Raw genomic sequence first — 54548 nt, 5'->3', positions numbered from 1 at the left:
ATTTTGATGTATATTAAAATAGTAGAATACATAAGATACTTAATTTAATTAAAGATAGTTAAGTACTTTTCAATGTGCTTTTTTAGATGTTTAATACAAATCTTTAATTGTAAAAGAAATGCTGTACTATTTACTGTACTAGTGACGGGATTAAACTGTATTAATTATAAATAAAAAATAAGTACAGTTGTTTAAAATTATATTTTGTATTAAATCTAATAGTACGATGTAAGTTATTTTATACTATTGCTAGTTTAATAAAAAGATTTAATTATATACTTGAAAAGGAGAGGAATTTTTATGCGTAAAATGAAAACTATGGATGGAAATACTGCTGCTGCTTATATTTCCTATGCATTTACTGATGTAGCAGCTATTTATCCAATAACTCCATCATCACCAATGGCAGAACATGTAGATGAATGGGTAGCTAAGGGAAAGAAAAATATTTTTGGACAACAAGTAAAAGTTATGGAGATGCAATCAGAGGCTGGAGCATCAGGAGCCGTACATGGTTCACTACAAGCAGGAGCATTGACTAGTACATATACTGCATCTCAAGGCTTATTACTTATGATACCTAACATGTATAAGATTGCTGGTGAATTATTACCAGGAGTATTCCATGTATCAGCTAGAGCAGTAGCTGCAAATTCACTTAACATATTTGGTGATCACCAAGATGTTATGGCAACAAGACAAACTGGATTTGCTTTATTTGCAGAAAGTTCAGTACAACAGGTTATGGATCTTTCAGCAGTAGCCCATTTATCAGCAATAAAAGGAAGAGTTCCATTTGTAAACTTCTTTGATGGATTCAGAACTTCTCATGAAATTCAAAAAATCGAATTATTAGAGTATGAAGAATTAGCAAAATTAGTTGATCAGAAAGCTTTGAATGATTTTAGAAGAAGAGCTTTAAATCCAGATCATCCAGTAACTCGTGGTACAGCTCAAAATCCTGATATATACTTCCAGGAAAGAGAAGTTTCAAATACGTATTACGAAGCACTTCCAGAGATAGTTGAAGGATATATGCAAGAAATGACTAAACTTACAGGAAGAGAATATCATCTATTCAATTACTATGGAGCAAAAGATGCAGAGAGAATTATAATAGCTATGGGTTCTGTCTGTGAAACTGTAGAAGAAGTAATTGATTACTTAACCACAAAAGGTGAAAAAGTTGGATTACTTACAGTTCATTTATATAGACCATTCTCAATAAAACACTTTATGAAATACATACCAAAGACTGTTAAGAAAATTGCAGTCCTTGATAGAACAAAAGAACCAGGATCAATTGGAGAACCTCTTTATTTAGATGTTAAGAATGCTTTCTATGGACAAGAAGTACAACCAGTTATAGTTGGTGGAAGATATGGACTTGGTTCAAAAGATGTATTACCATCACATATTCTACCAGTATTTGAAAACTTAAAATCAGATAAACCTAAGGATAGATTTACATTAAGTATAGTTGATGATGTTACAAATACTTCATTACCTGTAGGAGAAGATATAAATACAACACCACAAGGAACTACAGCTTGTAAGTTCTGGGGACTTGGATCAGATGGTACTGTTGGAGCAAACAAGAGTGCTATAAAGATTATTGGAGACCATACAGATATGTATGCTCAAGGATACTTTGCATATGATTCAAAGAAATCCGGTGGTATAACAGTTTCTCATTTAAGATTTGGTAAATCACCAATAAAATCACCATATCTTATAGATAAGGCTGATTTTGTTGCAGTTCATAACCAATCTTATGTTCATAAGTATGATGTACTTGCAGGACTTAAAAAAGGCGGTAACTTCTTATTAAATACAGTTTGGACTCAAGAAGAATTGGAGAAAGAGTTACCAGCTTCTATGAAGAAATATATAGCAAACAATGATATTAAATTCTATACATTAAATGCTGTTAAAATAGCTCAAGAAATTGGACTTGGTGGAAGAATAAATATGATATGTCAATCAGCATTCTTTAAGATTGCAAATATCATTCCAATAGATGATGCTGTTAAGTACTTGAAAGAAGCAGTTGTAACTTCTTATGGTAAGAAGGGACAAAAAGTTGTAGATATGAATAACGCTGCTATAGACAAGGGTGTAAATGCAGTAGTTAAAATAGATGTTCCAGCTTCATGGAAAGATGCAGAAGATGAAGCAGCAGCTACAAAGGAACTTCCTAAATTTATAGAAAAAATAGTTAATCCTATGAATAGACAAGAAGGAGATAAACTTCCAGTAAGTGCATTTGTAGGAATGGAAGATGGTACATTCCCAGCAGGAACTGCAGCTTATGAAAAGAGAGGAATAGCAATAAATGTTCCAGAATGGCAAGTAGACAAATGTATACAATGTAACCAATGTTCATTTGTATGTCCACATGCAGCTATAAGACCAGTTCTTACAACTGAAGAAGAATTAGCTAAAGCACCTCAAGGATTTGAAGCTAAAGATGCAAATGGAGCAAAGGGACTTAAATTTACAATGGCTATTTCACCACTTGATTGTTCAGGATGTGGAAACTGTGAAGATGTATGTCCAGCAAAAGAAAAGGCTCTTGTTATGAAGCCAGTAGATACTCAGCTGTCAAAGACAGAAGCTTGGGATTATGCTGTTAATGCTGTAGCTCATAAGGATAACCCAATGAAGGATAAATACAGTGTAAAAGCAAGTCAGTTTGAACAACCATTACTTGAGTTCTCAGGAGCTTGTGCAGGATGCGGAGAAACTCCTTATGTTAAACTTGTAACTCAATTGTTTGGTGATAGAATGATGATAGCAAATGCTACAGGATGTTCATCAATTTGGGGAGCATCAGCACCAGCAACTCCATACACAACTAACTATAGAGGACATGGTCCATCTTGGGCTAACTCATTATTTGAAGACAATGCTGAATATGGATTAGGTATGTTCCTTGGAGTTAAACAGACAAGAGAAAGACTTCAGGATAAAATTGAAGAAGCTTTAAAGGGTAGTTTAAGTGCAGAACTTAAAGCTGCTTTTGAAGACTGGATTAAAAACTTTGCTGAAGGTGAAGGAACAAGAGAAAGAGCTGATAAAATAACAGCTTTACTTGAAAAAGAAAAGAGTAGCAATACTTTATTAAATGATATTTATGAAAACAGAGACTTCCTAGTAAAGAGATCTCACTGGATAATCGGTGGAGACGGATGGGGCTATGATATAGGATACGGCGGAGTAGATCATGTTTTAGCTTCAAATGAGGATGTAAATATTCTTGTACTTGATACAGAAGTATATTCAAATACAGGTGGACAATCTTCAAAATCAACTCCAACAGCTGCTGTAGCTAAATTTGCTGCAAGTGGTAAGAAGACTAAGAAGAAAGATCTTGGAATGATGGCTATGAGTTATGGATATGTTTATGTAGCTCAGATTTCAATGGGTGCTGATAAGAATCAGGCATTAAAGGCAATTCATGAAGCAGAAGCTTATCATGGACCATCACTTATAATAGCTTATGCTCCATGTATCAATCATGGCTTAAGAGTTGGAATGGGTAAGAGCCAGAGAGAAGCTAAGAGAGCTGTTGATTGTGGATATTGGGCACTTTACAGATACAATCCAGAATTAAAAGAAGAAGGAAAGAAATCATTTAGCTTGGATTCAAAAGAACCAACTACAGATTTCAAGGAATTCTTAATGGGAGAAGTAAGATACTCTTCACTTGCTAAACAATTCCCAGATCAGGCAGATGCATTATTTGAAAAGACTAAGAAAGATGCTCTTCAAAGAATTGCAGGATATAAAAAGCTTGATAGTGAACAGTAATCAAGTAAATTTAATAAAAAGTATCAGATGGCGTAAGCTGTCTGGTACTTTTTTGTGCCTAAAAAATTGGGTTAGTTAGATAACTAAATTTTAACTTAATGTAAGTAAATTCTGAAGTGTTTTTTAGAGGACAGTTGATAATTTACAGAGGACAGTGATTGTTGCTTTTCTTCCATTACACTACGGAAAGCCCTTAATTATTTCTCATAACTAGATAATTTTGTTGCAAGTCTTTAGGTTGTATCAATTGTCAATCCTCTATGATTTTTAAATTTTTCTTTGTGGTTTTAACAATAGAGTTTAGGATTTTATTTAGTTCTTTACATTTAATAATTAATTTCTCTGATGCATTAGCATCAATATATTTAGTAGCGATTAAAAGTCCTAACCAATACTCTGTTTCAGATGCTTCTTTAAGGGCTATATTCATCTTATTAAAAAAATCTCGTCTACTTTGAGCGTCTAGTCCTTCTTTTACGTTTGCTCCTATACTTATTCCTGATCTAAGAACCTATTTTGAAATAATGTATTCCATCTTTTCTTCAACCAAATATTTATATAAGTTAACAATTTCTTTTGCAAAAACAAAGGCTTTTTTATAAGTTAAGTTTTCTTTCAATTTTTAACCTCCTAAATTTATCAATTCATCTAAAATATTAGACTTATTCATATAAATTTATTCAGTTTTTTAAAATTTCAAACCTAGATTTATAAATTAAAGATTTTTCATAGTGCAGCGGAGAAAAATCTTCCTTCATTGTCCTCTGTCCTCTGTCCTCTGTCCTCTGTCAATTGTCCTCTGTTACCTGTTCTCTGTCCTCTTAAGAATAATACTTCGTATTATTCTTAAACTATCAAATTGAGATAGATTTATTATTATGGTAGAAAGATAAATTAGTTTGTCCATTTAAAAATATTAAAAAAATACTTTTATTATAGAGCAATTAAGGTTAAAATTAGAACATAACAGTTAAAAGGAGGTGAAGATTCCTGGCAAATATATTTGTAACATATCGCCAAATAATAAATGCCAGGTTTACTTTATGGATAAAGAAAATTTAAATGAATGCAACTGTGGCTGTACTAGCCAAGAAGAAAATTGTGGCTGTACAGAAACACACGAACATGAACATGATTGCGGCTGTGGATGCGGCTGTGAAGATTCAGATCCTTTAATAGTAGATTTAGAGGATGAAAATGGAGAGATAGTTTCCTGTGAAATAGTTGATGGTTTTGAATATAAAGAAGGAAAATATGCTGTAGTTGAGAATCCTGAGAATGGCTCTACTTATTTATTTAAAGTAGAAAATGAAGGAGAGCTTGTTATTCCAGAGGATAACGAATTTGATGAAGTTTCAAAATACTATGAGAAATTAATGGAAGAAGAATAATTAATTGGCGACGTATAGTCTTTCTAACTATACGTTGCCAATTAAAAAGTTTAAAGTTCACTTCCACCTTAAAACTTCAATCCCCTGGTTATCTTTTCTTGTGTAATTTATAAGATAAGGATTGCCTACCAATTTAAAGAGAGGCAAATCAGATAGTGAATCTGAGAACATATAAGAATTTTTGAAGTCAACTTCTATGTTGTCTTTTTTTAAAGATTCCATAAGCCTTGTTACCTTTTCTTCTCCTTTGCAATTTTGTCCGAGAATTTTTCTAGTATGCTTTCCATTTACAATTTCAAATCGTGTACCTATTATTTTATCAACTTCCTCTATTTTATATAATTCTTTTAAATAAAATTCTGCAGAAGCAGATATCAGATATATTTTATAGCCACTATTTTTAAATTTTTTTAAGGTATATAGAGCATCTTTGTAAAATATTTTACTTAGTCTTTTTTCGTAAAATTCTTTTGTGAGAAGTTCCATATCCTTTTCACGTATTCCATTTATAAATGAAATAAAATTTTCTTTAGCCTTTTTAGCACTAAAAACCTTCAGTACAAATAAAAGGGCAGACATAATGCTAAAAGGTGCGTATAATATGAGTCTAGGACGTTTTTTTACCATGAATATGTAAAATTCCATTAAGGTTTCACTATTTGTTAAAGTAAAATCTACGTCAAATATAGCGAGTTTTTCCAAATGAATCACTTCCTTATTTAATTATAATATCATACTTTGCTTCTATTAAAAACTTTATGTAATGTAAATGACTTTGTTTAGAATTATAATAGAAAAATTGCGAAACAATATTTTTAATTAATAGTTAAGAATGAAGAATTAATAGTTAATGTGGAAAACTTTCCATGAATAATGTAGAATATAATAGAGACTAAATGGCAACATTTAGTTAAATAATAAGAAAATATATGAAAGGGAGATTTGATTTACATGAGTGAGTGTATTGAAAAATTTTTTCTATATAATAATGAATTAAAAAACAAAGAACAATTTAAAGAGGCTGAATTTAAACATGGAAAGTCTATATATGAGGTAATACGTATTATAGATGGAAAACCTCTTTTTTTAAAGTTACATTTAAGACGTATGAAAAATTCAGCAAAAATAACTAATTTGAGATTATGGCTTAATGAAAAAGATATTAAAAATAGTATATTAAAACTTATAAAGGCAAATGAAATTTCAGTAGGTAATATAAAGATTATTTTTAATTTCTATGAAAAGAATACATTTTTGTCTTATTTTTTGCCTTATAATTATCCATCTCTAGAAGAGTATAAAGTGGGAGTAGACACCATCTTTTATCATGGAGAAAGAGAAAATCCAAATGCAAAAGTAATAAATTATGAGTTTAGAACTAAGGTAGATAGTACGATAAAAGAAAAGAATGTGTTTGAAGCTATACTTGTGGATAGTAATGGAAACATTACAGAGGGAAGTAAGTCCAATATATTTATGATAAAGGGAAATACTGTTGTAACTGCACCATTAAAAAATGTGCTTCCTGGAACTACGAGAAAGGTTGTAATGGATATCTGCAGTAAAATAGGGCTTGAAGTGTCAGAGAAAGAGGTAAGCTATAAGGATGTAGAAAAGTTTGATGCACTATTTATATCTGGTACATCACCAAAAGTACTGCCTATAAAAAAAGTGGAAAACGTTAAATTTGATTCTTCAAACAATAAAGTACTGCTTAAAATTATAAAAGCATACGATAAAGAAGTAAGGGATGACATAAAAAATTTTGATACAGATTAGAACATAGAAGGCTTAAGATAGATTATATATGATATTGAAGTTTTTATCCGATGGCTTTCTACTGTAACACTCCCACGCACACAGCGAAAGCGACTATCACCAAATCAAAGATTTGGGATATCTGCTTTTCTACCAAGGTGGGAGATAACAGTAGCTACGTCTCTGGATAATTCATCTAAACTTAGTGGGAAAAACAAATTCCCACTAAGCAAGATTCATTAATTAGGGGGAGATAATTATGAAAGAATTGTTTCATGGTACTTCACTAGAGGAATGCTTAGAATCTGCCAGCTGTAAACTAAATATGCCAAAAGACAAATTACAATATAAGATTGTTAAGAAAAGCAAATTACTTTTTAGAAAAAAAGTAATAATAGAAGTGTCTTTTGGGGAAGAAGACCAGAGTAATGTAAATTCTGTTACAGAGAAGGAAATTGTAAAAACAAATGAAAAAGATGGAACCATAAAATTAGAAAATGGCAAAATAATTGTAAAGGATCCTATTGAAGATGGGAAACCTGCGGTAATACATAGGGGACATAATATATCTATTTTTGTAGATGGAGCTGAAGTTAAGGATAAATGTGAAGTATTTAGTAAAAATAAAATAGAAATAGTTTTTGAAGAAGATGAACCAAAAAGACAAATGAATATATATCTATCTGATGATAGAATGAAAGCATATGCTGAAGTTAAATATATACCTAAAAACGTTTACAAACTGAAAGACAAAGATGAGAGTCATAAAGTGAATTTTGAAGGAGAAATAATTCAATCAATAAAGCCTCCTATGTATACAGTAAATGAAATTAAGAACGAATTATCTAATAATAAAGTGAGTTATGGTATAATGGAAGAAAATTTGAAAGAAGTTGTAAACGGTGATAAAAAACTTGTAGTAGCTTGTGGAAAAGAAGCTATAAATGGTGAGGATGATTTTCTAGAGAATAAGTTTGAAACCTCCGTAGTTTTAAAAGAAGATACGATTGGAAATATAGACTTTAAAAGTATAGGTACCATAAATGTTGTAAAAAAGGGAGATATAATTGCAATAAAACATAATGGCACTTTAGGCAAAGATGGATTTGATGTTACTGGAAAGGTTTTAAAATGTAAACCAATAAAACAAATTAAAATAAAGGTTGGAGATGGATGTGTACTTAAAGATGAAAACACCGTTGAAGCATCAATAGATGGTAAACCCTCCATAAAAAGCAACACTTATTATGTTCATCAGGTACACGAAATTAATGGAGATGTGGATATAAGCACTGGGAATATAAATTTTATAGGTGATATAATTATACATGGAAATGTAAAAGAAGGCATGAAAGTAGAATGTGGCAACGACCTTATTGTGGAAAAAGAAGTAGAAAGGGCTAGTTTAAATGCAAAAGGTGATATAAGTATAGGACAAACTGTTGTTAGCTCTCAAATATGTGGTGGCGGTGACAGTGTAAAGAAGATTAAGGCTATGGAACACCTGAGCAAATTTAATAAGAATATGGAACAGTTAGTGGGGGCCGTAAAAGAAATAAAAGACTATAATCTGCTTGGCAAAAGTAAAAAGGATGGAGAAATAATAAAAATATTATTGGAAAGTAAATTCAAGAAACTTATTAAGCTGGGCATAAATGTAATTGCGGACTTGAATGTTGAAAGTGATGATTATCAAGAGGATAAAATTGTAAGATTTATCAAAACCAAGCTTATAGGAATGGGACCTATAAGTATTAAAAGTTATTCCGAGTTAAATGAACTAATGAAAATTATTGAAGATAAAATAGAGGAACTAAAAGACACAAGGGCACTTCCTGTGAAAGTGGTTTTATCTTACTGTCAGGACTCCAATATACAGAGTTCTGGTGATATAATAATAAAAGGAAGAGGAGAATATATATCACAAATTGATGCCAATGGTTCCATTGAATTTTTGCAAGAAAAGAGTGTGGCAAGAGGGGGAATACTAAAAGCTGAAAATGAAATAAAATGTAAGATTGTAGGGAGTGTAGCAGGAGTTTCTACAAAGCTTCAAGTAGAAAGTAAGGGTGGAAATATATGGGCAGATGTGGCTTATCATAATACGGTATTTAAAGTTGAAAACAAGGAAATTGTTCTAGATTCTCCAAGTAAAGATGTACATGTGTATTTGAAGGAAGGGGATATAGTAGTTGACAAATTTGTTCTATAAAAATCCTGTTGCAAAATGCATGATTTATGCTATTTTAAGTAGATATATGCTATAATTATGTAATAATTGATTTAAATGAGGATTTATAAGGATGGCTAACAATATTATTTAAGGAGGATTTTAAATGGATGGCAAGGAAATAAAAGTATTGATATTTAGTATAAATGGTGAGTACTATGCTACAGATATTATGGAAGTAGAGAGAATTTTGGGTTATGAAGAGACTACGAAGCTGCCGGATTCTCCTAACTTTGTAGAGGGAGTCATAAATTATGAAGGAAATATACTTCCTATAATATCCTTGAGTAAGAGATTTGGTTTTGCTTCAGCGGAAGAAAGTAAAGAGGCTAAGATAATAGTTACGAAACAAAGTGGAAATAAAATAGGAATAATAGTTGATGTTGTATCTGAAGTTACTGATGTAAATACTGCAGATATAGAAGTTGCACCTGATATAGTGTCCCAAATATCAAAAAGATATATAAAAGGCCTCATTAAAATAAAAGATAATATAATAATATTCTTAAATCTTGATAAAATACTTACGGAGGAAGAAAAGGAGCTCATATAATTAAAAATTGAAAGGTGTATATTTATGGATATAAAAGAGATAAGAGTGGGAATAGCAGATATGAATACTGCAAGTTCTCCTGATAGAATTATAACCATTGGTCTGGGTTCCTGTGTAGGTATAGCTCTATATGATAAGGAAAAGTGTATAGGTGGGTTGGCACATATAATGCTGCCGGACAGCACTCAATTTACAAATACAAAAAATCCAATGAAATTTGCAGATTTAGCTATTCCTATTTTGATAGAAAAGTTAGAAGCCTTAGGTGTAAATAGAAGAAATTTAAAGGCTAAAATAGCAGGTGGGGCTTCTATGTTTAACTTTTCAGATAAAAGTGTAGTTATGAATATAGGAAGTAGGAATGGAGAAGCTGTAAAGAATATATTAAAAGAAAATTCTATTTCAATATTAGCAGAAGATCTAGGAGGTAACAAAGGTAGAACTATGATATTTGATACCAATGATGGAGGTGTCAAGATAAAGACAGTAGGAATTGGAATAAGGGAAATTTAAAAATTTAATGGAGTGATAATGCTTGGAAAAAATTAAGGTTTTAGTAGTAGATGATTCTGCATTAATGAGAAAAATTATTTCGGACATGATAGGTGAAGATGAATCTATAAGGGTTGTAGGAACTGCTAGAAATGGGGAAGATCTTTTAGAGAAACTATCGTTAAATTTTACTGAAAATAGTATGCCTGATGTAATAACTTTAGATGTAGAAATGCCAAAGATGGATGGAATAACAGCACTAGGCGAATTGAAAAAAAGGAATATTAATATACCTGTAATAGTTTTAAGCAGTGTCTCCAAGGAAGGAAAACAGCGTACTATGGAATGTCTTGATATGGGTGCTTTTGATTTTTTACCTAAGCCTTCAGGTACAATATCTTTGGATATAAATAAGGTTAAAACTGAGCTTGTAGAGAAGATAAAAGGAGCCTACCTGGCAAATACAGTTAAACCAAATAAAGCACAAGAAAATATGCAACTGTCTATATCAAAAAATGAAAAAGCTTCCACATTAAATGTCACAAGTTCAAATGTAGATAGAAAAATGAAAAAAGATATAAATGCAGTGGTGATAGGAGCATCTACGGGCGGACCTAAAGCACTTTATTCAGTTATAACACAATTTCCCCAGAACATGGGAGTGCCGGTATTTGTAGTACAGCATATGCCTGCAGGATTTACTAAGGCTTTTGCAGACAGATTGGATTCTAATTCAAAAATAAAAGTATTAGAAGCAGAGGATGGTATGAATGTTGAAAAGAATACTGTTTATGTAGCACCTGGTGGATTTCATATGGAAGTATGGAGAGATAAGAGAATACATTTGAACAAAGAACCTGCCATTTGGGGAGTAAGGCCTGCAGTGGATAAGCTATTTATATCTGCATCAAAAGTATATGGAGAAAATATTATAAGTGTAGTTTTGACGGGTATGGGAAGAGATGGAGCACAGGGAACTGTAGAGATAAAGGAAAATGGAGGAATTACACTTTCTGAAGATGAATCAACTTGTACTATTTATGGTATGCCTAAAGCAGCTTATGCCACAGGAAAAGTGGACTTAGTTTTACCAATAGACAAAATAGCAAATGAAATAGTAAAAATAATAAAGTTTGGTGGGAGGTAGACTTATGGATATGGCTTATTTTAAGCAGTGGGTTTTAAGAGAATTCAATATAAATTTAGCTGCATATAAACCAAACCAGTTACATAGGAGAATAAATAGCTTGATGTCCAGAGTAGGAGTTAAAAGTATAGATGAATACATAGAACTCTTAAAAAGGGACGGAGAGCAAAGACAGAAGTTTTTAGACTTTATAACTATAAATGTATCTGAATTTTTTAGAAATCCGGAGATATTTGAAGAGTTAAAAGTTAGATTAAAGGAAGAACTACTTCCTAGAAATAGTCCTTTGAAAATATGGAGTGCAGCTTGTTCAATTGGGGCTGAACCTTATTCAGTAGCTATGTATTTGGATGAATTGTCTCATGGAGTTAGACACACCATAATTGCAACAGATATAGATAACACTATAATTGAAAGGGCTAAAAGGGGAGAATATGTTTTATCAGAAGTAAAAAATGTAAAAAAGGAATATTTAGATAAGTATTTTACTATAAAGGACGATAAATATATTATAAGTCCTATAATAAAAAATTTAATCACATTTAAAAAGCATGATTTAATACTTCAAAATTATGAAAGTAACTTTGATTTAATAATATGCAGAAATGTGGTAATATATTTTAATCAAGATGTAAAAGATAAAATATATGAAAAGTTTAGCAAGTCACTTAAAAAAGGAGGACTACTATTTGTCGGGGCCACTGAAAGCATATACAATTATAGAGATTATGGCTTTGAGAAGGCTTCTACCTTTATATATAGAAAGCTATAAGGAGGGAATAAAATGGATACGTCGCAGTATATGTCTATGTTTCTAGAGGAATCAATGGACAACTTGCAAACACTTAATGAATCATTACTTCAGCTTGAGCAAGAACCAGACAACATAGATAAGGTAAATGAAATTTTTAGAGTAGCACATACAATAAAAGGAATGGCAGCTACTATGGGATTTAATGAAGTGGCTGAACTTACTCACAAAATGGAAGATGTACTATCTGAATTTAGGGATGGACAACTAAAAGTAAACCAAGATGTAGTTACAGTCTTATTTAAATGCCTGGATACTCTTGAGCAGATGATAAAAAATATAGAGGATGGAGTAGATGAAGAAACTCCTATTCAGGATATCATTGAAGAATTGGAAAAGATATCTGGTCAAAAAGATGAAAGTGAAGCTAATAAACCTGAAAAAGAAGATAATGTCCAGGAACAAAATGCTGCAGTGGAATCTAAAGGCAAAGATTCTATGGTAGAATTGAATGAATATGATATAAATGTAGTTAAACAAGCTGAGGACAAGGAATTTAACGCTTATGAAATAAAAATTAAACTTAGCGAAAATACTCTTTTGAAATCTGCAAGGGCATTTTTAATATTTAAGGATTTGGAAGCAGTAGGAGAAATAATAAAGTCTATTCCTGGTACAGAGGATATAGAAAATGAAAATTTTGAATTTGAAATATGCCTTGTTTTATTAACTAAAAGTACTTCAGAAGATGTCCATAAACTTTTGATGAACATATCTGAGGTGGAAGAAGTTACTGTGGAAGACGTGGACATTCAGGCAGAAAAAGCAAAAAAAATGGAATCAGATTCAGCTAAAAAAGAAGAAGAGATAAAAGTTAAAGCTGAAAAGAAAGCTGCCCAGGAAGTAGTAAAGCCAAAACCAGCAGCAGTAGCTCAAAAGAAAAGTAAAAATCCTCCTAAAAAGGAACCTCATAAAAAAATGCACCAGTCTGTAAGAGTTGATCTGGAAAGATTAGATAAATTTATGAATATGGTGTCTGAATTGGTTATAAATAGGACAAGAATGGAGCAAATTAGCAGCAGTTATAAGTTAAATGAATTAAATGAAGTTTTAGAACAGGTGGCAAGGACAACTTCAGATTTACAAGATTTAGTAATGAAGATAAGAATGCTGCCTCTTGATACTGTATTTAACAGATTTCCTAGGATGATAAGGGATTTATCCGTAGAACTGGATAAAGAGATGGAGCTTATAATTGAAGGAGCAGATACAGAACTTGACAGAACAGTAATAGATGAAATTGGAGAGCCTCTAATTCACTTGCTTAGAAATGCAGCAGATCATGGTGTAGAATCTAAAGAAGAAAGAATTGCAAAGGGAAAAGATCCTGTAGGAAAAATAAAACTTATTGCTTATCAGGAAGGAACTAAAGCTGTAATAAAAGTTGAAGATGATGGAAGTGGAATACCTGTAGAGAAGATAAGAGAAAAAGCAGAAAATGCAGGTATAAATACTGAAGGAATGACAGAAGCTGACATAAAGAATCTCATATTTATGCAGGGAATAAGCAGTAATACCGAGGTAACAGATATATCAGGAAGAGGAGTTGGAATGGATGTAGTAAAGACCAAAATATCCTCTCTTGGTGGAACAGTAGAACTTGTAAGTGAAAAAGACAAAGGATCATCTTTTATAATAAGGCTTCCACTTACACTTCAGATAATTCAAGTACTTCTTGTAGGTGTAGGCGATGAGACCATGGCTATATCTTTAAGCTATGTAGACAGAGTTATAGATTATAAAGATGATTTAGTGAAGATGACTAATAATAAAGAAGTTATAATATATAATGGAAATGTAATACCTCTTATAAGACTTTATGAAAAACTTGGTGTTGAAAAATCAGCTAGCAACAAAAATTATATAGTAATAGTTAAGGTAGGAGAAAAAACTGTAGGACTTATGGTAGATTCCTTACTTGGACAGAGGGAAATTGTTATAAAACCTCTTGGAAAGACACTGAAAAATTTGAAAGAATATATGGGAGCAACCATATTGGGAAATGGACTTGTAACTTTGATATTGGATGTTGCTGCCCTGGTATAAGGAGGAAAATAATGGACTATAAAAACCTTACTCCTATTCAACTTGATGCATTAAGAGAAGTTGGGAATATAGGTACAGGGAATGCAGCCACAGCATTATCTCAGCTTATAAATAGAAAAGTCGATATGACAGTACCTGCTATAAATATAGTGCCTTTTGACGACATCTTTACAAACATTGGTGAAGGTGAGGTAGTTATAGGCGTAATAGTTAGAATCTTAGGCGATATACCTGGAAATATACTGTTTATATTTGAAAAGAATACTGCTATGGATCTGATTTCTATGTTAACCGGTCAGAGGGAAGAGGAACTAAGTGATATGGGAAACTCTGTTATATGCGAAATAGGCAATATAATATCTAGTTCCTATATGAATTCTATAGCAAAATTTACTGGACTGCATGTAATACCATCAGTTCCAGCAGCTACTTGCGATATGCTTGGGGCAATACTTTCAACTACATTTATAGAATCAGGACAATATGATGAGTATGTTCTTGACATAGAAACACTTTTTATGCAAAATAATTCAGAGTTAAGTGGGCACTTTTATTATATTCCGGTGCCTGGTTCAATGGAAAAAATTTTAAGTGCTTTAGGAATAGGATAAATATTTAGTAGTAAATAATTTGGAGGGAAGAAAATGGCTAAAATATTAATTGTAGATGACGCTGCTTTTATGAGAATGATGATAAAGGATATATTAGAAAAGAACGGGTTTGAGGTAGTGGGGGAAGCAAACAACGGACTAAAAGCTGTGGAGTTATATAAAAAGGAAAAACCAGATGTAGTTACAATGGATATAACGATGCCGGATATGGATGGTATTGAGGCTGTTAAGGCAATAAAAGGATTTGATGCAGGTGCAAAAATTATAATGTGCTCTGCAATGGGTCAGCAGACTATGGTTATGGATGCTATAAAAGCTGGAGCTAGAGATTTTATAGTAAAGCCTTTTCAACCGGATAGAGTTTTAGAAGCAATAAATAAAGTAGTAGCTTCTTAATAATAAGAATATAATTATTTGTAAATTATTAAACAGATAATCAGAAATTAAAATTTTATGGCTGGTATAAAGGTAACAAGGTTTATTACGAAAACTATCAAGTAGAGTTAAATTTATTGTAAACTTTAAATAGCTAGGATAGTATACTCCATATATTTAATTTCTGATTTAATCTGGTAAGCAGAAAATTAAGATTTGAAATTTTATACAAGGATACTTGTTACATAGTTTGTGTACCTATGTATATGGAGGTGTAAATATGCAAGTTGTTATATTTAGATTAAATAACGAACAATTTGCTGTAGAAACAGCTAAAGTTCAAAGTATAAATAATTCTATGGAAATAACAAAAGTCCCACAGGCGCCAGCTTACATAAAGGGACTTATAAATTTAAGGGGAAATGTAATATCTCTCCTAGATATAAATCTCTTGATGGATATTCCAAAAGCTGAGATAAGTGAAAACAGTATACTTATACTGGAAATGGAAGACGAATTAGTGGGAATAACAGTAGATCAAGTAGATGAAGTTTTAGATGTAGAAGAAAATGCTATTGAAAAGATAAATGATGAAGGAAAAAAAGTCTATATAGAGGGAATAATAAATTTTAAAGATAGTATAGTTACTTTAATTGATATAGACAAACTTCTTTCAAATTAGAATTTTCTTAAGAAATGAGGGAAGAGAATGGCAGATGTATTATCACAGAATGAAATAGATGACCTTTTAGCTGCCTTATCTGCTGGAGAACTTACTCCAGATGAAGTACCCAAAGAAGAGGAAAAGCAGAAAGTAAAGCCTTACGATTTTAGAAGTCCCCAGAAGTTTTCTAAAGATCATATAAGGACTCTTGAACTTATTCATGACAATTATGCTAGAATAATTTCAAATTATTTAACTGCGCAGGTTAGAACTAATGTAAAAGTAAAAGTGGAATCTGTTCAGCAAATAACTTATGAGGAGTTTATTCATTCTGTACCTAATCCTACTGTTTTAACTATATTTAAAATGCCGCCTTTAAGCGGATCTGTTTTGTTTGAAGTAAATCCTCAATTTGTATTTCAAATTATAGATTTGCTCTTAGGGGGAAATGGTAAAGGAAAATACAAAGTTAAGGAATTTACTGATATAGATAAAAATATTATAAAGGTTGTAAATGCAGGGCTTATATCAAATTTGAAATTGGCCTGGGAAGATGTAATGCCTATAGAAACAGAAGTGGAGGGGCTTGAGACAAATCCTGCACTAAACCAGACACTTGCACCTAATGATCCTGTTGCACTTATAACTTTTTCAGTGGAAATGGGAAACAGCAGTACTTTTATAAACATATGCATTCCTTATTTGAGTATAGAAAAGGTACTTGATAAATTAGTAGTTCAATACTGGTTTCAGGACAGTGATGAAGATATATTGAATGAGTCCAGAGAGAAGCTTAGAAATAGGTTAGATATAGTTGATGTAGAACTCACTGCCATACTTGGAACTGTAGATGTTACGGTACAAGAATTTTTGAACCTTAATGTGGGAGACGTATTGACCCTAAAGGAAAAAACTACAAGCCCTGTGAAACTAATGGTGGAAGATAAGGTGTATTATTATGGAAAGCCTGGTGTAATAGACAAGAACATGGGCGTTGAGATATTAGATATTTTAGATAAGGATGTGGAAAATTATGAGTAATGGATTTCTTTCACAGGAAGAGATAGATGCACTTTTAAATGGAGGAGAAAGTACCCCGGATCCACCATCAGAAACAAATTCTCAAGATGACCCACAGTTGCCAGATATAGAGAAAGATTTACTTGGAGAAATAGGAAATATATCTATGGGATCTGCCTCTACAGCACTTTCTACAATAATAAACCAGCAGGTAAATATAACTACTCCAGTGGTAGTTGTAACTACCCTTAAAGAGTTGAAAAATGAATTTGAAGTTCCAAATGTTGCTTTGGAAGTTAAATATACAGAAGGTATAATAGGAGAAAACTTACTGGTAATGAAGATTACAGATGCGGCTGTAATTGCAAGTCTTATGATGGGCGGAGACGGTAAAATAGATCCAGATATTAAAGAATTAGGCGAGATAGAAATAAGTGCAGTATCTGAGGCTATGAACCAGATGATAGGGTCGGCTGCTACATCTATGGCTACTATGCTAATGAGGGAGGTAAATATATCCCCTCCTGTGTCTAAAGTATGGAATGATATTACAAAACCTCTTACTGAAGGAATAAGTGAAGATGAGACGGTTGTAAAAGTATCATTTTCCCTTAAAATAGGGGAACTAGTAGATAGTAGTATAATGCAGGTATTACCTATAGCTACAGCTAAAAAAGTAGTTTCTATAATGATGGGTCAGGAAGAAACTGCACCAGCGGAGTCAGCTCCTAGTGCACCTGAAAATGATAGTACTAGTACTGAACCTGAACTTGAGCCTCAACCTGAGTCTCAACCACCTATACAGCAGTCTCAGCCAGCACCAGCACAGTCTCAAATGGAGCAAAGGACACCGGTGTACGAGAAACCTATAGAAACAAATGTAAACAAGCAACCTGTAGAAGTCAGCCGGGCATCTTTTCAGCCACTTAGTGGATCGCAGGATACAGAAGTTGTCCCTAAAAATATAGATCTTATATTGGATGTACCTCTTGAAATATCAGTGGTACTTGGAAGAACAAAAAAGAACATTAAAGATATATTGAATTTAGGGACGGGTTCTCTTATAGAATTAGATAAATTGGCAGAGGAACCTGTGGAGATACTGGTAAATGGTAAGAAAGTAGCTTATGGAGAAGTGGTAGTAATAGATGAAAACTTTGGAGTTAGAATAACGGGAATTGTGAGCAATGAGGAAAAAATTAGATCTTTAGGAAGATAATATTACTATAAGTATGAATAAATTTAGAAATAAGATGTGTATGGTGAAAGCTATACACATCTTATTTTAATTTATAATATAATGAAATTTATTTGTGTATTAAAGTGGAAACATATAGGGACTTTTTATTTAAAATAAGCAATTTATATTCAATTCAAAGTATAAATATTAAATATATGTACTCGATAATGTTACTAGTAAAGAAAAATGATATTTGAAGTAGTTATGGTTAGGGGTGTATTTTTATGAAAATAAATGGGATCAATTCCAGTAAGCTGGTGAGCTTTTATAATAGGAGCAAAGTAGAGAAAAGTTTAAAGAGTGAATCAAACAGCAAGGATTCCATTCACATATCATCTATAGGAAAAAGTCTCAGCCCTTATTCCTTAGATGATAAATTTGTAAATTCTAAAGAGAGAGTAGAAAGCATAAAAAAGGCTGTAGCAAATGGAACTTATAAAGTAGATTCTAAGCTCGTGGCGCAAAAAATTATAGATAATATAAAGGGTAAGGTATAATTTGCATATACCCGGGAGGTGATGTAATTGGAACTGCAGCTGTCTGAGATTATGTTAGAAGAATATGAAATGCTTAAATCACTTTATGAAGCTTTAATTGAACAAAATAAATATCTTGTGGAAAGACAGGTGTTTTTACTAGATAAAATAGTTAAGGTCATAGAAGAAAGAAGTAGAAACGTAGCAAGGCTCGAAGTTGAAAGAAGAAAAATAACTGGTGACAGACCTATGAGAGAGATTATAAAAGAATCAGAAGATAAAAAATTAGAAAAAGTATATTTAGATATAGTTAACTTGCTTGAAAAGATGAAATTTCAAAAAGATACAAATGAAGCCCTTGTAAAACAGTGGCTTGGTTTTGCAAATCAGATGCTTAGGGCATTGAACCCAAACAGACAAGCAAAAACCTATAATGCTTTTGGAAGAAGCAGATAAATAAAAATAAGGAGTTGAATTAAATGCCGGGGTTATTTTCAATATTTAATACAGCAAAAAGTGGGCTTTTTGCACAGCAAACTGCCATAAATGTAACATCCCACAATATAGCAAATGCTAACACGGATGGATATTCAAGGCAGAGGGCAGATATGGTAACCACAACGCCCTATACTCTTCCAAGTATGGACAGTGCAGCTGGTGCAGGACAGCTTGGTACAGGGGTAAATATAGAGTCTATTGAGAGAATAAGGGATAGTTTTTTGGACTATCAAATAAGGGTAGAAAATGGGGCTAGTGGGCAATATAAAGCTCGTGATAAATACTTGAGTCAGGTAGAAAGCGTACTGGGAACAGATACTGGGTCAACAGGCAGTGGAATATCATCACTTATACAGAAGTTTTTTAGTTCCTGGCAGTCACTGTCTTCCTCATCTCAAAATGTAAGTACAGTGAAAGAGCAGGCCTATCAACTTACTAATGAATTAAACCACACTTATTCACAAATTTCAGATATTAAAACCAATACTAATACAGAAATAAAGAATGTGGTAGTAAATGTGAATACTATATTAGGAAAGATATCTAATTTAAATCAGCAGATAAAAGATACAAAAACGTCAGGACAAAACCCAAATGATCTTTTAGACAGTAGGGATTTACTTTTAGACCAACTCAGCAGTGAATTTGGAATAAGCATTACCGATAAAGACTATGATGGAATTGATGTGACTACTTCAAATAGTGCTTCCGTCGAAAAGGATAATGGATCTGCACCTTTGTTAGATGGTAAACCACTTAATATAGTTCAAACAGATAATCCGGATGATACAAACGTAGCGTCATTTTCCTATATAACAAATATAACACCTCAAACTGATTCTAATGGAAATGTTACAAAAGATAGCAATGGAAATACTGTGTATAAAGTAGATTATTATAAAAAAGGAGATATCCTCACAGATGCTAACAAAGTAACAATATATGTAGGTATGACGTCAGATCAAGAAAAAGAAATGGATGAAAATAGGGTACTTTGGGCTGATCAAAATGGAGTTGCCTATAAGGTTACAGGAGGGCAGGATCCTTCAGGCAAAGCAGCAGTTGCTGATGGAGAAAAATTAGATGGTACTTCTACAGATCCCATAAGCTTTAGTGAGCTTGCTCTTTTTAGACCTCCAACAGGCGAACTCAAAGGTTATACATCAGTACAAAAGAATATAGATGATTATCAAGATGAACTCAACAAACTTGCAAAGGGAATGGCACTTTCAGTAAATGCAATAATAAGCCAGAGCAGTACCTGGGTAGCAGATAATGTTACGGATGGTTCTGCAGAAGGTGGAATAAATAATTTCTTTGTAAATGCAGATCAAAAAGATTCATCTAAATATTCAGCAGCAGATGAAAATAATATAACAGCAGCCAATATAACGGTGAATGTGGAAATAATGAATGATCCATCTAAAATAAAAGTAGATACCAAATATGATTCAAAAGGAAATTCATTGAGCACTAGCACTGATGGAAATAGGGCAGTAGCTGTAGCACAGCTTGCCAACAGTATTATGAATATTGGAAGCATAACAAGTGATAGTAGTAGAAGTGATTTATTAAAAGGTATATTTACATCAGATAGTACAATAAACAATGTATATTCTATAGGAAAAGTAAATGGAGGATCTACTTTAGATAACTATTTTAATGACTTAGTAAATAAAGTTGGTAGCAATGAACAGGAAGCTAAACAAACAGTACAAACGCAATCTGGTCAGCTTCAAAGCTATATTCAGTCTAGGGAAGCGAATTCTGGAGTATCAATTGATGAAGAAATGACAAATCTCATTCAATTTCAGCACTGTTATCAGGCAAATGCAAAGATGATATCCACAGTGGATGAACTTTTGGATGTGGTTATAAACCAACTTAAACGATAGATAACAAAGTTCAAATATCAAATAACAATTATATTTTTTCTTTGATATTTGAACCTTGAAATAAAGGATGTGATTGAGTTTTGAGAATAACAAATAAAACACTATCGGACAATTTTTTAGCAGATATGCAGAGAAATCTTGAAAATTTAAGTAAAATACAGCAGCAGGTATCTTCTACAAAGAATTTTTCAAAGCCTTCTGATGATCCAATAAATGTTGAAAGAGCTATGCAGCTTCAAAGCTCTGTAGATTATACCACTCAGTATGGTTCTAATATAAAAACTGCAAATACATGGATGCAAACCACAGACACTACTTTAGGGCAAATAGGAACTGTACTTAGTAATATAAGAAATAATTTAGAGCAAGCAGGTGGAGTTTATACACAAGATGAAAAAGATAAAATTAATGATGCAGTGAGCCAGGAAGTGCAGCAGCTTGCCACATTGCTTAATACGAACTTTCAAGGTGAATATATATTTGGAGGAACCACAGGACTTTCAAAGCCAATAACTACAACTACTGATGCTAATGGAATTGTGACGTTAGAGTATGCTGACAAGGATGGAAATGCTGTAAGTAATCTTCCGTCAGTGGTATCCAGTGGATTTCATGTTAGTAATTGGGCTGGCAAAAGTATAACTTTTTCTGATGGAACCAATACATTAACTGTAAATCCTTCAGGTTCAAGTATAGATGAAGTAATTAAAAATTTAAATTCTGGAATACAAGGTGATCCCAATTTTAAAGATAAAATTAATGTAGTAAAAACCAATGATGGAAATGTAAAATTTATATCTGTAAATAGTAATGATAATATAAAAATAACTGCTTCAGATATATCTGATCTATCATCTGCAGTTGGAAAGCAATTTTCTAATATGACTATGGAAAATATAGGGGCGGATAAAAATATAGAAATTTCCCAAGGAGTAGTGTTATCATATAATGCTACAGCATCAGATATAATGCAATATGGAAGTAACTATAATACAACTTCAGGAGACAGCATAAATGCACTTATGAATAGGATACAACATCATTTAGCAGGACAAGTTTTAACTGATGCGGTAGCTAGCGATCCAGGTGCAATAAATATACCAGATTCAAATGGGGCAGCCCATTATTATGTGTGGAAAAAGGATGAAGACGCTGCAAAGAAAGAACTAATGGGTCAGGATCTTACAGATATAGATGCAGCCTCAAAAAAGGTTCTTCAGGTTCGTTCGAAGATTGGTGCAAAAGAAAAGAGAATGAGTGACTTGAGTACCCAAAACGAAGCTTCAATAACTGACTTAAAAGAAGTACTTTCAAAAACAGAAGATATAGACATTACTGAAAAAACCATAGAATATTATACATCTATTACAGTTTATCAGGCATGTCTTCAAACTGGTGGAAAAGTAATACAGCCTACACTTTTGGATTATATTAGATAGAGTCAATAATTAATTGAACATAGAGGGAGATAATAATGAAATTAAACACAAAATATCATGGAGTACTAAACTATGAAAATGAAGATATACTAATGTTTCAAAAAGGAATTCCTGGCTTTGAAAACTTGAAAAAATTTATACTGGTTCCTGCAGAGGAAAATAATTTATTTTATATACTTCATTCTATTGAAGATGTTAATATAGGAATTGTGGTAGTTTCACCCTTTAATGTATTGAAAAATTATGAATTTGATTTGAACGAAATTAAGGTATGTGAGCTTAATATAAAAAGCCAAAAAGATATTATTGTAGTAAATACAGTTAATTTAAGTACTAAGCTAGAAAATATAACAGTTAATTTAAAAGCTCCCATAATAATAAATAAGAATGAAAATATTGGGGAACAATTAATACTGGATAATGTAGATTATCCAATAAAATACCCACTTTTTAAGGGGGAGTTTTAATTGCTAGTTATAAGTAGAAAAAAAGGTGAGTCACTTCGTATAGGAGAAGATATAGAAATAACTATTGTAAAAATAGAAGAAGGAAGTGTTAAACTTTCTATATCTGCACCTAGAAATATAACAATACTTAGAAAAGAACTTTACAAGGAAGTAGAAGAGGAAAATAAGAATGCAGCGGCTTCAGATATGAGCGTGTTAAAAAAGATAAAAAAATAGTTTTATTAAAGAATTATAAAGAGGTGTTTGGCATGGAAGTTAAAGATGTAGGTCAAGGAAGACAGCTATCTTTAGGTTTTAATACATCTAGTGATGTTTTGCAAACTCAACAAAATGCAGATGTAGCTAACAAAACTGTGGATAATAAATTCTCAAATAGTGAAAATGTAAATGAAAAAGATGTAAAAAGAGCTGTGGATAAAATAAACAAGCTAATGGAAGATACACCTACTCATTTGAGATATGAGGTGTATGGAAAATTTAAAGATATAATGGTAAGCATAGTAGATAATAATACTGATAAAGTAATAAAAGAAATACCACCTAAGAGTATAGTTGATATGGTAGATAAACTTTGTGAATTGGCTGGAGTTTTTCTGGATAAAAAAGTTTAAGGTATTGATATTATTCTAGGGGGGATTTTAATGGAATTTAGGTTAAATAAAATAGATTCAGAAGTTCGTCGCAGAGTAAAAGAAACTACAAGTGCAGGAAAAGTTCATAATAAATCAGGGATTTTTATAAATAAAGACTATAAAGGTAAGGAAAAAAATAATCAGGGAGATTTTAAATCAGAACTTACCAAATACAAACAGAGCAAAAGTAAAAAACGTATTTTTGTAGAAGCAAGTAAAGTGGAAAAAGTTGAAGTAAAAGCCTTTAAAGAAGAGAAGGAAAACCTTTCAATTGATAACGAAAGAGGAAACATTTTAGATGTTAAGAAATAATTAATAATTAATAATTAATAGTTGAGATAGTATAATTATTGACTATACACTATTAATTCAATAAGGGAGGTTTATTGTATGTATGCAGGAAATGCTTATAAAACGTATAAAAGTAACAGCGTAAATTATGCATCAAAGGAACAGCTCCTTTTGATGCTGGTAGATGGAGCAGTGAAATTTGCTAAAGTAACAAGACAGGCAATGCTGGATAATGATATAAAAAAGGCTCATGAAAATATAATCAAGACCCAGAATATATTTAATGAACTTATGATATCTTTAGATGTCTCAAAGGCAGGAAAATGGGGACAATCTCTTATGAGTGTATATGATTTTATAGTTAGAAGGTTAGTAGACGCAAATATGAAAAAGGATGTAAAAATAATGGATGAGGTAATTCCGCTAATAGAAGATGTTAGAGATACTTGGGAAGGAGCCTATAAAATTTCTAAAACACAAAAATAAAATGATAATTGTAAATTGTGAATTGAATAAGGGGAGGTAATAAATATGAGTGATGTAAGTTCAGTAACATCCGGTACCACTGGTGCCGGTGGCGGCAATATGATTAGATTAACAGGTTTAGCTTCAGGACTTGATGTAGATGCGCTAGTAAAAAAAATGATGGCAGCAGAACAGGCGAAACTTGATAAAGCAAAACAGGATCAGCAAACTACTCAGTGGAAGCAAGAGGCATATCAGGATATTATTAAGGATATAAAAGATTTACAAAGTTCATTTTTTGACGCATCTAGTTCAGATAAGGACATTTTAGCAGCAACAAATTTTGCACCATTTAATGTAAGTTCTGCGGATGGATTATCTGCAGTTGATACATCAGTAGCAACTTTTACTCCAGGAGTAGGAGCAAAGACAGGCAAATATTCAATATCAGTTAAACAATTAGCAAAAGGTGCAGGAATAAGCAATACATTATATGTACCAAGCAATCAAACAGCAACTAAAGCTCAACTTTCTACAAAACTGACGGATATAGATCCATCATTAAGTGGATCAGTTAAATTAGGATTAAATGCTAATAATGCGACTAGTGATTTTAATGTTACTTTAGATAATACATCAGGTACGGCTACACTAGGAGATCTTATTAACGCTATAAATGACCAAGGGAGTGGAAGTGTAAAGGCAACCTATAGTGAGCTTACAGGCCAATTTAATTTAAATAGTACAAGAACTGGCAGTGATACAAGTTTAGCAATAAAAAGTGGAAGTACAGCATCACTTTCTACTATACTTGGATTTTCCGCAGCAAATAGTGCTGGGGTAACTACTGCTGATTGGACAGTTTCAAGTACATCTACTGATACTGCTACTGGAAAAATTCAAAAGGGTCAAAATGCAGATGTAATAATTACTCCACCAGGTGGAAGTGGTGTTGAAGTTACGGATAAGACAAGTAATAATTTCACCATAGATGGAATGACTTATACATTATCAAGCGAGGGGACTGATAGCACCCATCCTGTTACTGCATCGGTAACTGTTGGACAAGATACCCAAAAGGTATATGATAAAATTAAGTCCTTTATTGACAAATATAATGCTATAGTAGATGAAATTCAAACAAAACTTACTGAAAAGCCAAATTCAGATTACAAGCCTTTAACAGATGCGCAAAAAGCTGAAATGAGTTCCACGCAAATTACAGCTTGGGAAACTAAAGCTAAAGTAGGCATTCTTAGAAATGATGACAATCTTCAAAATTTGCTTGATAATTTAACAACAGCATTTACAACAGCTGTAAATAATACTGGACTTTCAATGGGAAGGTACGGTGGTAATAGTATAGGAATAGATACATCTCAAGATTATACAACACCAGATCATATTGATATAGCAGACCCAACAGCTTTAAAAACAGCTATATCAAATAATTGCGATCAAATATTAAAGATGTTTACTAATGTATCAACTGCAGCTGCTCCTATTGCAGATGATGGTAGCACAAAATATGATACTAGTACACAGGAATATCAGGAAGATGGAATTTTTACTAGAATTAATACTATACTTCAAAAAAATGTAGGATTTACAAATACAACATTAAATACTGCTATATTAACTTCTTATGCAAATAAACAATATGACTTTACAATAACAGGAACTGGCGGTAAAAATACACTTCCAGACCAACTGTATGAAGAACAGCTTAATATAAAAAAGATTACAGCTCAAATGAGCACAGACCAAGAAAAATATTATAAACAATTTTCCAATCTTGAAACTGTTATGAACCAATTAAATGCTCAACAGTCACAATTGTCTTCTATGCTTGGAAACTGATAGGAAAAGTGAAGTGGGGAATAAATGATGAAGCTAGATTTAGAAAGAGGTATGGAGAATTTAAGGAACGTCACCTGTAAGCTTATTGATAAACTTCAGAAGAATGATTATGATTCATTAGAAAATCTAATGGATGAGAGGCAAAAGCTACTAGATAATCTAGAAAAGCTGCATTGTACAAAAGATCAGTATCGTGATGCAGTTGACCAATTTCAAGTAATTACTTTTCAGCAGAAACTATCAAAAATAATGGCTGAAAAGAAACATAAGCTGAAAGAAAAAATTGATGATATATCTAAAAGGAAGAATTTAACGAAAGGTTACAATAAGCATATAGGTGCAAGCATATTTAGCAAGAAAATATAATTAAATAATAAAAAAGTCGAAAAAAGTAGTAAAGTAAATAAAAATAGCAACGATAAAATAAATAACAAAGGGCAAGGATGCCCGTTAAAATTCAAGGAGGAATTTATTATGATAATTAATCACAACTTACAAGCAAACAACGCTATAAGAAACATGAACATTAACTCAAGCAATGCAAGCAAATCAATGCAAAAACTTTCTTCAGGTCTTAGAATTAACAGTGCAGCAGATGATGCAGCTGGACTCGCAATATCCGAAAAAATGAGAGGCCAGATAAATGGTCTTGATCAAGCAACTTCTAACTCACAAGATGCTATATCAATGGTTCAGACAGCTGAAGGCGCTTTAAATGAGACAACTTCAATTCTTCAAAGAATGAGACAACTTGCCAACCAATCAGCAAACGGAACTAACGTTACTGTTGATAGACAATCCATACAGACAGAAATGAATCAGTTGACATCAGAAGTTAACAGAATTGGTAATACTACAGAATTTAATACACAATCACTTTTAAAAGGTGATGGTTCTGTTAAGGTTGCTGGTTCAGGTTTAACTACTGGAGTTGGTAATTTCACTGGCGGTGTAGATCCTTCAAAGACTGCAGCAACTCAAACTAATGCTATAACAGCAACAGCAACAGCAGCAGACACTTATACTGTTACACTTAACGGACAGGCACTTACAGTTACTTTTGCAGCATCAAATGCTGGTGGACAATCAGCTCAAGCTGTATATAATGTAACAGGAACAGCAGCTACAGTTAATCTTGAATCAACTGCAACGGTAAATGGCGCAGCATCTGGAATAAGAACAGCACTTCAAGATATGATTGATAACAATTCAGCTTTAAAAGGAAACTATACAGTAACAGGAAATGGTGCTAATGTTACTATTACAGCAGTTTCAGGTGGAACATTTGATGGGGCAGCTGGCATTATAGGAGATTCAGCAAAATCTGGTGCCACTCTTGCTGGAACAGCTGTAGGAAACACAGGAACAACTAGTACAGGAACAGCTGCAAGTGCTACTATTACTATAGGTGGTACTTATTCATCCTATATTGGAACTGGCATGACAATTGACAATCAACAAATTGAATTTTATGACGGTACTAAGGGAGCTTATACAGGTTCTGCAATTGGTGTTGATATTGCTTCAGGTGCAACAGCGGATGATATTTCTAAGGCAATAATTGCACAGGCTGGACCAAAGCTTACAGGTGTTACACTTGCTACAGGTGGTGGTGCTGGAACAGTTACTATTTCAGCTGCAAATCCAGGCGTTGCAGGAGATCAAATAAAAGTACAGGATGGAAGTATTCAGCAAAATTTCAAAACTACAATGCAGGTAGGAGCAAATATGGGACAGACATTTGAAATATCTATAGCAGATATGAGGTCAAATGCCCTTGGAATTGCAGGTACAGCTGGTGGATCCGTTGCAGGAGTTGCAGGTGCTAAATTTACATCAACAAATGTTGTTACAGATGGAACAAGTGCTACATTAAGGGAAGCAGCTCTTGATGTATCAAGCACTGATACTGCTACAGCTGCACTTAAAGTATTAGATAATGCTACAGCTGCAGTCTCAGCACAGAGATCACAGCTTGGTGCTTATCAAAATAGACTTGAGCATACTATAGCAAACCTTGGAACATCTTCAGAAAACTTGACATCAGCAGAGTCAAGAATTAGAGATGTTGATATGGCAAAAGAAATGTCAGCATATTCAAAGAACAATATTTTATCTCAAGCTGCTCAGGCTATGCTTGCTCAAGCTAACCAACAGCCACAACAGGTTCTTCAGTTATTGAGATAAACAGTTAACCTAATTTAGTTACAAGTAAATTAATTAATATTAATAAGGGTGGAGTTTGTATTCCACCCTTGTTTAATACAAAATATTAATTTTTTAGAAAACTAAAGTATTTAATTCTGTAAAAAATTAATATTAAAACTTCAAGAGGGGTTGAAATTATGAAGATTACAGCATGTTTAATAACAAAAAATGAAGAAAAAAATATTAAAAGATGTATTTATAGTTTTAAAGAAGTTGTAGACCAAATAATTGTCGTAGATACTGGCTCAACAGATAATACAATTAGAATAGCAAAAAAATATGGTGCTGAAATATACAATTATGTCTGGAAGGATGATTTTTCTGAACCCAGGAATTTAGCTCTTTCTAGAGCAAAAGGCGACTGGATAATATTTTTGGATGCAGATGAGTACTTTTATGGAGACACCAGTAAAAATATATTTAAGATTATTAAAAGTATTAATAAAAGTAAAAACATAGTTGGAATATATTGTCCCCGAATAAATATTGACACTGTAAAAAATATTAAAGTTACGGATTATATGGTGAGAATATTTAGAAATAAGGAATCTATGAGATACTTGGGAAGGATTCATGAAAATGTATACGATAATGGAAAAAAAATAGATTGTTTTACTGCAGATAAAAAAGATATAACCATTTATCATACAGGTTATTCTTCTGAAATTCTTAAAAGTAAATATGAAAGAAATTTATTTTTATTACAAAAAGATGTAGATGAAGGAAAAGAAACAGCCCAAACTTATTTTTATTTTGGTGACTGCTATTTTTCACTTGAAAATTATGAACTGGCAATAAAATATATGAAAATGTATATTGATAGTGGTGAAGAAAATGGGGGATATAATACAAAACCATATTATATAACCATAGCTTCAATGATGATGTTGAATTCACCTTATGAGTCTGTAAGAAAAGTAATTGATGAAGCCATAGCAAAAAAGCCTAGTTATCCTGAGTTCTATAGACTTTGGGCATCTTTAGAACATGTTTATGGAAATTATGATAAATCATTGGAACTTTATAAAAAAGCATTTGAACTTAATGAAAATTACAATGATATAGAACACAATAATTTTGAGGCCAATGTATATAATGCTTATTATAATATGGGAAGGCTTTATGAGCTTAAAAATGATAACATCAACGCACTTGAGTATCAGGTTAAGTCATTGCAACAAAATAAATATTTTGATGGGGCATTTCAGTGTTTGTTAGGATTAATAAAAAATGAAAATTATTCTGATATAATTTTATTTATTAACAGTATTTATGATATTAATAATGAAAAAGACATTGAATTTTTAGTTAACCAAACAGCAAAGGTTAAATTAGGCAAAGTACTTTATTATTACGAAAACATAAGGTTAAATAAATTAAAAAAAGAAGATAATAAAATAATGTTTACCTTATACTCAAACGAAAATTATGAAGAAGCATATAAATATTTTTCTAAGTGCTATTTTAATGAGTGGAATTATACTTGGAGTCAGTTTTCAGTGCTGTCTGCACTGCTGAGTAAAAATGTTAAATTAGTAGAAGAAATAAAAAATTATGTAAAGCCATCTTTTAAAAGAATCATTGAAGGGTACTTAGGAAATAAAAATGTAAAATTTATTAAAGAAGATAAGGCTGATTATTTAAGATTGCTGAAAGAAATAGTATTAGTTAAAGGAAATTCTATTGAATTAAAAAAATTTATTGAATTAAAAAATAATTTTGAGAAAAATATATCTTCTAGTATAGGAAATATATTGTTTGAATGCAAACAATATATTGAAGCTGTAAATAATTATAATGATTCGCTGAAGGATGCAGGTATGTATTATGGAATGGCATGTAAGTGTATGGGAGTATGTTATTTTAAAATGAAGAATTATAAAAAAAGCTTTGAATATATGCAAAAGGCTGTAGAAAAAGAATATAAACCTAAAGAAGTAAAACAATATTTGATTTGGTTGGAGAAAAAGGTAACTGATCAAAAATTAAAAATAGAAGCAAAAGAACTGGTTAATAATTTTTAGGGGGAAGTAAAAGACATGGTAAACTATCTAAAAATAGCAAATATAAGTATAGATAATAGAAGTGCAGTATTCAATAATTTATATGATGATTTAATAAATAAATATTTGCAGGATAGCAAACTTAATGCAGTACTAGAATGTATATCAATAAATGATTTGGAAAATTTAAATGATTATGATGCAATTATTATTAAAAATGAAGATATAGATAGATTTAAAACTACCTTTAATATAAAAAGTATAGAAACAGAGGAGACTAAAATAATAGTCTTAAATGATACAAAAAATAATTTTAATAACATGCTTTTAGGTATAAGAAAATTATATGATCTTCCCATTGTTGAAGCTGCAGATAAAATAATTTCTGTAAATATTCAAAACTTAAAATATGATATTCATAAAGATAAGTTAGAGTGGATGTATGAACAGCTTCAAATAGCACTTCAAATATTGATTAATAATGGATATAAAATAAATGTATTTTCACTTAGCAGCAATGAAGATATACTAATAAATAACAAATCATGTGAACAATTTGTATATCAATTTCAAAATGATAACATTAAATATGTTGGGAATATAGAAAGCGGTGAAAAATTTCTTGAACTAATTAATGAGTCTTTGCTTTTTATAAATTTATCTATGGAGGCCAATATATTATGTACTTCATTTAAGAAAACATTTATTACATTTAAGTTAGACGAAGAGTTTGAAAACTTTCTTAATTATTTTGAATTAGAAAATATGGCATTTAATGCAGATAAGTTTAGTGCTGGGGAAATTTTGAAAAAGGTAGAAAAATTAAAGAGTTTTCTTGAATCAGAAGTTATTGATAATAAAATAGAAAGTATATTTGATAAAAATAAAGCATTTTTTTATGATGAATTGGTTAATATTAAACCTAAAAAATTGTTTGAAGACAGCAGGTTAGATACAGATGAAACTAAAGTTTATAATGATGGTGGAAGAACTTCATAGAATTGCAAAACCAGAGGCAAGGGCTTTGTTTAAGTGTCCATATGGTTCTAGTGATGATGCCTTTGAAAATCCTACCCATGTAAGGCAGTACTTTTTACATTCTTATGGGTATTTTTCGCAACCCTATTATTGGAGAGAAGATTATGGATACAAGGGGGACTGGAAAGTAGAAAAAATATATCTATCGTAAGTAAAAAAAGATATGAAGGTAAAACAGTAGATGAAATAATGTATGAAGTTAACACTTTTAGAAATGTAGTTATAGAAATGACAGTAGAACTAAGTGCAGTGAAACCAACTAGAGAACCTAAAAGGGAATTACAGACACCTGATAATATTGAATTTGTATTTGTATAGAATAAGAGGTAAGTATCATGGCAAAAGATTATGATTTTTATGTAAACGCTCAACCAAGTATTTATAAAAGTGTTGATAGAAAATTAAAGGTTTATCTTTCAGAACCAGATAGCGGTATAAATAAAAATACGGGAATTTTATTACTAATCCCTGGATTTGGTGCAAATTCTAATTCAAACATATATAGAAAAATGAGACGTGATTTTTCAGATAAATATAATTTAGTAGTGTTGTCTTGTGATTATTTTGGATATGAATTTATGCAGAACATGCCATTTTTTATTGAAAAAAATATATTGGAAATTAGCGTTAATAATGAATTTGTTAATTATAATAGTTCGCTAATTGATAATTTAATGGATGAATTAATGAAATCTCCTATGGAAAATCTAACGTTAAGTGGAAGACTAAAAATTCATGAAAAGCCTGAATATTGCTGTGATATGGGATTAATGCAGGCTATTGATAATATTACAGCAGTTCTTTCGGTTATATCTATTATTTATGATAATGATCTTAAATTTAATACTAAGAAAATATTAATTTATAGTAATTCTCATGGCTCCTATTTATCCTATTTATGTAATGCTTTTGCACCAGAGTTGTTTTCTCTTATAATTGATACAGCAGCATATACATATCCCAAATATATAGAAAAAAGACAGCCTTGGTTTATAAAATATAATGATTCTATATTTAGAGCTAATGATAAATACATTGAGAAAAGTATAAAAATACAATTTGATATTAACTATATTATATCTAAGTTGTTCTATGATTTAGATATTTTAAAACTTGATGTTTTATATAATCAATTCAATAATAAATGTAAAATTATATCTTTTCATGGAACTAATGATGATCTAACGCCTATCAGTGAAAAAAGAAAGTTTTGCAGTTCAATAGATAATTGTAAGTTGAATGAAATTATTGAAATTGGTGCAAGTAAATCGGATAGCTCCATATTTCAAAATGACCATCATGACATAGGAGTAAACTTTATTAGTTTATTTGATAAGATTATGAATGAATACAATAGTACATTTAAAATTTCAGAATATTTAGATCTTAAGAATGAGTATATTTATAGCACAATGAAAAATGAATATAAAATAAATTATAAAGATATTTTTCCAAGATTAATTATTAATTCAATATAATCAAAATATGTGGAAAGCTATTTGCAAAGAAGATGGATCTGGTATAAATGAGTTCGTAGATGAAATTGAATTAAAATATGCAAATGTTGAATTTATGATTAGAGGTGAATAAGATGGCTATTTATAAGGCTTTAATTCCACATTATATGTCACAATTTAAATGTATTGGTCCACAATGTGAAAGAAATTGTTGTGCTCAAGGATGGAAAACGGACGTTGATAAAGAGCATTTTTTAAAATATAAAAAAATAGTAAACAGGGAATGGAAAGATAAGTTTCAAAGATATGTTAAAAGAAATAGACAAAATGTAGAGAAGCAATTTGAGAATCTATTTTATGGTAAAATTAATTTGGATGAAAAAGGGAAATGCTCATTTTTGTCTGAGAACATGCTGTGTACTATTCAATCAGAAATCGGTACTGAGTATTTGTGTAGAACTTGTAGTATGTATCCAAGAGAGTTTATAAATGTAGATGGTGTACTTCAATGTGCACTTACAACAGCTTGCCCTGAAGCTGCAAGAAAAATGTTATTGAATAAAGACGCTATGCAGTTTGACTTTATTGATACTTATGAGTATAGGTGGGATTTTAATTGCATTGTTCATACTAATAAAAATCTCAAGTTCAATGGTGCACTAAAATACTTTTATGAAATAAGAAATTTTATTATAGATCTACTACAGTTAAAAAATTATTCCTTAGATAAGAGACTAACAATTTTGTCCATATTTGTACATGAACTTGAAAAACTAATAAAAAATTTAAATATTGATACTATACCGGAACTTTTACAAAATACTGTATCTAAAATTAATAATGGAGAAATAGATAATGTAATTAATTCAATAGTTGTACCATCTCAGGTACAGTTAGCTGATTTAAATGAAATTATTCAATATAATTTTACTTTTGTACGTCAAAAACAATATATGATGTATGTTAGCGAGTTTTTAACAGGAATTTCATATTCAAAGGATGTTCTTTTTGAAGTAATTGAAAAAAATTATATAAATTCGTATGATGAATATTTAAAACCGTTTTTAAATGAATATGAATATATATTAGAAAATTACATGGTAAATAATGCTTTTAAAAATATAATACCATTTGGGGAAACAATTTCAAGTAACGTGTTTGAAGAAGTTTATAACTTTGTACTTAAGTATTCTATTATTAAAATGCTTTTAACAGGTATTGGAACATACAGGAAGGGAATTACGCCTGAACTTGTTATAGACTTAATATCTGTATTCACAATTAGTGTTGATCATTCTAAGGTTTATATGGTAGAAGCATTAAAAAAATTAAGAAATAAAGGTTTACTTAATTTAGAAGGCTTAATATATTTGTTAAAATGAGTATGGTAACTGTGGATTGGAAGCAACAGTATAATTGATCATAGAATGATTTGTTAGCGTATTTTTAAAAATAGAGGTGTAGTATGGATTTTGAATCAAAATATTTAAAAAGTGAAGAAGAAAATTTTGTGAAGAATACTAAATTATTAAACAAATATCAAAATATAAAGATAAAGGATATGGACTTAAATCCCCTTACTCATAAAGTAAAAAAAATATCTGATAATTATGTAATACCATTTATTTACAATAAAAATATGTGGAAAGCTATTTGTAAAGAAGATGGATCGGATATAAATGGGTTCGTCGATGAAATTAAATTAAAATATGTAAATGATGTTATAATTGTTTTTGGATTTGGTATTGGTTATCATATTGATGCATTACATAAGAAATATCCCAATAATAATATCCTTGTACTTGAAAGTGATTTTCAAATCATAAAAATTGCTGCACTTTATGGTAATTTAGAAAATATATTGAGCAGTAGTAAAGTTTCTATTGGTCTATTTAAAAAGGAAGAGGATTTAGATAAAATATTAAGACATTATTTTGGAAATCATAATAGAGTAAATTTTATAGCTTCAGCATTTTCAAATTACAGTGGACTTTATGCAGATGAATTTGAACAATTAGTTAATTCTCTTAATAAATTAAAAATAGATATTGAAAAAAATAGACAGGAACGAATTAAGTTATCTGAAGATATTTTAAATGGTACTGATTTAATAAATATAATTAAAGAATTAACAGATGATTCAGAAGATTTAAAGCAATTGGATATTAAAATTAATATGAAAAACATATTAAAAGAAATTAATATTAAAAGTAATCTAATTAAGGAAGGTATAAGTTGTTTAAATAATTTATATAGTTTTTTAATTGGAGATAGAAACATAAATATTAATAAAGCAGTAGAGAAATTTAATCAAATTGAAGTGAAAACACAGCTGAGCCCAGAACTATTAGCAATTATGGATATTGTAATGTATAAGTATGTCGATACTTTAAATGAAGATGAAGAAGTTAAAATAATGGTTACTGATTCAGAAAATATTACTCAGATTAAAAAGATAATGTATAATTTAAAAATATATAAGTACAGGGATAAGTGTATGAGCAATATTACTGCTGAGTTGAAAAAATTAATAAAGCAGCATCAGAGGTAAGAAGTATATTAGCTTTATGTATGATAGTTAAAATAGAAGTTATTTATAAATATATTTTTATTTTTTATATAAAGCTTTTTAAATTTAAAACGAATAATTAAATAGATAGAAATAGAAGGAAACATAAGAAAAAAATATATCAAATGGATATAAAGTTTTTTACAAACATATCGAAAAATTAATATAAAATTTTATAGAGAGAAAGTCAGGACGACTAGTATACCTATTATACTCTGCAGGAGGCAGAAGTGAGTAGGTGTATTAGTTGTACTTTTTTGATTATAAGAATCCAGGGAGGGACATTAAATGTTAGTATTAGGCAGGAAGCCAGGAGAATATGTGGTAATTGGAGATAATATAAAAATTAAAGTTGTAAAAAGTGATAAAGGCGACTTAAGACTTGCCATAGATGCTCCTAGAGATGTAGAAATTACAAGGGGTGAAGTTTGGGAGCAGCAGCAAAAACTTAGACAAGCTAAATAAAATAACAAAGTTGAAAGAACAAATAACAAAAAATGAAGATTTTCAGCATTAGCTGAAAATCAACCTAAATTGATATTTGATATTTAAACTTTGAACTTTACATTGTTAGTAAACCTTAGAGCTTAAATATAAATAAAAAATTAAGTTAAAGCTGTAAAAAGCCACAATTTAATAAAGAACTCAGGAGGAGTCAATTGTTTCCGTAATTCAGCAGGATGCTGATGAGGGGGGATGGTTGGCTCCTTTTTTATTAATAAATAACAAAGTTCAAAGAACAAATAACGAAGAATTGACATTTCAACTGATTAAATGTTAATTGAAATGAAGGTTTTCAGCGTTAGCTGAAAATCAACCTAAATTGATATTTGATATTTAAACTTTGAACTTTAATCTTGTTAGTAAACCTTCGGGTTTAACTATAAATAAAAAAGTACGCAAGGAAGTGTACTAAATAAACAAAATTCAGGGAGGGAAATATTATGATAATTAATCACAATTTAGCAGCTAATAATGCTATAAGAAACATGAACATTAACTCAACAAATGCAAGCAAATCAATGCAAAAACTTTCTTCAGGTCTTAGAATCAATAGTGCAGCAGATGATGCAGCTGGACTCGCAATATCAGAAAAAATGAGAGGCCAGATTAATGGACTTGATCAAGCTTCATCTAATGCTCAAGATGGTATCTCAATGGTTCAAACAGCTGAAGGTGCATTGAATGAAACTACATCAATTCTTCAAAGAATGAGAGAACTTGCTGTACAAGCTGGTAATGACACAAATGTTACTGTTGATAGAGGAGAAATACAAAAGGAAATGAATCAACTTTCATCTGAAATCAACAGAATAGGTAACACCACAGAATTCAACACTCAATCGCTTTTAAAGGGTGATGGAACTCAAAATTTAGCAAAAACAGGCACATTTACTGATACTGTTTTATCAGATGGAACTGTAACACTTACAGAAGCAACACAGCTTATTACTGCTGGCGGTCCTTTAACTTCTGGACAAACACTTGGAGTTACAATAAATGGAGTTCAAGTTAACTTGGTAGTAGATTCAAATGCTGTAACTACAGATAATGGAAAGATAAATGGAGACATAGAGACTGTAGGAAATGTTATAACTGCACATATAAAGGCTGATAGTGCCACAGGTGGAGATGCTACTTCAGCAGGAGCAAGTATTGCTAGTGCGTTGAATACTATAATATCTCAAAATTCTTACTTAAAAGGTGGTTATACAGTAACTGCGGCAACAGGTGGAATTACTATAAAAGCAAACCAGGGCGGACAATTTGATGGTGATGCCGGTAATATTGGTGGAGCATCAGGTAATGCACTTAGTGCTGCTGTAACAATAGCTCAACTAGGAACAACAACTTATACATCTGCAAGTAAATCAATTACACTAGCGCTTCCTACTGGCGGAACAACAACGGATCTTATAGGAAAAGGAATTACTGTAGGAGGACATGAATTTGAATTCTATGATGCAAGTAAAGGTGCTTATTCAGGTTCAAATGTTGGTGTAGATATAAGCGGCGCATCTGATGCAGCAGCTGTAGTAGGAAAATTAACTACTCAGTATGGTACTGCTTTTAATGATGTAGTTATGACAAATACAGGAGCTGCACTTACTGTAACATCAAAATTACAGGGTGCTGCTGGTAATGGTGTAAAGGTTACTGATGGTGGTAGTCAGCAGAACTTTAAAGCTACATTCCAGGTTGGTGCAAATCAAGGTCAGCAATTTACAATTGATATTGCAGATATGAGATCAATTGCATTAGCTATTACAGGTAAAGCAGGTGCTGATGCTTCAGTAGCAGGAGCTAAATTTACTACTGCAAATACTGTAACAAATGGAACAGATTCCATATTAAGAGAAGCTGCTCTTGATGTATCAACTGCACCAAATGCAACAAACGCTGTTAAAGTTATAAACAATGCTATAGAAGCTGTTTCATCAGAAAGATCAAAACTTGGTGCATTCCAAAATAGACTAGAACATACAATAAACAATTTGGGAACTTCAAGTGAAAATCTAACATCAGCTGAATCAAGAATTAGAGATGTTGATATGGCTAAAGAAATGTCTAACTACTCAAAAAACAATATTCTTAGCCAGGCTGCTCAAGCAATGCTTGCTCAAGCAAATCAACAGCCGCAGCAAGTACTTCAGTTATTAAGATAATAACTAAAATTGAAGTGAGATTTTTAAATCTTTATTTTCAAATAAATAAAGGAGTAGAGGCAACTCTGCTCCTTATTTAATATCTGCTATTTTTATAGAACACCAAGTATTTGTTGATTTTGTATAAAAATAATAGACAGAAGGAGAGTTATGTATGAAAATTAGCGGCTGTATTATGACAAAAAATGAAGAAAAAAATATAAAAAGATGTATAGACAGCTTTAAAGATATAGTTCATGAAATAATTGTAGTGGATACGGGTTCTACAGATAAAACAGTAGAAATTGCAAAAAAATGCGGTGCAAAAGTTTATTATTATGAGTGGAATGACGATTTTGCTTCTGCAAGAAATGTGGCACTCAATCATGCAAATGGAGATTGGATTATTTATCTTGATGCAGATGAATATTTTTACGGTGGGACAGAAAAAAATATTTTTAATTTGTTGAATCAGGTAAAAGATGATATAGATGGCCTGCTTATAAAGTTAGTAAATATTGATAGTTCTGATGGAAGAGAAAGGAGTTCTGCACATGTCATAAGAATTTTTAGAAATAGTAAAAGATTGAGGTACCATTACAAAATTCATGAAGTAGTACTAAATCAAGGAAAAGGATTATCATCAGCAACAGTAGATGACAATAGTCTTGTTATTTATCATACAGGTTATTCAGAGGATATTTCTAAAAGTAAATTTGACAGAAATTTAAAATTATTATTACAGGAAGAAAAGGAAGATAAAAATCCTAGAGAAATGTTGTATTATTATTTAGGAGATACATACTATGGACTTAAACAATATGAAAAAGCAATGGATTATATGAAAAAGTTTATAGAAACAGGTTTTGAAAATATGGGGACTAATTCAAAGGCCTATATAATTATAATTGAATGTATGATAAGGCTAGATAATCCTTATGAGAAAGTTATAGAGCAAATAGATGAAGCTGTTTTAAAATTTCCTTTACATCCTATGTTTTATAGTCAAAAGGCTAAGATAAATTTGATTAATAATAAACTTGAAAATGCTTTGAAATTTTTTCTTGAAGCAGTGGAAATGCAGAAAAAATATCATGGTATAGAACAGAATTTTGTGGAAGGATTACTTCCTGAAATATACCATAATATGGGGATAATATATAATTTCAAAAATGATTATATCAGCGCACTAGAATATTATGTAAAATCATTAAAATGTAAATTTGATAATGAGATAGCTTTTGCCAAGCTAATAAATATAATAAAAAACGAAACAGCTGAAGATATAATATTACTTTTAAAGTCTGTATATGATGAAAATAATGAAAAAGAAGTAGGATTCTTAGTCAAAGAATTATCAAAATTAAAGTTAGGCAAAGTACTTATGTATTATGTTAATATATGGCATAATAGATTCAAAAAAGAGGATAGTTCTTTAACTTTTATGTTGTTATGTAATGGAAATTTTGAAGAGTCATATAAGTATTTTTCAAGTTGTTATTTTAATGATTGGGGATATACATATCAATTATTTTCAGTTATTTCGGCTATTTTATCTAAAAATAAAGATATCATAAGTGAAATTTTAGGTTTTGTAAAACCTTCATTTAGAAGATTTATATTAATTTATCTTGGACATAAAGATATAGTTCTTATTGATGAAGATAAAATGGATTTTTTAAATATCCTTAAGGAATTTATATTGCTAGGAAATACAGATGATATGAAAAAAGCCTATAATATGAAAAAGTATTTTGAAAATGACATTTCGAAGGATGTAGGGCAGCTTTTTATGGCATTAGGTTATTATGAAATGGCAATTGAAAATTTTAAAATTTCAATAGATGATGATTATATGACGTTTAAGGGATATTTGTATGATAGGATAGGAGTTTGCTATTATAGATTAAATAATTACCAACAATCTATAAGCTTTATAGAAAAGGCATTAAAATGCGGTGGTTATAAAAATGATGCTTTATTTGATTACTTAAAGTGGATTGAAGAAAGAAGTAGTAACGATATATTAAAGGCAAAAAGTTTAAATTTGATAAAAGAATATGTTCAATAGTTAATATAAGTAACATAATGAGAGGAGAAAATATGGGAAGATACTACAATTTATTGTTTATTAGTGAATTTGAAGATGATATTTTTTTTGATATCTTCAAAAACTTAATAAAAGAAGTTGGAATAAATGCAATAGTACATAACTTAAGTAATATGAATGAAAATTTAAACTTTTATGATTTAGTTTTTTTTAATATGAGAAAACTAAACATGGATGAAAAGTATAAACATATTTATAATAATATTTTGAAATGCAATTTACCTATAATATCTTTTAATGGATATACGGAGCTAGGAAAAGATAAATTGAAAGAGACGGTAAAAATTATTGAAGAAGGTAAAGAAAAAACAGATTTAAAAATAGAAAAAGTCCATTGGCTTGTTGCAGCTTTCAGTGGATACATTTCTGGTAAACTATTTAAAAATGATAAATTAAATGTAATTGGTAACATATTGATGCATTTGTGTAGATTTAAAGATGTTAATAGATATTCTGAAGGAATGGAAAAAGTGCCGTTTGAAAAGTATATATTTATAAACTATACTAAGCATGGAAACAAAATAAATGAAGATGATTTAAGATGGAATAAGGAACAACTTGAAATATTAGTACAAATTCTTTTAAATAAGGGTAACAAAATAATTATAACTTCCACAGGTGAAGAAAATAAATGTAAAGAATTTATAAATAGATTTCAAGATAAAAATGTAAAATATATTCCTAGTAAAGACACATTTAAATTACTAAATATGATCAATAACAGCAGTATGATAATTGATATGGGGACTATTGTATCAACTATAGCGGCAGGGTTAGGAAAACCTTTTATATCAATTGGATGTGATTTAGATTTTCTTGATCTTAAATCTATTATCAAGGAAGATACTATGTTTTTGTCAGCTTTTGATATGAATGCTGGTAAAATTATAAATAATATAGAAAATATAAATAAAAATTATAATGAGTTGTGTATAAAATTAAAAAAGACTGCAGATGAGTATTACAATTTAGCTCTTATGTTTTTAAAAAAAGTTTTTAATACTGTTGAATCTAAGAATAAAGTTACATATACAGATAAGAGAAAAAATAAAAATAATTTGGTTAGTGTAGTGTTACTTGCATACAATCATTTAGATTATACGAAAAAGTGTATAGAAAGCATTTTAGAGTTTACAAAAGATATTAATTATGAATTGATACTTGTTAATAATGGATCTACGGATGAAACAAAAGATTATTTTGATAGTCTTGATAATGTGAAAATAGTGAATATAGAAAAAAATGTTGGGATATGTAACGGATTTGATGAGGGAATATTTTATTCTAATGGAAAATATATTGCATGTGTTTGTAATGATTTTATTTTTACTTACAATTGGCTAGATGACTTGATAAAGTGTATTGAATCTGATGATAAAATAGGATATGTTTCGTCAGGTGCAAGTAGTATGTCTAATCTTCATCGAATTGACTTAAAGTTTAGTAATATTCAAGAAATGAATGAGAAAGCTAGTTTACTTCCATGTGTGCTAATGTGTAGAGCTGAATTATTAAAAAAAGTTGGTTGGTATGATCCTGTATTTTATAATAAGAAATTTTTAAATACTAATATAGAATCTAAAGAATACAAGGTAGTATTTGAAAAAAATGCATATTCTATGAAGATTGCTTTGGGTGCTATTGAGAATAAATTACTTGATGAAAGAAATGTGTGTTTAGGCGGTATAAAATTATTAAGAGATAGCTTTGAGCTAAATTATAATTTAGCTTGTTTTTATGAAAATATTGGAGAATATGATAATGCCATTAAAATTTATAATAAAACTTTAGAATTAACTGATGATATTGAATTGAAGAAACAGATTTATAATCATATAAGTGAGATAAAAATGATGAATTATGAAGTTGTTGTAAAGAGTCCTCGGAGCAAGATTAAATTACAATCTCAAAATAATGTTTATACTTTAAGAAAGAATTATCTTGATGCAACACGTGAAGATAGTAATCCAATAGTTAGTATTTTTATACTAGCTTATAATAACTTGGAAAAGTATACAAAAAAATGTGTTGAATGTGTCCTTAAATATACGAAGGATGTTGACTATGAACTTATTTTAGTTGACAATGGTTCAAACGATGGAACATTTGAATATTTCAAAGATGTAAAACATCCAAGAAAAAGGGTCGTAAGGATTACCAAAAATGTTGCTGCAGGATATGGAGCAAAATGTGGTTACGAAGAAAGCAATGGAAAATATATCATAAATATGCCTAATGATGTTTATGTTACAAAAAATTGGCTTTCAAACATGCTTAAATGTGCAATGTCTGATGACAAGATAGGTATGGTTAATCCTGTTTGTGATTATGTAACTAATCAACAAAGCATAAATTTGGGATATAAAGATTTTGATGATATGCAGGTAAAGGCTGAAAAATACAACGTTTCAGATTCAAGAAAATGGGAAGAACGTGTTAGGCTAATTACGTTAGGAACTTTATTTAAAAAAGAATGCTTAGATGTTATTGGGTTTATAGATTATGGATTTTTTCATGATTTTGCAGATGATGATATAACATTTAGGGTGAGAAGAGCAGGATACAAAGCTGTTTTATGCAAAGATGCTTTTGTATGTCATGCAGGAAAAATTACAGATAAGGGGGTAGCTGTTTCAAGTAAATCATTACAGGAAGGTAGAAAAATATTTAAAGATAAATATTATGGTATTGATGCATGGAATGATGCAAGTAATTATGAATGTACGATGATATCTTCTGCAGAAATACAATTTAATAAATGTGAATATAATATACTTGGAATAGATGTACTTTGTGGTACACCTATATTAGAATTGAAAAATAAACTTAGAAATAATGGCATTTTTGATACAAGGTTATCTTCTTTTTCTACGGCAGCAAAATACTGGCTTGATTTAAAAACTATTTGTGATGGAAAAGTTGAAGTAGATAGAATAGAGTATCTCTTTCAACATTTTAAAGGAGATAAATTTGATTATATTATATTAGGAAAGCCTATAAATTCCTATGATAATCCATATGAAATTTTAGAACAAATGGTACATTTGCTGACAAGTCATGGACAACTACTACTAAAGTTAGAAAATACTAATAGTTTTATTAAATTACTTAAAAATAATAGTGTAGATTTAAATATTAGTCAGATAAGTTTAAAGAATATAACAATTGATAAATTTTATAATATGCTAAAGAATCATGGATATTATGCTAAAAGTACTAAAACAGAGATGTATAACTTAAATAGTAATTTACTAGATAGTATTAAGGCTAATATATTATTTAGTTCAAAAGATGATTATAAAAAGTCATTAATTAAGTATTATGTAATTAATATAGCTAAACAAGAGTAGTCTTATGGTAAATTATTAATTAAAAGTTATATTTAAAATATAAAGATAAAAAAGTTAATGTAAAGTTGTTACAATAGAAATACTTCAAAAAATGTAGATTAGGGGTGATGATAAGAATGTATGCAGTTATACTTGCAGGTGGATTTGGTACAAGAATTACTGAAGAAACAATGCTAAAGCCTAAACCTATGGTTGACATAGGTGGTAAACCTATAATATGGCATATAATGAATATATATTCGTATTATGGTATAAATGATTTTATAGTATGTTGTGGATATAAGGGATATATGTTAAAAGAGTATTTTGCTAACTATCATACTCATATGAGTGATATGACAGTAGATTTGTGTTCAGGTGATATAAGATATTACAATAGTAAGGCTGAACCGTGGAAAGTTACACTTATTGATACAGGTCTTAATACTATGACCGGTGGTAGATTAAAAAGAATTAAAGATTACATAGGTGATGAAACTTTTATGCTTACATATGGTGATGGGGTTTCTGACGTTAACATAAATGAACTTTTGAATTTTCATAAACTACATAAAAAAATAGCTACTGTTACAGCTGTTCAACCTGCAGGAAGATTTGGAGCACTTAATATTAGTGAAGATGGACAAGTTAATACATTCGTAGAAAAGCCTGTAGGTGATGGTGGATGGATTAATGGTGGATTTTTTGTATTTGAACCTCAAATATTTAATTATTTAGGAGATGATACTACTGTACTGGAGAAAGAACCATTAGAGACTTTAGCTAATTCAGATCAACTTTCTGCATATAAGCATAAAGGATTTTGGAAGCCGATGGATACTTTAAGAGATAAAATAGAGCTTGAAAATTTGTGGAAAAGTGGTAATGCACCATGGAAAATATGGGATTAATAAGAAGGTGACTGCGATATGATAGATGGAGTGATAGTAAAGCCATTAAGGAAAATACCAGATGATAGAGGCACTATAATGAAGATGCAGGAATCTTGTGATAGTGAATTTAAAGGATTTGGAGAAATATATTTCTCAACTATATATCCTGAAGTTGTTAAGGGATGGCATCTTCATCAAAGTGCTATTCTAAATTATGCTGTAATTAAAGGTATGATAAAATTGGTTTTATTTGATGATAGAGAAGGTTCAACAACAAGAGGTGAAATTCAAGAAATATATTTGGGTGATCAAAATTACTGTCTTGTTCAAATACCTCCTAATGTGTGGAACGGATTTAAGTGTGTAGGAAATGATGAGGCAATAGTTGCTGACCTTATTAGTACTATACATAAGGATGATAAAATGATTCGTTTAGATCCTCATAAAAATGATTTAATAAAATATGATTGGAAATTAAAAGATAGGTAGTGATATGTTGAAAAGAGTATTGATCGTAGGTGCATCAGGATTTTTAGGAAAAGAATTATATAAAGCTTTTAAACTTAATACTTATTATGAAACATATGGTACATATTTTAAAAATGAAATGAATAGCTTTGAATATTTAAGTATGATGCAGTTAGATAGCATTAAAAGTACTTTTGATAAAGTAAGACCAAATATAGTAATAATAACATCATCTTTAACTAATGTTGAGTATTGTGAAGCAAATAAAGATGAAGCTTACGAAATAAATGTAATTGGAATAAAAAATATTGTAGGGTTTTGCAAAAAATATAATTGTAGGGTTGTTTATATATCTACAGAGTATGTATTTGATGGTAAGAACGGACCATATGATGAAGAAGATGCAGAATTTCCTATAAATTATTATGGAAAAACAAAGCTCGAGGCTGAAAAAATTATTAAAAGTGAAATTAAGGACTATTTAATCGCAAGAACAACAGTTATATACGGATGGGATCTAAATTCTAAAAATTTTATAATGCAATTAATAAATAATCTTAGTAAAAATAAATCTATGAAAATACCTAATGATCAAATAAGTAGTCCAACATATTGTAATGATTTATCAATGATAATTGAGAAATCTTGCGATAAAGATATTAAAGGTGTAATTAATGTAGTTGGAAACGATGTTATTGATAGATATAGATTTGCGGTAAGAGCAGCAGAAATTTTAGAATTAAATAAAAGTTTATTAATCCCAGTAAAAACAATATCTTTAGGCCAAATTGCTAGTAGACCACTTAATGCAGGGCTAAAAGTTGATAAGTTAATATCACTTTTAAAAATTAAGCCTTTGGGAATAGATGAAGGGCTTAAAAATGTAAAATTAAATCATGATAAATATAAGGTAGAGGAAGCATATGGAGAATAATTTATTTAATAATGTGTACGATGGAAAAAGAGTACTTGTAACAGGACATACTGGTTTTAAAGGTTCATGGCTTTCCATATGGCTTAAAAAAATTGGCGCAAAGGTTATAGGGTATTCACTAGAGTCTCCAACAGAACCTTCTATGTTTAAAGTTTGTAAGTTAGGTACTGAAATTACAAGTATAATTGGGGATATAAGAGATTATTCTAAATTAATAAATGTTTTCAAAGAATACAGACCTGATATAGTTTTTCATTTGGCTGCACAACCAATTGTGAGAATTTCATATAAGGAACCTAGAGAAACATATGAAACGAATATTATGGGAACAGTTAATGTATTAGAAGCAGCTAGGAAGGTAGAAAGTGTACAAGCTGTGGTAGTTATTACTACAGATAAATGCTATGAAAATAAAGAATGGATATATGGATATAGGGAAACAGATCCTATGGGGGGATATGATCCGTATAGTTCAAGTAAAGGCTGTGACGAACTTGTTGTATCAGCATATAGAAATAGTTTTTATAATAAAAGTGGTATTGCCTTGTCTTCGGTTAGAGCAGGAAATGTAATTGGTGGAGGAGATTGGGCTAAAGATAGATTGATACCCGATTTTATAAGGGCAGTTTCTGAAGATAGGTCAATTGTAATAAGGAATCCATTGGCAACAAGACCCTGGCAGTATATATTGGAACCCTTATCAGGTTACTTATGGCTTGGTGCGTTAATGCTTCAAAATAAGGAAAAATATAGTGGTGGATGGAACTTTGGGCCAAAAGGTACTGATGTATTAAATGTTCAGCAAATTTTAAAACTTGCTGTAAAAAATTTAGAAAAAGGTGAAATTGAAATAGATAGATCAATTCAACCCCATGAAGCAAATCTACTAAAACTGGATATAAGTAAAGCTAATACCTATTTGAAGTGGTATCCGGTATATAACGTAGAGAAGGCTGTAGATAATACAATGCAGTGGTATAAAAAATATTATGAAGATAGTAATGAAAATATGTATGATTATACCATGAAACAAATAGGAGATTATGAAAATGAAGCTAAAATACATAATTTGATATGGAGTGAATGAAAATGAACAACTCAAGTTTTGATGAAAAGTCTGCTAGAGAGGACATTATAAATAGAGCTGGAAAATTTTATCATAATAAGCAGTCAACAAATAAGTTTATACCAGGTAAAACTTACATACCAGCATCAGGCAAGGTATTGGATGAAAATGATTTAGCTAACTTAATCGATGCATCTTTGGATATGTGGCTGACATCAGGTAGATATGCAGATATGTTTGAAAAGAAATTTTCTGATTTTTTAAGTGTAAAATATTGCTCACTTGTAAACTCAGGATCTTCTGCGAATTTGATAGCACTTACAGCCTTAACATCTTATAAATTAGGAGAAAAAAGATTGAAACCAGGCGATGAAGTAATAACTGTTGCGGCTGGTTTCCCAACAACAGTATCGCCTATAATTCAAAATAATCTTGTACCTGTATTTGTAGATGTAGATTTGAAAACATATAATATAAAAGCGGATAATATAGAAAATGCCATATCTGATAAAACAAGAGCTATAATTTTAGCACATACTTTAGGCAATCCATTTAACTTAAATGTAATAATGAAATTAGCTAAAAGGTATAATTTGTGGGTTATAGAAGATAATTGCGATGCTCTTGGTGCTGAATACAATGGTAAATATACGGGAACTTTTGGACATATATCGACATATAGTTTTTATCCGGCACATCATATAACCATGGGTGAAGGTGGAGCTGTAGTTACAAATGATTTGAATTTACATAATATAATTCGTTCTATAAGGGACTGGGGAAGAGATTGCATATGTTCACCAGGAAGAGATAACTTTTGTGGCAAAAGATTTTCACAGCAGCATGGAGATTTGCCATTTGGATATGATCATAAATATGTATATTCGCATTTCGGATATAATCTAAAAGTCACTGATATGCAGGCAGCCATAGGTGTATCTCAACTTAAAAAATTACCCAAATTTATAAAAAAAAGAAGAGAAAATTATAAAAAATTGTATTATGGGTTAAAACAATTTGAGGAACATTTAATTTTACCGGAGCCAACAGAAAATAGTGAACCAAGTTGGTTTGGATTTCCTATAACTATAAGGAAAAATTCTAAATTTAATAGAAATGATATTATTAATTTTTTAGAAGAAAATAAGATAGGAACAAGGTTATTGTTTGCAGGTAATATATTAAAGCAGCCTTTATTTACGGAAAATAACATAAAGTATAGAGCAATTGGAGATTTAAAAAATACAGATATTGTTATGAATAATACTTTTTGGATAGGTGTTTGGCCAGGGATTGATGATGAACGAATCAAATATATAATAGACAGATTTGGAAATTATTTAAACAAATAATGATATTGATGAATTTATGTAATGTAAAAAAAGTAGCATATCTTTATTTTTATATAAAAATTCCTAAAGTAATCATGAAAGCTATACGAAAAAAGATTATATGTGTAAATGTTGGTAGTAAAGGATAACTGCCACAAAGCCTTATATGGAGGTAGTTGTATGTTTATTAATCATAATATTGATGCCATAATGGTATGTAGATATATGAATATACATTTAGCTTTTGCAAGTAGAGCTATGAGAAGGATCTCTTCAGGGCGTAGAATTAATAGTGCAGCAGATGATCCGGCAGGGCTTAGTATTTCAGAAAAAATGGAAGCACAAATAAGGGGACTCCAGCAATCATCAAGAAATGCACAGGATGGTATTTCTGCAATTCAAGTTGCAGATGGAGCCTTAAATGAAACTACATCAATGCTTCAAAGACTTAGGCAGTTAGCAGTTCAAGTATCTAATGGTACTTTAACCGACCAGGATCGAAAAAATATACAGATAGAGGTAGATGAGCTGACCTCAGGAATTAATAAGATTGCTACGGATACAGAATTTAACACAATAAAATTGTTAGATCCTGATGGAAGCGATAAGGCTAACTCTAATCTTAAACTTCAAGTGGGTGCAAACCAAGGTCAAATTATGGGAGTACCAATTCCAGATATGAAATCAAATGCAATCAATATAAGTGGAGCAGCTGGTGCTGAAATAAAATCAAAGGATGGAAGTGTTACAGGTAGATTTTCAACTACAAAATGTAATGATGCTTCAGGGCATGCTTTAGATCTTTCTACACCTGAAAATGCCAGAGCTGCAATAAAAATTTATAATGATGCTATAAATCAAGTGTCGTCTTCAAGGTCTAGTTTGGGGGCTATGGAAAATGCATTAGAATATAGAATAAACTATCTTGATAATACTGCTGAAAATTTAGAAGCTGCAGAATCTAGAATAACTGATGCTGATATAGCTAAGGAAATGATGGAATATACGAAGCAGAATATTCTTTATCAGTGTTGTCAGGCAATGTTTATGCAAGTCGATCGTAAACCAGAAGGTATAATTGAACTTTTAAAATCTTTATAAAGATACCCCAGTGATGTAAATTTTGGAAATTTTAAGAGCAATCAGCAATGGATGCTCTTTTTTAGTATACATAGCTGGCTAAAAAGAACTAATGTTTGCATGAAATTAACTTTTTGTGACCATAATAAAAATATACCTTTAATAATGGAAAAAGATGATTGTTATAGATTATAATAAAGTAGAAGCTTATTACTAAATTATAGAGGTAAAAATATGTTAACTTTATGCATGATAGTTAAGAATGAAGAAGAAAATTTAAAAAATTGTTTATCAAAAATAGCTAATTTTGTGGATGAGATAGTTATTATAGATACAGGATCAAAAGATAGTACAAAGTCTATTGCTTTAGAGTTTACAGATAAAATTTATGATTTTAAGTGGAGCAACGATTTTTCCAAAGCTAGAAATTTTTCTATATCAAAAGCATTAAATGATTGGATACTTGTTTTAGATGCAGATGAGTTTGTAACAGAGTTCTTTAGATATAATATAGATAGATTTATAAACAATTCTTCAAATAAAAATAAAGTGGGTAGGATTCAGAGAATTAATATAATGGAGGATTCGAGTAGAGATAAGAAATATATAGAGAGGGTAAATAGACTTTTTAATAAAAACTATTTTCACTATGAAGGAATAATCCATGAACAGATTACAGCTTTAGATGGCAAAACTTATGAAACACATATGGTAGATATAACTGCAGAGCATGTAGGCTATACAAAGGAAGTATTAAAAAGAACAGATAAACTTAAAAGAAATATAGACTTATTGGAAATAGCAGTAAAAAATAATACAGAAGATCCTTATCTTTATTTTCAACTAGGTAAGTCCTATTATATGATGAAGGACTATAAAGCTTCTGCTTTCTATTTTGAAAGAGCCTTATCCTTTCAGTTGGATTTTAGGCTGGAATATGTTGAGGATTTGGTAGAGACCTATGGATATTCTTTAATTAATAGCAATAGGTACTCAGAGGCACTTATTTTAGAAAACTGTATTGAGTTTTACTCAAAGTCTGCTGATTTTCATTTCCTTATGGGACTAATATATATGAATAATGCTAAGTTTACACAGGCAGTAGAAAGCTTTTTAGAGTGTACTAAATTTTCGTATAGTAAGGTAGAAGGAATAACTACATACAATTCTTATTATAATATAGGTGTTATTTATGAAGTGCTTGGTTTTAGAGAAAAAGCTATAGAATATTATAATATGTGTGGCAACTATGAGCAGGCAAGAAACAGGATCAAAATGCTTTAGAACCCCAGAGATGTAAATTTTTCAAAATTAGGAATAGGTGTAAGTGGTTGTTCTTTTTTGCCATCTTGGAAAATTTAAATAATACATTTATTAAAAGTCGAAATCAAATGTCATGGGAAGGCATGAGGGAGCGTATACTTCAAGCCTTAAATGGTGTGTTAAAGCAATTATATAGAATGTAGGTAGCAGGCAAAAGAATATAGTGGAAGTTTATTGTTAGATATTCCACTAGGAATTTGCATGTTGAATTTGTAATAATGAAATGTTAAACTTGTAATGTAGAGTGGTGTAATATGGATAATGAATTACTTTTTTAGAAGCAGGTGGCAGAATCTTATTTTTAGTATGGGTGATTAAAATTGATAGACGATAAGTTTAAAAGTGAGTTAGAATTGATTTTTAGTAGATATACAGAAATTGAAAAAGTTTTGTTATTTGGGTCACGGGCTAGAGGAGATAATAGGAATAATTCTGATATAGATCTATGTATATTTGGTGAAGGTGTAACTCATTTAATTTTAGCAAAAATAAATATGGATTTAAATGAATTAAATACGTGTTTAAGCTTTGATATATTATCCATTAATGAAATTAGTAAAGAGGAATTAATAGAAAATATATTAAAAGAAGGTGTTGTTATATATAATGAAAAGATTAAATGAAAGAATATGTGATTTTATAAATGCATTGACTAGATTAAGAGAAGCCTTAGAAAAAGATATTACAGATGATATAATAATAGATGGTATTATTCAAAGATTTGAATTTATATTTGAGCAAAGTTGGAAAGTTATGAAGTTGTATCTTGAGGATCAAGGAATATTGGACGAAGCTCTAGCACCAAGAAGCACCATAAAAGTGGCCTTTAAACACAATATAATACTAATGGGGACTTATGGATTGAGATGATGTTAGATAGGAATAGAACATCTCACATGTATGATGAAATTACTGCTAAAAATATAGTTGAAAGAATCAGAAAGGTGTATATTAATGAATTTAATGATTTGGAGAAATTCCTTAAAAGTACCTCGGGAGTATAAATTCTGAAAGATGTAAGTAGGCATCGATAGCTAGCATATAAGCTGTTGGTGTTTATTTTTACCAAATGTAATTATTTGTAATAAAATTAAAATGTAAGGAAATTGGAGGAAGGTAGAAGCTAATTGTAATTCATCTTGCTAAGGCGAAACATTGCAGGTTCATACAAATTTAAAGATTTTTTGCGATAGCTAAAAATCAGCCTTATTGCTATCTTTAATTCCCTGGATTTGATCCTGAATTGATTCTTTTTCTAAAGCTTGAATTACATTATTATTAGATTTAATATTACTTATTGAATTTTTTTGTTTTTTTTGCTTAGTTTATTATCACGAGATAAACCATTTATATTTACAGCTTTTGATTGAATTGAGTTTATAGTCATGTAATCATCTCCAAAACAGATTTTATATAATGATATCTTCCCAAAACTTTTATCGTTACAAATATGGGAAACTTAATTATTTATTATTTACTTTGGTGTAAAGATTTCCATTTATCTACGATAACATAAATAGTTAATAAAAGAGAAATGAAGTATTTAGCTATCCGTTGTTAATTCTCAACTTTTAAGTAGAAAGGTGTGTAATTATGAATATTTCAAAAATTAAATTTAAAAGTAGTTTTTTAAGTATCTACAATAATCAAAATAAAAAATTGGCAAATGCAGTAAAAACAAGGCTAGATTCTCAAAAATCTATGGCTGATACTTTAGAAGTAAATGAATTAGAAGCTGAATTAAGTAAGGCACAAACTTCAGAGAAACATATACAAGAAGGAGTTTCTTTTCTTCAAGATGAGAATAAAGCTGTAAATTCATTAAAAGATATGTCGCAGAAATTGAAACAAATATCTTCTGAATATAATAGTGGTAAATTGACAGATGAAGATAAGAAAGCTGCAGAAAAACAGGCCAATGAAATAATAAGTTATATGAATAGTGTAGTAAACTCTACTTTTGGAGATAATACTTTTAGAGAGAATCAGATTAATGTAGAAACTAATCATGGATCTGATATTGTTATAGATTTAAAACCTTTTGATATAAGTATTGACTCTGATGTAGATAAAGATAATAAAAGAAAAAATGGCGATGAGAAATTTCATATTGAAGGAAAACTAGGTATAACAGATATATTGAAGGACACTAGTAGAATAGAGAATAATTTGATAAAACCTTTGGATAAGTATTCTGATAATATAAAAAGCCAAATAGGAGGACTTGCAGATGATGCTATGTATCAGAATATGGTAGTAGATATGACAGTTAAAGACTTATGTAAATTAAAAGCTATGGATGAGTATACTGCACGTATTGCATTAAATAATTCCAAAACGATTTTAGAAAATGCCACTAATGCACTGGACTGTCAATCATCTAGGTTAGAAAATAGTATTGTTTCACAACTTCTAAGTTAATTTTATTAAAAAGAAAAGCATAGATTTTTTAATTCCACTTCATGAAGTGGAATTTTATGCCTTATGCTATAACAAAAAAATTTGATTTTATAGGTACGACTCTTTTACTCATCAGAGAAAAAATAATAGATATTACTTTAATATGATGGCAAGATGAGGAGAAGTAACAGTGCTCAGATATGACGGGGCCATATTTATAAGATAAAAGAGGATATTAAATACTTTTATAGAATAAATTAAATAATATGAAGTAATCAGTTCACAACTAGAATTAGTAATTCTTAACTCTTAATTATTAATTATTTTTATATTTGGAAAAGAGGTAGAATATGATGAACATATTAGTTACAGGAGGAGCTGGCTTTATTGGACACTGGATGGTAAAAAAACTGCTGAAAGATAGTCATAGAGTTACAGCTTTTGATAATTTATCTAATGGAAGAATTGAGAATATACAGGAATTTAAAAATAATCCTAACTTCAAGTTTATAGGTGGAGACGTAAGAGACGAAAATAAGTTAGATGAAATATTTAAAGAAAAGTTCGATATAGTATATCATTTGGCAGCATCTATAAATGTTCAAGACAGCATTGAGAATCCAAAAACTACTTTTTATAACGACGTAGTAGGTACTTTTAATATACTTGAGAGAGCTAGAATTCAAATGTTTGGTAGAAATGGAAAGGTGGATGGAGACGGCTGGGTACTTGATCCTAATGAAGATACTTATCCATGTAAAGTTGTGTTTACTAGTACGTGTATGGTTTATGATGTGTCAGGGCAGGAAGGAATAGATGAAAAGCATCCAGTAAAGCCTGTGTCACCTTATGGCGGAAGCAAAATAGCAGCAGAAAATATGGTACTTTCTTATTATAATGCATATAAACTTCCAACGGTAGTTGTAAGACCTTTTAATACTTATGGACCATTTCAGAAAACTGGAGGAGAAGGCGGCGTAGTTGCTGCATTTATAAACAATTCACTGCATGGTAGAAATATAAATATATATGGTTCAGGAGAGCAGACTAGAGATCTTCTATATGTTAAGGATTGTGCAAGATTTTTGGCAATGGCAGGGTACTATGATAAAGTTAATGGGCAGATAGTTAATGCTGGTACTGGAAGAGATGTTACTATAAATGAATTAGCCCAAATTATTACGAAAAACAGAGTTAAAGTAAGACATGTAAAACATATTTATCCTCAAAGTGAAATTATGAAATTAAAGTGCAATTATAAGAAGGCAAGAGACCTTATAAATTGGGAGCCAGAATATACATTGGAGAAGGGAATTGAAGAAACTGAACGTTGGATAGAGGGAACTAAACTGCTAAAATAATATCTCTTTAGGCTATATAAAGCACCAATAGCTGAACCGACCCCCAAAAGTTAGACCTAAAATCTAACGATTGGAGGTTGGTTTTTTATTGGCAAAATATAGTTTTGAATTTAAAAAGAAAGTAATTGAAGCTTATCAGCGTGGTGAAGGTGGTTATTC

General features: G+C 30.4%; 50 protein-coding genes and 1 pseudogene. 49 read left to right on the top strand and 2 right to left on the bottom strand.

The genetic code is table 11. The features are described from left to right. Positions 1-300 precede the first annotated feature (300 nt). Positions 301-3813 carry a pyruvate:ferredoxin (flavodoxin) oxidoreductase gene (nifJ, locus tag CLCOS_RS20900; RefSeq protein ID WP_063600785.1) on the top strand — a complete coding sequence of 1171 codons (3513 nt, stop codon included), beginning with the start codon at positions 301-303 and terminating at the stop codon, positions 3811-3813. 250 nt (positions 3814-4063) lie between these two features. On the opposite strand, the pseudogene CLCOS_RS20895 reads toward nifJ, so the two are convergent. Then, positions 4064-4432, bottom strand: a pseudogene (locus CLCOS_RS20895) (four helix bundle protein). Between the two features lie 424 nt (positions 4433-4856). Here CLCOS_RS20895 and CLCOS_RS20890 point away from each other — a divergent pair. Further along, positions 4857-5204, top strand: coding sequence for a DUF1292 domain-containing protein (locus CLCOS_RS20890; protein ID WP_013237600.1), 348 nt, complete (start codon positions 4857-4859; stop codon positions 5202-5204). A 57-nt stretch (positions 5205-5261) separates the two neighbouring features. On the opposite strand, the gene CLCOS_RS20885 is transcribed toward CLCOS_RS20890, so the two are convergent. Beyond that, positions 5262-5906, bottom strand: a complete 645-nt coding sequence (locus tag CLCOS_RS20885; protein WP_013237601.1) for an HAD-IB family hydrolase — start codon at positions 5904-5906, stop codon at positions 5262-5264. Between the two features lie 249 nt (positions 5907-6155). Between CLCOS_RS20885 and CLCOS_RS20880 the strand changes: the two genes are divergently transcribed. The 47 genes from CLCOS_RS20880 (at position 6156) to CLCOS_RS20660 (ending at position 54389) form a co-directional block, all read left to right on the top strand. After that, positions 6156-6983 carry an aminotransferase class IV gene (locus tag CLCOS_RS20880; protein ID WP_013237602.1) on the top strand — a complete coding sequence of 276 codons (828 nt, stop codon included), beginning with the start codon at positions 6156-6158 and terminating at the stop codon, positions 6981-6983. 238 nt (positions 6984-7221) lie between these two features. Then, positions 7222-9174, top strand: a complete 1953-nt coding sequence (locus tag CLCOS_RS20875) for a DUF342 domain-containing protein (RefSeq protein WP_063600786.1) — start codon at positions 7222-7224, stop codon at positions 9172-9174. Between the two features lie 124 nt (positions 9175-9298). Beyond that, a complete protein-coding gene (locus tag CLCOS_RS20870; protein ID WP_013237604.1) occupies positions 9299-9745 on the top strand; it encodes a chemotaxis protein CheW in 447 nt (148 codons plus the stop codon). A 24-nt stretch (positions 9746-9769) separates the two neighbouring features. Next, complete coding sequence (locus CLCOS_RS20865) at positions 9770-10258, top strand: chemotaxis protein CheD (RefSeq protein WP_013237605.1); 489 nt, start codon at positions 9770-9772, stop codon at positions 10256-10258. Between the two features lie 22 nt (positions 10259-10280). Continuing rightward, on the top strand, positions 10281-11384 hold the full coding sequence (locus CLCOS_RS20860; RefSeq protein ID WP_063600787.1) for a protein-glutamate methylesterase/protein-glutamine glutaminase: 1104 nt from the start codon (positions 10281-10283) through the stop codon (positions 11382-11384). Between the two features lie 4 nt (positions 11385-11388). Beyond that, on the top strand, positions 11389-12156 hold the full coding sequence (locus CLCOS_RS20855; RefSeq protein ID WP_013237607.1) for a CheR family methyltransferase: 768 nt from the start codon (positions 11389-11391) through the stop codon (positions 12154-12156). Positions 12157-12168: 12 nt separating this feature from the next. Further along, positions 12169-14241, top strand: a complete 2073-nt coding sequence (locus CLCOS_RS20850) for a chemotaxis protein CheA (RefSeq protein WP_013237608.1) — start codon at positions 12169-12171, stop codon at positions 14239-14241. Positions 14242-14252: 11 nt separating this feature from the next. Further along, positions 14253-14852 carry a chemotaxis protein CheC gene (locus tag CLCOS_RS20845; protein WP_013237609.1) on the top strand — a complete coding sequence of 200 codons (600 nt, stop codon included), beginning with the start codon at positions 14253-14255 and terminating at the stop codon, positions 14850-14852. A 33-nt stretch (positions 14853-14885) separates the two neighbouring features. Continuing rightward, on the top strand, positions 14886-15248 hold the full coding sequence (locus tag CLCOS_RS20840) for a response regulator (protein WP_013237610.1): 363 nt from the start codon (positions 14886-14888) through the stop codon (positions 15246-15248). 259 nt (positions 15249-15507) lie between these two features. After that, complete coding sequence (locus CLCOS_RS20835) at positions 15508-15909, top strand: chemotaxis protein CheW (RefSeq protein WP_013237611.1); 402 nt, start codon at positions 15508-15510, stop codon at positions 15907-15909. Positions 15910-15936: 27 nt separating this feature from the next. Further along, positions 15937-16932, top strand: a complete 996-nt coding sequence (gene fliM / locus CLCOS_RS20830; protein ID WP_013237612.1) for a flagellar motor switch protein FliM — start codon at positions 15937-15939, stop codon at positions 16930-16932. Next, positions 16925-18130, top strand: a complete 1206-nt coding sequence (fliY, locus tag CLCOS_RS20825) for a flagellar motor switch phosphatase FliY (RefSeq protein ID WP_063600788.1) — start codon at positions 16925-16927, stop codon at positions 18128-18130. Before fliM ends, fliY begins: the two co-directional genes overlap by 8 nt. Before the next feature lie 245 nt (positions 18131-18375). Next, on the top strand, positions 18376-18648 hold the full coding sequence (flgM, locus tag CLCOS_RS20820) for a flagellar biosynthesis anti-sigma factor FlgM (RefSeq protein WP_013237614.1): 273 nt from the start codon (positions 18376-18378) through the stop codon (positions 18646-18648). Positions 18649-18675: 27 nt separating this feature from the next. Continuing rightward, a complete protein-coding gene (gene flgN, locus CLCOS_RS20815; RefSeq protein ID WP_063600789.1) occupies positions 18676-19083 on the top strand; it encodes a flagellar export chaperone FlgN in 408 nt (135 codons plus the stop codon). Between the two features lie 23 nt (positions 19084-19106). Continuing rightward, positions 19107-21020 carry a flagellar hook-associated protein FlgK gene (flgK, locus tag CLCOS_RS20810; RefSeq protein ID WP_063600790.1) on the top strand — a complete coding sequence of 638 codons (1914 nt, stop codon included), beginning with the start codon at positions 19107-19109 and terminating at the stop codon, positions 21018-21020. A gap of 80 nt (positions 21021-21100) precedes the next feature. Continuing rightward, positions 21101-22459 (top strand): flagellar hook-associated protein FlgL, encoded by a 1359-nt coding sequence (gene flgL, locus CLCOS_RS20805; protein WP_063600791.1) that lies wholly within the window; start codon positions 21101-21103, stop codon positions 22457-22459. A gap of 35 nt (positions 22460-22494) precedes the next feature. After that, positions 22495-22926 (top strand): flagellar assembly protein FliW, encoded by a 432-nt coding sequence (fliW, locus tag CLCOS_RS20800; RefSeq protein WP_063600792.1) that lies wholly within the window; start codon positions 22495-22497, stop codon positions 22924-22926. Further along, positions 22927-23142 (top strand): carbon storage regulator CsrA, encoded by a 216-nt coding sequence (gene csrA / locus CLCOS_RS20795; protein ID WP_063600793.1) that lies wholly within the window; start codon positions 22927-22929, stop codon positions 23140-23142. Between the two features lie 32 nt (positions 23143-23174). Continuing rightward, positions 23175-23537 (top strand): flagellar protein FlaG, encoded by a 363-nt coding sequence (locus CLCOS_RS20790; RefSeq protein ID WP_063600794.1) that lies wholly within the window; start codon positions 23175-23177, stop codon positions 23535-23537. Between the two features lie 30 nt (positions 23538-23567). Next, positions 23568-23870 carry a hypothetical protein gene (locus CLCOS_RS20785; RefSeq protein ID WP_063600795.1) on the top strand — a complete coding sequence of 101 codons (303 nt, stop codon included), beginning with the start codon at positions 23568-23570 and terminating at the stop codon, positions 23868-23870. A gap of 78 nt (positions 23871-23948) precedes the next feature. Continuing rightward, a complete protein-coding gene (fliS, locus tag CLCOS_RS20780; protein WP_063600796.1) occupies positions 23949-24335 on the top strand; it encodes a flagellar export chaperone FliS in 387 nt (128 codons plus the stop codon). Positions 24336-24380: 45 nt separating this feature from the next. Beyond that, on the top strand, positions 24381-26174 hold the full coding sequence (gene fliD / locus CLCOS_RS20775; protein ID WP_063600797.1) for a flagellar filament capping protein FliD: 1794 nt from the start codon (positions 24381-24383) through the stop codon (positions 26172-26174). A gap of 27 nt (positions 26175-26201) precedes the next feature. Next, entirely contained in the window at positions 26202-26540 is a 339-nt protein-coding gene (locus tag CLCOS_RS20770; RefSeq protein WP_063600798.1) for a flagellar protein FliT, read from the top strand. Between the two features lie 108 nt (positions 26541-26648). Further along, complete coding sequence (locus tag CLCOS_RS20765) at positions 26649-28361, top strand: flagellin (RefSeq protein ID WP_063600799.1); 1713 nt, start codon at positions 26649-26651, stop codon at positions 28359-28361. Between the two features lie 158 nt (positions 28362-28519). Next, positions 28520-30406 carry a tetratricopeptide repeat-containing glycosyltransferase family 2 protein gene (locus CLCOS_RS20760; RefSeq protein WP_063600800.1) on the top strand — a complete coding sequence of 629 codons (1887 nt, stop codon included), beginning with the start codon at positions 28520-28522 and terminating at the stop codon, positions 30404-30406. Positions 30407-30421: 15 nt separating this feature from the next. Next, positions 30422-31384, top strand: coding sequence for a hypothetical protein (locus CLCOS_RS20755; RefSeq protein ID WP_063600801.1), 963 nt, complete (start codon positions 30422-30424; stop codon positions 31382-31384). Continuing rightward, positions 31344-31574 (top strand): hypothetical protein, encoded by a 231-nt coding sequence (locus tag CLCOS_RS20750; protein WP_063600802.1) that lies wholly within the window; start codon positions 31344-31346, stop codon positions 31572-31574. Before CLCOS_RS20755 ends, CLCOS_RS20750 begins: the two co-directional genes overlap by 41 nt. Positions 31575-31612: 38 nt before the next feature. Next, a complete protein-coding gene (locus CLCOS_RS23045) occupies positions 31613-31741 on the top strand; it encodes a hypothetical protein (RefSeq protein WP_275507187.1) in 129 nt (42 codons plus the stop codon). A gap of 17 nt (positions 31742-31758) precedes the next feature. Next, a complete protein-coding gene (locus CLCOS_RS20745; RefSeq protein ID WP_063600803.1) occupies positions 31759-32901 on the top strand; it encodes a DUF2920 family protein in 1143 nt (380 codons plus the stop codon). A 113-nt stretch (positions 32902-33014) separates the two neighbouring features. Further along, positions 33015-34262 (top strand): flagellin lysine-N-methylase, encoded by a 1248-nt coding sequence (gene fliB / locus CLCOS_RS20740; protein ID WP_063600804.1) that lies wholly within the window; start codon positions 33015-33017, stop codon positions 34260-34262. 83 nt (positions 34263-34345) lie between these two features. Then, positions 34346-35431, top strand: coding sequence for a hypothetical protein (locus CLCOS_RS20735; protein ID WP_063600805.1), 1086 nt, complete (start codon positions 34346-34348; stop codon positions 35429-35431). A 306-nt stretch (positions 35432-35737) separates the two neighbouring features. Then, positions 35738-35914 (top strand): carbon storage regulator, encoded by a 177-nt coding sequence (locus tag CLCOS_RS20730; RefSeq protein ID WP_063600806.1) that lies wholly within the window; start codon positions 35738-35740, stop codon positions 35912-35914. 479 nt (positions 35915-36393) lie between these two features. Then, positions 36394-38115, top strand: a complete 1722-nt coding sequence (locus CLCOS_RS20725; protein WP_063600807.1) for a flagellin — start codon at positions 36394-36396, stop codon at positions 38113-38115. Positions 38116-38269: 154 nt separating this feature from the next. Further along, positions 38270-40165 (top strand): glycosyltransferase, encoded by a 1896-nt coding sequence (locus CLCOS_RS20720; RefSeq protein ID WP_063600808.1) that lies wholly within the window; start codon positions 38270-38272, stop codon positions 40163-40165. A gap of 32 nt (positions 40166-40197) precedes the next feature. Next, positions 40198-43554, top strand: a complete 3357-nt coding sequence (locus tag CLCOS_RS20715) for a glycosyltransferase (RefSeq protein ID WP_063600809.1) — start codon at positions 40198-40200, stop codon at positions 43552-43554. Between the two features lie 116 nt (positions 43555-43670). Next, complete coding sequence (gene rfbF / locus CLCOS_RS20710) at positions 43671-44444, top strand: glucose-1-phosphate cytidylyltransferase (RefSeq protein WP_063600810.1); 774 nt, start codon at positions 43671-43673, stop codon at positions 44442-44444. Between the two features lie 18 nt (positions 44445-44462). After that, positions 44463-44915 carry a dTDP-4-dehydrorhamnose 3,5-epimerase family protein gene (locus CLCOS_RS20705; RefSeq protein ID WP_063600811.1) on the top strand — a complete coding sequence of 151 codons (453 nt, stop codon included), beginning with the start codon at positions 44463-44465 and terminating at the stop codon, positions 44913-44915. Positions 44916-44922: 7 nt separating this feature from the next. Then, positions 44923-45828, top strand: a complete 906-nt coding sequence (locus CLCOS_RS20700) for an SDR family oxidoreductase (RefSeq protein WP_193756613.1) — start codon at positions 44923-44925, stop codon at positions 45826-45828. Continuing rightward, the gene (gene rfbG, locus CLCOS_RS20695; protein WP_063600813.1) at positions 45818-46915 is read left to right on the top strand and encodes a CDP-glucose 4,6-dehydratase; all 1098 of its coding nucleotides are present in this window, start codon (positions 45818-45820) and stop codon (positions 46913-46915) included. The genes CLCOS_RS20700 and rfbG overlap by 11 nt, the downstream gene beginning before the upstream one ends. A 2-nt stretch (positions 46916-46917) precedes the next feature. Continuing rightward, positions 46918-48246, top strand: coding sequence for a lipopolysaccharide biosynthesis protein RfbH (gene rfbH, locus CLCOS_RS20690; protein ID WP_063600814.1), 1329 nt, complete (start codon positions 46918-46920; stop codon positions 48244-48246). A gap of 159 nt (positions 48247-48405) precedes the next feature. Further along, positions 48406-49326: a flagellin gene (locus CLCOS_RS20685; RefSeq protein WP_063600815.1), complete on the top strand. Its 921-nt coding sequence runs from the start codon at positions 48406-48408 to the stop codon at positions 49324-49326. 213 nt (positions 49327-49539) lie between these two features. Beyond that, the gene (locus CLCOS_RS20680) at positions 49540-50589 is read left to right on the top strand and encodes a glycosyltransferase (RefSeq protein ID WP_063600816.1); all 1050 of its coding nucleotides are present in this window, start codon (positions 49540-49542) and stop codon (positions 50587-50589) included. A gap of 359 nt (positions 50590-50948) precedes the next feature. After that, positions 50949-51251, top strand: coding sequence for a nucleotidyltransferase family protein (locus CLCOS_RS20675; protein WP_063600817.1), 303 nt, complete (start codon positions 50949-50951; stop codon positions 51249-51251). Beyond that, the gene (locus CLCOS_RS20670; RefSeq protein ID WP_275507186.1) at positions 51235-51498 is read left to right on the top strand and encodes an HI0074 family nucleotidyltransferase substrate-binding subunit; all 264 of its coding nucleotides are present in this window, start codon (positions 51235-51237) and stop codon (positions 51496-51498) included. Before CLCOS_RS20675 ends, CLCOS_RS20670 begins: the two co-directional genes overlap by 17 nt. Then, positions 51495-51632, top strand: coding sequence for a nucleotidyltransferase substrate binding protein (locus tag CLCOS_RS23040; RefSeq protein WP_343217903.1), 138 nt, complete (start codon positions 51495-51497; stop codon positions 51630-51632). Before CLCOS_RS20670 ends, CLCOS_RS23040 begins: the two co-directional genes overlap by 4 nt. A 589-nt stretch (positions 51633-52221) precedes the next feature. Then, complete coding sequence (locus CLCOS_RS20665) at positions 52222-53049, top strand: hypothetical protein (RefSeq protein ID WP_063600818.1); 828 nt, start codon at positions 52222-52224, stop codon at positions 53047-53049. Positions 53050-53381: 332 nt separating this feature from the next. Then, entirely contained in the window at positions 53382-54389 is a 1008-nt protein-coding gene (locus tag CLCOS_RS20660) for a dTDP-glucose 4,6-dehydratase (RefSeq protein WP_063600819.1), read from the top strand. The last annotated feature ends 159 nt before the right edge of the window (positions 54390-54548 follow it).

It is taken from the genome of Clostridium coskatii, assembly GCF_001675205.1.
In the GTDB taxonomy this organism is placed as follows: Bacteria; Bacillota; Clostridia; order Clostridiales; family Clostridiaceae; genus Clostridium_B; species Clostridium_B ljungdahlii.
Note: the sequence above shows the minus strand (reverse complement) of the source record. Positions and strands in the feature narration are given on the sequence as shown.

Excerpts from the sequence above, each read along its gene's own strand:
- nifJ (WP_063600785.1), top strand. The coding sequence starts at position 301 with ATGCGTAAAATGAAAACTATGGATGGAAATACTGCTGCTGCTTATATT.
- CLCOS_RS20890 (WP_013237600.1), top strand. The coding sequence starts at position 4,857 with ATGGATAAAGAAAATTTAAATGAATGCAACTGTGGCTGTACTAGCCAA.
- CLCOS_RS20880 (WP_013237602.1), top strand. The coding sequence starts at position 6,156 with ATGAGTGAGTGTATTGAAAAATTTTTTCTATATAATAATGAATTAAAA.
- CLCOS_RS20875 (WP_063600786.1), top strand. The coding sequence starts at position 7,222 with ATGAAAGAATTGTTTCATGGTACTTCACTAGAGGAATGCTTAGAATCT.
- CLCOS_RS20870 (WP_013237604.1), top strand. The coding sequence starts at position 9,299 with ATGGATGGCAAGGAAATAAAAGTATTGATATTTAGTATAAATGGTGAG.
- CLCOS_RS20865 (WP_013237605.1), top strand. The coding sequence starts at position 9,770 with ATGGATATAAAAGAGATAAGAGTGGGAATAGCAGATATGAATACTGCA.
- CLCOS_RS20855 (WP_013237607.1), top strand. The coding sequence starts at position 11,389 with ATGGATATGGCTTATTTTAAGCAGTGGGTTTTAAGAGAATTCAATATA.
- CLCOS_RS20850 (WP_013237608.1), top strand. The coding sequence starts at position 12,169 with ATGGATACGTCGCAGTATATGTCTATGTTTCTAGAGGAATCAATGGAC.
- CLCOS_RS20845 (WP_013237609.1), top strand. The coding sequence starts at position 14,253 with ATGGACTATAAAAACCTTACTCCTATTCAACTTGATGCATTAAGAGAA.
- CLCOS_RS20840 (WP_013237610.1), top strand. The coding sequence starts at position 14,886 with ATGGCTAAAATATTAATTGTAGATGACGCTGCTTTTATGAGAATGATG.
- CLCOS_RS20835 (WP_013237611.1), top strand. The coding sequence starts at position 15,508 with ATGCAAGTTGTTATATTTAGATTAAATAACGAACAATTTGCTGTAGAA.
- fliM (WP_013237612.1), top strand. The coding sequence starts at position 15,937 with ATGGCAGATGTATTATCACAGAATGAAATAGATGACCTTTTAGCTGCC.
- fliY (WP_063600788.1), top strand. The coding sequence starts at position 16,925 with ATGAGTAATGGATTTCTTTCACAGGAAGAGATAGATGCACTTTTAAAT.
- flgM (WP_013237614.1), top strand. The coding sequence starts at position 18,376 with ATGAAAATAAATGGGATCAATTCCAGTAAGCTGGTGAGCTTTTATAAT.
- flgK (WP_063600790.1), top strand. The coding sequence starts at position 19,107 with ATGCCGGGGTTATTTTCAATATTTAATACAGCAAAAAGTGGGCTTTTT.
- fliW (WP_063600792.1), top strand. The coding sequence starts at position 22,495 with ATGAAATTAAACACAAAATATCATGGAGTACTAAACTATGAAAATGAA.
- CLCOS_RS20790 (WP_063600794.1), top strand. The coding sequence starts at position 23,175 with ATGGAAGTTAAAGATGTAGGTCAAGGAAGACAGCTATCTTTAGGTTTT.
- CLCOS_RS20785 (WP_063600795.1), top strand. The coding sequence starts at position 23,568 with ATGGAATTTAGGTTAAATAAAATAGATTCAGAAGTTCGTCGCAGAGTA.
- fliS (WP_063600796.1), top strand. The coding sequence starts at position 23,949 with ATGTATGCAGGAAATGCTTATAAAACGTATAAAAGTAACAGCGTAAAT.
- fliD (WP_063600797.1), top strand. The coding sequence starts at position 24,381 with ATGAGTGATGTAAGTTCAGTAACATCCGGTACCACTGGTGCCGGTGGC.
- CLCOS_RS20770 (WP_063600798.1), top strand. The coding sequence starts at position 26,202 with ATGAAGCTAGATTTAGAAAGAGGTATGGAGAATTTAAGGAACGTCACC.
- CLCOS_RS20765 (WP_063600799.1), top strand. The coding sequence starts at position 26,649 with ATGATAATTAATCACAACTTACAAGCAAACAACGCTATAAGAAACATG.
- CLCOS_RS20760 (WP_063600800.1), top strand. The coding sequence starts at position 28,520 with ATGAAGATTACAGCATGTTTAATAACAAAAAATGAAGAAAAAAATATT.
- CLCOS_RS20755 (WP_063600801.1), top strand. The coding sequence starts at position 30,422 with ATGGTAAACTATCTAAAAATAGCAAATATAAGTATAGATAATAGAAGT.
- CLCOS_RS20750 (WP_063600802.1), top strand. The coding sequence starts at position 31,344 with ATGAAACTAAAGTTTATAATGATGGTGGAAGAACTTCATAGAATTGCA.
- CLCOS_RS23045 (WP_275507187.1), top strand. The coding sequence starts at position 31,613 with ATGTATGAAGTTAACACTTTTAGAAATGTAGTTATAGAAATGACAGTA.
- CLCOS_RS20745 (WP_063600803.1), top strand. The coding sequence starts at position 31,759 with ATGGCAAAAGATTATGATTTTTATGTAAACGCTCAACCAAGTATTTAT.
- fliB (WP_063600804.1), top strand. The coding sequence starts at position 33,015 with ATGGCTATTTATAAGGCTTTAATTCCACATTATATGTCACAATTTAAA.
- CLCOS_RS20735 (WP_063600805.1), top strand. The coding sequence starts at position 34,346 with ATGGATTTTGAATCAAAATATTTAAAAAGTGAAGAAGAAAATTTTGTG.
- CLCOS_RS20730 (WP_063600806.1), top strand. The coding sequence starts at position 35,738 with ATGTTAGTATTAGGCAGGAAGCCAGGAGAATATGTGGTAATTGGAGAT.
- CLCOS_RS20725 (WP_063600807.1), top strand. The coding sequence starts at position 36,394 with ATGATAATTAATCACAATTTAGCAGCTAATAATGCTATAAGAAACATG.
- CLCOS_RS20720 (WP_063600808.1), top strand. The coding sequence starts at position 38,270 with ATGAAAATTAGCGGCTGTATTATGACAAAAAATGAAGAAAAAAATATA.
- CLCOS_RS20715 (WP_063600809.1), top strand. The coding sequence starts at position 40,198 with ATGGGAAGATACTACAATTTATTGTTTATTAGTGAATTTGAAGATGAT.
- rfbF (WP_063600810.1), top strand. The coding sequence starts at position 43,671 with ATGTATGCAGTTATACTTGCAGGTGGATTTGGTACAAGAATTACTGAA.
- CLCOS_RS20705 (WP_063600811.1), top strand. The coding sequence starts at position 44,463 with ATGATAGATGGAGTGATAGTAAAGCCATTAAGGAAAATACCAGATGAT.
- rfbG (WP_063600813.1), top strand. The coding sequence starts at position 45,818 with ATGGAGAATAATTTATTTAATAATGTGTACGATGGAAAAAGAGTACTT.
- rfbH (WP_063600814.1), top strand. The coding sequence starts at position 46,918 with ATGAACAACTCAAGTTTTGATGAAAAGTCTGCTAGAGAGGACATTATA.
- CLCOS_RS20685 (WP_063600815.1), top strand. The coding sequence starts at position 48,406 with ATGTTTATTAATCATAATATTGATGCCATAATGGTATGTAGATATATG.
- CLCOS_RS20680 (WP_063600816.1), top strand. The coding sequence starts at position 49,540 with ATGTTAACTTTATGCATGATAGTTAAGAATGAAGAAGAAAATTTAAAA.
- CLCOS_RS20670 (WP_275507186.1), top strand. The coding sequence starts at position 51,235 with ATGAAAAGATTAAATGAAAGAATATGTGATTTTATAAATGCATTGACT.
- CLCOS_RS23040 (WP_343217903.1), top strand. The coding sequence starts at position 51,495 with ATGATGTTAGATAGGAATAGAACATCTCACATGTATGATGAAATTACT.
- CLCOS_RS20665 (WP_063600818.1), top strand. The coding sequence starts at position 52,222 with ATGAATATTTCAAAAATTAAATTTAAAAGTAGTTTTTTAAGTATCTAC.
- CLCOS_RS20660 (WP_063600819.1), top strand. The coding sequence starts at position 53,382 with ATGAACATATTAGTTACAGGAGGAGCTGGCTTTATTGGACACTGGATG.